General features: G+C 50.7%; 53 protein-coding genes and 1 pseudogene (1 of these 54 cut by a window edge). 28 read left to right on the forward strand and 26 right to left on the reverse strand.

Annotated elements, in window-relative coordinates:
- The 24 genes from NBH03_RS08840 to NBH03_RS08955 form a co-directional block, all read right to left on the reverse strand.
- Nucleotides 1-3,891 (reverse strand): VaFE repeat-containing surface-anchored protein (locus tag NBH03_RS08840; protein WP_250799273.1); only part of this gene is annotated, 3,891 nt, incomplete at its 3' end.
- Nucleotides 3,892-3,978: 87 nt separating this feature from the next.
- Entirely contained in the window at nt 3,979-4,602 is a 624-nt protein-coding gene (locus NBH03_RS08845) for a hypothetical protein (RefSeq protein WP_118384396.1), read from the reverse strand.
- A 24-nt stretch (nt 4,603-4,626) separates the two neighbouring features.
- A complete protein-coding gene (locus NBH03_RS08850) occupies nt 4,627-5,157 on the reverse strand; it encodes a hypothetical protein (protein ID WP_250799278.1) in 531 nt (176 codons plus the stop codon).
- Between the two features lie 149 nt (nt 5,158-5,306).
- Complete coding sequence (locus tag NBH03_RS08855) at nt 5,307-6,065, reverse strand: DUF4313 domain-containing protein (RefSeq protein ID WP_250799282.1); 759 nt, start codon at nt 6,063-6,065, stop codon at nt 5,307-5,309.
- A gap of 21 nt (nt 6,066-6,086) precedes the next feature.
- Nucleotides 6,087-8,273: a type IA DNA topoisomerase gene (locus NBH03_RS08860; protein ID WP_250799285.1), complete on the reverse strand. Its 2,187-nt coding sequence runs from the start codon at nt 8,271-8,273 to the stop codon at nt 6,087-6,089.
- 82 nt (nt 8,274-8,355) lie between these two features.
- Nucleotides 8,356-9,105, reverse strand: coding sequence for a MuF-C-terminal domain-containing protein (locus NBH03_RS08865; RefSeq protein WP_250799291.1), 750 nt, complete (start codon nt 9,103-9,105; stop codon nt 8,356-8,358).
- Nucleotides 9,106-9,196: 91 nt separating this feature from the next.
- Nucleotides 9,197-10,201, reverse strand: a complete 1,005-nt coding sequence (locus tag NBH03_RS08870; protein WP_250799294.1) for a DUF3846 domain-containing protein — start codon at nt 10,199-10,201, stop codon at nt 9,197-9,199.
- On the reverse strand, nt 10,202-10,816 hold the full coding sequence (locus tag NBH03_RS08875) for a hypothetical protein (RefSeq protein WP_250799296.1): 615 nt from the start codon (nt 10,814-10,816) through the stop codon (nt 10,202-10,204).
- Nucleotides 10,817-11,923 carry a hypothetical protein gene (locus NBH03_RS08880; protein ID WP_250799298.1) on the reverse strand — a complete coding sequence of 369 codons (1,107 nt, stop codon included), beginning with the start codon at nt 11,921-11,923 and terminating at the stop codon, nt 10,817-10,819.
- 34 nt (nt 11,924-11,957) lie between these two features.
- Nucleotides 11,958-12,920 (reverse strand): hypothetical protein, encoded by a 963-nt coding sequence (locus NBH03_RS08885; protein WP_250799300.1) that lies wholly within the window; start codon nt 12,918-12,920, stop codon nt 11,958-11,960.
- A 58-nt stretch (nt 12,921-12,978) separates the two neighbouring features.
- Nucleotides 12,979-13,218 carry a hypothetical protein gene (locus tag NBH03_RS08890; protein WP_117527892.1) on the reverse strand — a complete coding sequence of 80 codons (240 nt, stop codon included), beginning with the start codon at nt 13,216-13,218 and terminating at the stop codon, nt 12,979-12,981.
- 29 nt (nt 13,219-13,247) lie between these two features.
- Nucleotides 13,248-13,775: a hypothetical protein gene (locus tag NBH03_RS08895; protein WP_250799302.1), complete on the reverse strand. Its 528-nt coding sequence runs from the start codon at nt 13,773-13,775 to the stop codon at nt 13,248-13,250.
- Between the two features lie 14 nt (nt 13,776-13,789).
- Nucleotides 13,790-15,040 carry a hypothetical protein gene (locus NBH03_RS08900; RefSeq protein WP_250799308.1) on the reverse strand — a complete coding sequence of 417 codons (1,251 nt, stop codon included), beginning with the start codon at nt 15,038-15,040 and terminating at the stop codon, nt 13,790-13,792.
- 61 nt (nt 15,041-15,101) lie between these two features.
- The gene (locus tag NBH03_RS08905) at nt 15,102-16,370 is read right to left on the reverse strand and encodes a hypothetical protein (RefSeq protein ID WP_250799309.1); all 1,269 of its coding nucleotides are present in this window, start codon (nt 16,368-16,370) and stop codon (nt 15,102-15,104) included.
- 120 nt (nt 16,371-16,490) lie between these two features.
- A complete protein-coding gene (locus tag NBH03_RS08910; protein ID WP_055261501.1) occupies nt 16,491-17,555 on the reverse strand; it encodes a VirB6/TrbL-like conjugal transfer protein, CD1112 family in 1,065 nt (354 codons plus the stop codon).
- A gap of 34 nt (nt 17,556-17,589) precedes the next feature.
- The gene (locus NBH03_RS08915; protein ID WP_250799310.1) at nt 17,590-18,453 is read right to left on the reverse strand and encodes a hypothetical protein; all 864 of its coding nucleotides are present in this window, start codon (nt 18,451-18,453) and stop codon (nt 17,590-17,592) included.
- 22 nt (nt 18,454-18,475) lie between these two features.
- The gene (locus tag NBH03_RS08920) at nt 18,476-20,248 is read right to left on the reverse strand and encodes a glucosaminidase domain-containing protein (protein WP_250799312.1); all 1,773 of its coding nucleotides are present in this window, start codon (nt 20,246-20,248) and stop codon (nt 18,476-18,478) included.
- A 41-nt stretch (nt 20,249-20,289) separates the two neighbouring features.
- Complete coding sequence (locus tag NBH03_RS08925) at nt 20,290-23,046, reverse strand: VirB4-like conjugal transfer ATPase, CD1110 family (RefSeq protein ID WP_250799317.1); 2,757 nt, start codon at nt 23,044-23,046, stop codon at nt 20,290-20,292.
- Complete coding sequence (locus NBH03_RS08930) at nt 22,967-23,404, reverse strand: PrgI family protein (RefSeq protein ID WP_082430262.1); 438 nt, start codon at nt 23,402-23,404, stop codon at nt 22,967-22,969. The genes NBH03_RS08925 and NBH03_RS08930 overlap by 80 nt, the downstream gene beginning before the upstream one ends.
- Nucleotides 23,405-23,422: 18 nt before the next feature.
- Nucleotides 23,423-23,647, reverse strand: a complete 225-nt coding sequence (locus tag NBH03_RS08935) for a hypothetical protein (RefSeq protein WP_082421059.1) — start codon at nt 23,645-23,647, stop codon at nt 23,423-23,425.
- Between the two features lie 29 nt (nt 23,648-23,676).
- Entirely contained in the window at nt 23,677-23,871 is a 195-nt protein-coding gene (locus NBH03_RS08940) for a hypothetical protein (RefSeq protein WP_250799320.1), read from the reverse strand.
- A gap of 64 nt (nt 23,872-23,935) precedes the next feature.
- The gene (locus NBH03_RS08945; protein WP_250799322.1) at nt 23,936-25,969 is read right to left on the reverse strand and encodes a VirD4-like conjugal transfer protein, CD1115 family; all 2,034 of its coding nucleotides are present in this window, start codon (nt 25,967-25,969) and stop codon (nt 23,936-23,938) included.
- Entirely contained in the window at nt 25,959-26,495 is a 537-nt protein-coding gene (locus NBH03_RS08950) for a hypothetical protein (RefSeq protein ID WP_250799324.1), read from the reverse strand. The genes NBH03_RS08945 and NBH03_RS08950 overlap by 11 nt, the downstream gene beginning before the upstream one ends.
- Nucleotides 26,496-26,506: 11 nt before the next feature.
- Nucleotides 26,507-27,979: a hypothetical protein gene (locus NBH03_RS08955; RefSeq protein WP_250799326.1), complete on the reverse strand. Its 1,473-nt coding sequence runs from the start codon at nt 27,977-27,979 to the stop codon at nt 26,507-26,509.
- Nucleotides 27,980-28,582: 603 nt separating this feature from the next.
- Here NBH03_RS08955 and NBH03_RS08960 point away from each other — a divergent pair.
- From NBH03_RS08960 to NBH03_RS09045, 18 genes are all read left to right on the forward strand, one after another.
- Nucleotides 28,583-29,389, forward strand: a complete 807-nt coding sequence (locus tag NBH03_RS08960; RefSeq protein ID WP_250799328.1) for a PD-(D/E)XK nuclease family transposase — start codon at nt 28,583-28,585, stop codon at nt 29,387-29,389.
- Nucleotides 29,390-29,651: 262 nt separating this feature from the next.
- Nucleotides 29,652-30,038, forward strand: a complete 387-nt coding sequence (locus tag NBH03_RS08965; protein ID WP_331476099.1) for a DUF1284 domain-containing protein — start codon at nt 29,652-29,654, stop codon at nt 30,036-30,038.
- Between the two features lie 363 nt (nt 30,039-30,401).
- Nucleotides 30,402-31,178: a nucleotide-binding protein gene (locus tag NBH03_RS08970; protein WP_250799333.1), complete on the forward strand. Its 777-nt coding sequence runs from the start codon at nt 30,402-30,404 to the stop codon at nt 31,176-31,178.
- A 24-nt stretch (nt 31,179-31,202) separates the two neighbouring features.
- Nucleotides 31,203-32,504, forward strand: coding sequence for a nitrogenase component 1 (locus NBH03_RS08975; RefSeq protein ID WP_442872336.1), 1,302 nt, complete (start codon nt 31,203-31,205; stop codon nt 32,502-32,504).
- Nucleotides 32,501-33,544 carry a nitrogenase component 1 gene (locus NBH03_RS08980; protein ID WP_250799337.1) on the forward strand — a complete coding sequence of 348 codons (1,044 nt, stop codon included), beginning with the start codon at nt 32,501-32,503 and terminating at the stop codon, nt 33,542-33,544. The genes NBH03_RS08975 and NBH03_RS08980 overlap by 4 nt, the downstream gene beginning before the upstream one ends.
- Complete coding sequence (gene hypF / locus NBH03_RS08985) at nt 33,544-35,925, forward strand: carbamoyltransferase HypF (protein ID WP_250799339.1); 2,382 nt, start codon at nt 33,544-33,546, stop codon at nt 35,923-35,925. The genes NBH03_RS08980 and hypF overlap by 1 nt, the downstream gene beginning before the upstream one ends.
- A gap of 481 nt (nt 35,926-36,406) precedes the next feature.
- Nucleotides 36,407-36,616, forward strand: coding sequence for a HypC/HybG/HupF family hydrogenase formation chaperone (locus tag NBH03_RS08990; RefSeq protein ID WP_117541686.1), 210 nt, complete (start codon nt 36,407-36,409; stop codon nt 36,614-36,616).
- Nucleotides 36,616-37,659 carry a hydrogenase formation protein HypD gene (hypD, locus tag NBH03_RS08995; protein WP_250799344.1) on the forward strand — a complete coding sequence of 348 codons (1,044 nt, stop codon included), beginning with the start codon at nt 36,616-36,618 and terminating at the stop codon, nt 37,657-37,659. The genes NBH03_RS08990 and hypD overlap by 1 nt, the downstream gene beginning before the upstream one ends.
- Nucleotides 37,660-37,863: 204 nt before the next feature.
- Nucleotides 37,864-38,871, forward strand: a complete 1,008-nt coding sequence (gene hypE, locus NBH03_RS09000) for a hydrogenase expression/formation protein HypE (protein WP_015514835.1) — start codon at nt 37,864-37,866, stop codon at nt 38,869-38,871.
- A gap of 95 nt (nt 38,872-38,966) precedes the next feature.
- Nucleotides 38,967-39,227, forward strand: a complete 261-nt coding sequence (locus NBH03_RS09005) for a TM1266 family iron-only hydrogenase system putative regulator (RefSeq protein WP_250799346.1) — start codon at nt 38,967-38,969, stop codon at nt 39,225-39,227.
- Nucleotides 39,228-39,280: 53 nt separating this feature from the next.
- Entirely contained in the window at nt 39,281-40,042 is a 762-nt protein-coding gene (locus NBH03_RS09010) for a nucleotide-binding protein (RefSeq protein WP_117541690.1), read from the forward strand.
- Nucleotides 40,043-40,056: 14 nt separating this feature from the next.
- Nucleotides 40,057-41,397, forward strand: coding sequence for a nitrogenase component 1 (locus NBH03_RS09015; protein ID WP_250799348.1), 1,341 nt, complete (start codon nt 40,057-40,059; stop codon nt 41,395-41,397).
- On the forward strand, nt 41,394-42,608 hold the full coding sequence (locus tag NBH03_RS09020) for a nitrogenase component 1 (protein ID WP_117541694.1): 1,215 nt from the start codon (nt 41,394-41,396) through the stop codon (nt 42,606-42,608). The genes NBH03_RS09015 and NBH03_RS09020 overlap by 4 nt, the downstream gene beginning before the upstream one ends.
- Before the next feature lie 18 nt (nt 42,609-42,626).
- A complete protein-coding gene (gene hydF / locus NBH03_RS09025; RefSeq protein ID WP_215689978.1) occupies nt 42,627-43,832 on the forward strand; it encodes a [FeFe] hydrogenase H-cluster maturation GTPase HydF in 1,206 nt (401 codons plus the stop codon).
- A 108-nt stretch (nt 43,833-43,940) separates the two neighbouring features.
- Nucleotides 43,941-45,074 (forward strand): hypothetical protein, encoded by a 1,134-nt coding sequence (locus tag NBH03_RS09030; protein ID WP_250799353.1) that lies wholly within the window; start codon nt 43,941-43,943, stop codon nt 45,072-45,074.
- A gap of 62 nt (nt 45,075-45,136) precedes the next feature.
- A complete protein-coding gene (locus NBH03_RS09035) occupies nt 45,137-45,886 on the forward strand; it encodes a Crp/Fnr family transcriptional regulator (RefSeq protein ID WP_250799356.1) in 750 nt (249 codons plus the stop codon).
- A gap of 174 nt (nt 45,887-46,060) precedes the next feature.
- A complete protein-coding gene (locus NBH03_RS09040) occupies nt 46,061-46,840 on the forward strand; it encodes an FAD-binding protein (protein ID WP_117526532.1) in 780 nt (259 codons plus the stop codon).
- 15 nt (nt 46,841-46,855) lie between these two features.
- Entirely contained in the window at nt 46,856-48,202 is a 1,347-nt protein-coding gene (locus NBH03_RS09045; protein WP_250799359.1) for an FprA family A-type flavoprotein, read from the forward strand.
- Between the two features lie 218 nt (nt 48,203-48,420).
- On the opposite strand, the gene NBH03_RS09050 is transcribed toward NBH03_RS09045, so the two are convergent.
- Together NBH03_RS09050 and NBH03_RS09055 are read right to left on the reverse strand one after the other, a co-directional pair.
- A complete protein-coding gene (locus NBH03_RS09050; protein ID WP_250799360.1) occupies nt 48,421-48,816 on the reverse strand; it encodes a hypothetical protein in 396 nt (131 codons plus the stop codon).
- Nucleotides 48,817-48,858: 42 nt separating this feature from the next.
- Entirely contained in the window at nt 48,859-50,169 is a 1,311-nt protein-coding gene (locus NBH03_RS09055; protein WP_250799363.1) for a hypothetical protein, read from the reverse strand.
- A 145-nt stretch (nt 50,170-50,314) separates the two neighbouring features.
- Between NBH03_RS09055 and NBH03_RS09060 the strand changes: the two genes are divergently transcribed.
- The 10 genes and pseudogenes from NBH03_RS09060 to NBH03_RS09105 form a co-directional block, all read left to right on the forward strand.
- A complete protein-coding gene (locus NBH03_RS09060) occupies nt 50,315-50,647 on the forward strand; it encodes a helix-turn-helix domain-containing protein (RefSeq protein WP_250799366.1) in 333 nt (110 codons plus the stop codon).
- Between the two features lie 42 nt (nt 50,648-50,689).
- Nucleotides 50,690-50,860, forward strand: a complete 171-nt coding sequence (locus NBH03_RS09065) for a MerR family DNA-binding transcriptional regulator (protein ID WP_250799369.1) — start codon at nt 50,690-50,692, stop codon at nt 50,858-50,860.
- Entirely contained in the window at nt 50,856-51,104 is a 249-nt protein-coding gene (locus tag NBH03_RS09070) for a MerR family transcriptional regulator (protein ID WP_442872337.1), read from the forward strand. The genes NBH03_RS09065 and NBH03_RS09070 overlap by 5 nt, the downstream gene beginning before the upstream one ends.
- Nucleotides 51,067-51,291 (forward strand): annotated as a pseudogene (locus tag NBH03_RS09075) (Rid family hydrolase); the annotation flags it as partial. The gene NBH03_RS09070 and the pseudogene NBH03_RS09075, both read left to right, overlap by 38 nt.
- Before the next feature lie 395 nt (nt 51,292-51,686).
- Nucleotides 51,687-53,087 (forward strand): sigma-54 interaction domain-containing protein, encoded by a 1,401-nt coding sequence (locus NBH03_RS09080; protein ID WP_250799372.1) that lies wholly within the window; start codon nt 51,687-51,689, stop codon nt 53,085-53,087.
- 255 nt (nt 53,088-53,342) lie between these two features.
- The gene (locus tag NBH03_RS09085) at nt 53,343-54,230 is read left to right on the forward strand and encodes a MaoC/PaaZ C-terminal domain-containing protein (protein WP_015514844.1); all 888 of its coding nucleotides are present in this window, start codon (nt 53,343-53,345) and stop codon (nt 54,228-54,230) included.
- Nucleotides 54,231-54,262: 32 nt separating this feature from the next.
- On the forward strand, nt 54,263-55,408 hold the full coding sequence (locus tag NBH03_RS09090) for an acyl-CoA dehydrogenase family protein (protein ID WP_250799375.1): 1,146 nt from the start codon (nt 54,263-54,265) through the stop codon (nt 55,406-55,408).
- Nucleotides 55,409-55,686: 278 nt separating this feature from the next.
- On the forward strand, nt 55,687-56,220 hold the full coding sequence (locus tag NBH03_RS09095; RefSeq protein WP_117526524.1) for a helix-turn-helix domain-containing protein: 534 nt from the start codon (nt 55,687-55,689) through the stop codon (nt 56,218-56,220).
- An 87-nt stretch (nt 56,221-56,307) separates the two neighbouring features.
- Nucleotides 56,308-57,351, forward strand: a complete 1,044-nt coding sequence (gene potA, locus NBH03_RS09100; RefSeq protein WP_250799378.1) for a spermidine/putrescine ABC transporter ATP-binding protein — start codon at nt 56,308-56,310, stop codon at nt 57,349-57,351.
- Nucleotides 57,352-57,671 carry the beginning of an ABC transporter permease gene (locus NBH03_RS09105; RefSeq protein WP_015514846.1) on the forward strand. It continues 499 nt past the right edge of the window, so the window shows 320 of its 819 coding nt (coding positions 1-320); its start codon is at nt 57,352-57,354; its stop codon lies beyond the right edge, outside the window.

Below are 57,671 nucleotides of genomic sequence, written 5' to 3' on the forward strand. Positions count from 1 at the left end.
AAGCGTGGGCTTCGTGATGGTGACGGTCTGGGACTTGTCCTCGATATCGGCATGGCTCGCGAGTTCCTTGCCGTTCAGGGACAGGGACTCGAAAGCGACCACCTTGTCCTTGGCCTTGAGGTCGGACGCGTCGAAGGCGAAAGTTACATCGACGGTGCCGTAGGTATCATCGGGAACGAACTCGGTCTCGGCGGTGACGGGGTTGCCGTCGGCATCGAGGAGCTGCTTCTTCGTGACCTTGCCGTCCTTGTCGGTGACCTTCTCGTAGAGGGTGCCGGAAACCTTGTAGGTCTTGCCGGGAGTGACGTTCTTGTACTTCACGGTATCGACGATAGTAACATCGCCCTCACCGATAAGGTTCTTGTCCGCATCCAAGCCGTCCACGGCAGTGGTGGAAAGCGTGGGCTTCGTGATGGTGACGGTCTGGGACTTGTCCTCGATATCGGCATGGCTCGCGAGTTCCTTGCCGTTCAGGGACAGGGACTCGAAAGCGACCACCTTGTCCTTGGCCTTGAGGTCAGACGCGTCGAAGGTGAAGGTAACGTCCACATCACCGAAAGCGGTTTCGGGAATGAACTCGGTCTCGGCTGTGACAGGGTTGCCGTCGGCATCGAGGAGCTGCTTCTTGGAGACCTTGCCGTCCTTGTCGGTGACCTTCTCGTAGAGGGTGCCGGAAACCTTGTAGGTCTTGCCGGGAGTCACGTTCATGTAATGGACGGTATCGACGATGGTGGCATTATCCTCGCCGATGAGGTTCTTATCACCATCAAGGGCATCCGTTGCGGTAGTGGAGAGCTTGGGCTTCGTGATGATGACAGTCTGGCCGGAATCATTCACGTCGGCATGGGAAGCAATCTCCTTGTCGTTGTGGGACAGGGACTCGAAGGCAACGAGAGAGGTACCTTCCTTGAGCGAACTGCCATCGAAGTAGAAGGTCACATCGACGTTTCCGTAGGAGTCCTCTGCGGTGAAGTTTGCTTCCGCAGTGACGGGGGTACCGTTCTTGTCTTTGAATACCTTCTTCGTGACCTTTCCGTTCTTGTTAAGAACCTTCTCATAGAGGGTACCGGTGACCTTGTAGGTCTTACCGGGGGTCACGTTGTTGTAGTGGACAGTATCGCGGACAGCGACATTTTCCTCACCCGTGACCGTCTTGTCACCGTCGGCAGCATCGACGGCGGTGGTGCCGATAACGGGAGCCTTCACGGTAACGGTCTGGTCAATGTCGTTGATATCCTTGTGGTCGGCAATCTCGATACCGTTCGTGGCAACAGTCTCGAAGGCGACGAGCTTGGTGCCGGTCTTGATGCCGTTGGCATCGAAGGTGAAGGTCACGGTCGCGGTACCGCTTTCGGCTTCCGCCGTGAACTCCGCAGTCGCGGTGACGGGGGTGCCGTCGGCATCCATGAAAGCCTTCTTGGTGGACTTGTCCATAAGGGTTCCCGTGAGCGTGTAGGTCTGCCCGGCGGTAAGCCCGGTGTAACGGACATAATCGGTAACGGTAACATCATCCTCAGCGGTGACGGACTTGCTATTGTCCGCATCGCCCACGGCGCTTGTCGAGAGCTTCGGCGTGAGCACGGTCACCTGCTGGGAAACGTCGGATTTATCCCTATGCTCGGCGAGCTTCGCACCCTTTGCATCGGTAAGCGTCTCATAGACCACGAGGGTCTTCCCCTTGAGGTCGTAGGAATCGAAAGCGTAGTCAAGCGTGACGGAACCTGCGGAGTCATCAGCCGTGAAGGTCTTCTCGGCAGTGATAGCCTGACCGTTAACCGTGACGGCATCGCCGGTAGCGGCATCATGCAGCTCACCGATGACGGTGTAGGTCTTACCCGCGACGAGATGGCTGTACTCTACCTTGTCGGAAATCTTGACGGTGCCGATTCCGACGTAATGGTCGCTATCAGAAGCGTCGTAGGCGGTGGTGTGGATTTCCGGCTCCGGGTCATCGAAGGTGCCGAGGTCGATGGTCTTGGCATCACGGGTCACAGTAACAGTCGTGTTGATGAGCGCATAGCCCTCATTAGCGGAGCAGCGAAGCTCTTCGACGGAATAGGTGTCAAAGGGCAGGGCACCGAGCTTGTTGTCCGCCTTGACGGCATCGGAGGTGGAAGTGGTGCCGTTCTCATCGAGCACGCTGTTGTTGCCGAACCAGAAACCGGCGTTAGCATCGAGCTTCGTGCTGTCGATGGTGTCGCTTGCGGTCAGCGCCCAATCGTTCGCGTTGGTGTTCGAGTCATGCGCGTTCCAAGAGGACGCGGAGCTGAAATAGCCGTTCTCGTCGGTCACGGCGATGTGGGACTCGCCGGTAGTGAGGGAGGTCACCTTGAAGGGCACGCCTGCAAGGCGGTCGGAACCGTTGTCGGCTTTCTTAGTGAACTCGATATCGGAACGGTAGACCTGCTCGGTAACCTCCGGGGCATTGTAGGTGATAACACCTTCAACGGAATTGTTTTCCTGAATCTTCTGGAAAGACACTTCATCAGACTTTACGTAGCCCATTGGGGCTTTAGTCTCACGTATGACAACGGTGCCACGTGGAAGTGCAGGAGTCCCATCAAGTCGATACCAGAAGGCATCGCCAGAGACAAAATGAGCAATGTCAAAGCTACAGAAACCGTTGGAGTCTGTACTAAACGTCCAAGAACGCATCGGCTTCACGTCGGCGTTCTTAAGGTCATCGTAGCTCTTGTAGTCAAGGGTGGCGTAGTAATCGACGGTGAACTCGGCACCTGCAAGGGTGGCGGAACCCTGCGGGAGGTTACCGGCACCGTTATAGGTCTTCTGGCCGTCGAATTTACCGAGAAGCATACTCATAGGGTCATTTGCGGGATTGTCGCTGACCGAGAGCTTCACAGGCGAGGATTCGCGATTCGCGCCGGAAACATCTGCGGTGTAAACCTGCGAATCGGAGAAATATCCCTTGGGAGCCTTGGTCTCCTTCACATAGTAGCGTCCGGGATTGAGCGAGACGGTGTTTGCGTTCCCGCTTGCGTCCGTCGTGAGGGTTGCTACCTTGTTCGAGCAGTTGGAGTCAGTGTAGACCCCATATTCGGCACCTGCGAGGGAATAGCAGTCATTGGCATCGGTAAGGGTCTTATTTGAGGAGTCCTTATGCAGTGTCAGATATCCCTTGTGCAACGTCTTGATGACACGGTAGTAGCGAACGGGATACTTGGGCGTGATTTTGGAAATCACGTTGCCGCCTGCGGAGTTCGGGAAATAGCCCTTTACAATTCCGTCCGCGTGGCTGGAAGAGTGCCAGAAAAGGTCTTCCGAGCTGCTGTTGCCCCAGAAGAAGCCGATATGGCAGTCTGAATTGCTATGATTCCAGTCCGCCGGCTCCATGTAGATGATATCGCCCTTCTCAAGGATACCGGACGCGAGCATCTGCTCTTTGGAGCCGAACGTGTAGCTGACGGCATTGTTGTCGCGACAATACTCTTCCCATTTGGAGGCGTTCGCTTCGTTGCCCCTGTTGTAGCCGTCCTTGGCGGTATAGTTTCCAATGATGGATGTGTTCGCTCCGCAGGCACGGAGGACGGCAACCACAAAACCGGCGCAGTTCATATAGGCACCGCTACCGTACTCACCCTTCGGTTTCCAGCAGTCCCAAGTGTTGATTGCACCGCCCTCGCCATGAGGTCCTTTGTTGCCGTAAGGTGTGGTGAGGTAATACTCGTCGTTCTCGTGCTGGGAGAGCACGGACTCGACCGTCTTGGTGGCACCGAGTGCTTGGTCGATGGTCTGACCGGCAGCATAGGTGCTAACACCCGATTTCTGCGCGGCGTAGGCAAGCCCGGTGGGGCAAGCCGACTGGAAGATGAGCACTGCGGTCATGACCGCAGTGAGCACCTTGGATTTCTTGATTCGTCCGAGAATCTTCATGTGTTCTTTTCTCCTTCCTTGTTTGCGTGGTTTTCTGTGGCTTCGTTGGTGGTTCGTTTGAACTGCGTTTCTCGTTGCGTTCTATCTCTAACCGAAGTCATATCTGCCGATAGCCCCGGTGTTGTTTTCCTCGTTTTGCCCTTCCCCGTCATCGTCTGCGAAGCCCTCGTCCTGAGAGATTTCTGCATCGCGGATGCGCTCGATGGCGGATTCGGTGTAGCCCATGATGCGGGCAATCTCATCATCCGAGTACGTCGGGTGCGCATGTTTCAAGTAGTCGAACACGGCGATGGCGCGGCGGTTGATGGATTGCACCGTGGCATCGGAGTAACACAGCTGCTCCATGGCGAAGAACCGCTCGCCGTTTATCAGCTCATCGCCCTCCCGCCACAGGAGCTTTTCGCCGTCCTTCTTGAGCCAGACCACATCGTCCAGCTCATCTGGCGAGACGAGGAGCATGGCGCTCCCGACCTGACGGGTGGCGGCGGGAACCTTGGTGCCCTCAAGGGTCACCTGTCCGCCTGCGTGCTGCGGATTTCCGTCATACCAGTGCTCTGCGAGAATGATGCCGTTTTCCTCAAGGGCACCGAGGTAGAGGTTCCAGTCGGTAAGGATGTTCGTTCCCTTCGCGCGGAACGGCTCGGAGTTCGTCTGGGCGGATGAGTCGAACTTCTCGTAGCGGAAGGACTTGTATAGCACCTCGATTACCATGAACTGTCACCTCTTTCCTCTGTACTACTGGGCGATATCCTGCCCGGTTCGCGACTTGGTGGACTTGGCGGGGTCATCGCCTGCGAGCGCGTCCTTCCCGGTCTCCATGTCGCGTGCTTCCCCCGCAAGGCTCACGCCGTCCTTGGCGGCGGCACGCTCTGCGGCTTTTCCGGCCTTATAGGAGTCCTGCGCCACCTTGAGTGCGTGGGTGAGGTCGGTGGCCTTCACCTCGTAGCGCTGATACGGGTGCTCGGCATCGTCCTTCTTCCCCGTCCAGATGGGCACCGGCTCGTCCTTCTTGAACGAGACCGTGGCGCGTCCCTTCTCAAGCATGTCCTTCTTCATGTAGTCGGAGAGGAACACATCGGTTGAGAAGCCGCTCACGTCGATGCCGTTCACCTTCGTCCCCTTGGGGAAGGAAACGAAGCACTTCTCGAAGGTGCGCCCGTCACTTGTCTGAATGTCGTGGGGCGTGAGGAAGGCGGCGGGCATGTTGATTTTGGCGTAGTTGTCTGCCTTGGGAGCCTGCTCTGGCTCCGGTGTCTTCTTGGGCATGTTTTTTCATCCTTTCTGTCTGTGCGGAACGGGTAGTCCCGCGCGGTCTATATACGGTACCCGATTTTAGCACAATGGTGTGTTTTAGCTGCTTGGGATAGCTGTCGGCGAACGGATGCAAGTCCGGTTCGAGTGAAAGCGGCTCATGCCTATCGCACCCCCTTCGCATGGTTCGTGGGTTGTTCCGCGCGGGTCGTATCGCAGGTTTCGAGCACTGCGCTTCCGGAAGCGCAGTCATGGGATTCGGCGTTCAGGTCGTAACCGCTTTCCAAGGCATCCGTGAACTCGCTACCGTATACGTTTTCGAGTGCCGCGTGGCACGCGCCCCGCATCTCGGCAAGGCTGCTGTGGTCTGCCGATGCGAACTCGTTTAAGTCACGCATATTGCCCATGACTTCGGTATCGAAGGTGAAGGCCGGGTAGGAGCAGAACCCCGAACGCATGAACTGGCCGGTGAAGGCTCCGAGCTGGGAGATTTTCGAGAGCATCGCTTCTCCCATGTTATTGGTGTCGAGGAAAACGGTCGCGTCCTGTTGCAGTGGGGAACCGAAGTTCACGGTGACGCTGCTCCAAGGCTGTCCGAACGATTCGTCGGTTGGGTCGGAGAGATAGGCGGTCACTGCAAGGTTCCCGTCCGCATAGGACTCCCTGACGAGTTCGACCTGCTGGGTGTATCCGAAAGCATCGAAGGAGAACTCGATGCCCGATTTCTCACTGTCGTTTCCTCGCAGGTTCCCGGAAAGCATGTCCGGGGAGAGTGGTATGGCAGGGCGGTCTGGTGCGGATGCGGTCGTATCGTAGGGCGCTTCTGAGGTCTGGGCTTCGGGCGCGTGGGGCATGGAAGCCTGCCCGAAATCCATGTTCCGAATATCCTCGGGAAGCATATCCGGTGATAGGAGTGTTGCCATGTCATTCCTTCCTTTCTGCCGCTACCTGCGGCCTTTCTTTGTGGGTTTTCTCGGTGTGAAAATGGGTTCTACCGACCCGTCCTTTTGAAGAACGACTTTGCAGTCAAAGGTCTTCCCGGCCTTGGACTTGCAGCCCCTTAGCGGAACCGCCTTCCCATCAAGAAGAGATGTGGCCTGCCCCTCGGTGAACTTCTTGGTGCAGAAGCCGAACAACTTGAACCCGCAGCCCGCGACCTCCTTCCAAGTGCCGTCTTCCTGCTTCTCGTTCTTGATGGAGGAGCAGGCGTAGATGGAGCCGGTCTTTATAACGTCCTTGCCGCACCTCGGGCACTTGCCCACTACGGTCTTTCCGGTACCTGCGATGGATGCGCCCACGTAGGCGGTCTCGCGGTGGTGATTGAAGACCTCGATGACGGAATCTTGCAGGGCGTTCACGTCCGCCTTACCGTCTGCGATATCTTGTTGGATGAGCCACCATCTTGCGGTCACGTCTGCACCGCGAATCTCCGGCGGGAGGAGTGCGTAGAACGCCTTGGCCTTATCGGTCGCTCGAACCTTTCCCTTTCGTTCCTCAAGGTAGCCACGGGTTTTCAGACCCTCGATGATGGAGGAGCGGGTGGCCGTCGTTCCGATACCGCCGTGTTCGCCCTTCTTGCCGTCATCCTTACGCTTAAGGATTTCCCGGATTTCCGGGTCTTTGACGTACTTCGCGATGGATGCCATGTCTGTGATGAGGGTGCCCTCCGTATAGGGTGCGGGCGGGGTGGTCTCCCCTTCCGTGATTGAACAGGAGATACCGGCAAGGGTGTGGCTTCCTGCGGGAACCCATGGGTTCCCCGTATCGGAATCCTCTCTGACACGGCTGTTCGAGACGTTCGGGAAGACAGCCGTGAACCCCGCGTCCGAAAGGCGCTTCGCTGTGAGCTTAAGCGTTCCGCCGTCCACGCTTACCGTGCTCTCGCTCACGTCGTACACGGCGGGAGGAAGAAATTGCATCGCATAGCGCTCGCAGATGGCGGTGTAGACCTTGGCTTCGTCCGGTTCCATCGCGGACACGGGCGCATCCGCTTCCTGCGGGATGATGCCGTGGTGGGCGGTCACGTTCCCATCGTTGAACGCCTTGGAGTGGAGCCGGTAATCCAAAGGCCAGCGCACGCCGAGGTTCTTCATCGCCTGCGCAAGGACTGCCGGTGCCTGCTCTCGGTGCTCTTCCTTGAGGTATTGGGAATCGGAGCGGTTGTAGGTGATGGCTTTGTACTTATCACGCAAATCCTGCGTGATTTGCTGAGTCTCGGCGGCAGTGAAGCCGAAGCGCTCGCTCATGTCGGAAAGCAGCACGGTCAAGTTGTAGGGAAGCGGCGGGTTCTCCTGCTTTTTCGATACGGTCGTTTCAAAGTGCAGGTCGCGTCCGTCGAGCTTTTCCTTAAGGGCTTCCAGCGTATGCCGCTCGAACAGATGCTTCTCACCAGCAAGCAGCCCCTTTCCCGGCAGATACTTGAAGGTGAGTTCTCCGGCATCCGAATCACCGCTTGCAAACAGCTCGTAGAACTTTCGGGTGACGTGGTGGGCGATGGCTTCGTCGCGTTTCACCACAAGCCCCAGCGTCGGGGTCTGCACGCGTCCGACGGTGAACAGGCCGTCAAGACGCTTGGTGGCGAGTCTCGTCTCGTTCACGCCGAAGCACATATCCGCCATCTGTCGGGCATAGGCGGCGTTGCCAGCGCCCCGGCAGGAGTCGTTGGGCACGAGCTTGTCGAATGCCTTCACGATGTTCTTCTCGATGTTGTCGTTCACGTAGACGCGCTCGACTTTACCGGCGTAGCCGAGGTAGTCCAAAAGCTCGTCCACGATAAGCTGCCCCTCATCGTCCGGGTCACCGGCGGCGATGACGGAATCGCAAGTTTCGAGGAGTCCCGCAATCTGGTCTATGAGGGGCTTCTTACTCTCTCCGGTCTTCTTATCGACCGCCGGTTCCTTCGGCCAGTCGTGAACCTCGATAGGGAGTACATCAAGGCTCCAAGGCATTCCCCATTTTGGGTCGATGGCATCCGGTTTCACCAGTTCCAAAAGGTGGCCGGCGCAGGCACAGACCGTGTAGCCGTTTCCCGAGATGGGAAGGCGGGCGCTTTCGGACACCTCTTTTCCCGTGATGGCGCGGGCGATATCGCGGGCGAGCATCGGCTTCTCCGCGATGACTAATTTGCTCATATGGCTTTCTCCTTTCTGCTTCATTCAAGGGGCGAAGGTTAATATCCCCTATCCAGCCGGTAATCGTTAGCGGTCTGCGTATCTATCCAAGGCACTTCGGGCGTTGCAGAATCCTGTCAATATCGAGACCGGAACAATTTTCCGCAAGCGGAAGACCGGATAGGTCTTCGAGCGCTTCGATTTTCCTGCCGCTTACGAACACGAAGGCATCCATATCCCGTAACAAAGCGAAGTAACGGATGAAGTTCTGCCTGCTGTAGACGCTCAAAACCATATTCGTCTCAACTTCGCGCTCCCCGTAGTTTCCCGTGCCGTCCGGTTTGATGCCCGCGATGAGCGGGGTATCGTAGGCATCGGTCGCGAGAAGGATGGCAAGCAAAACATCGTCCCTGGTCGGGCTGTTGGCGAGAACCACCGGGGAAGCAAGAAGCTCGGGGAAGCGCTTTACCTGTTCGACGGAGAAGCCGTGCCGGTGGGGGTTGTAATCGGATTTCGGTGTGAGAGCCTGAAAGAGATGCTTCTGCGTGTAGAGCATGGGGCGCTGCTCGAACCCGGTCTTCAAGAATATCTCCGGCGTGTCGCAGACTTTCAGGGCATCGTGGGGACTGTATGCGCCGCAGGCGGCAAGGTCAACTTCGTGTCCGAATCGCAGGTACTCGCTGCATCTGCTCGCATAGGCTTCTTGTGCTTTTACATTTCCGTTCCCATCCTTAAGGCGGGCGATGCCGCACGTGTCGAGATAGGTCAGGCGCTCATTATCCGGCATTGCCACGGAGTTCTCGTACTTGCAGATGGTCGTGATAATCTCGGAGCCTTTTTCAGCTTTCGTCATTCGCACCTCCCGTTTTTTTTTCGCATTTGTGGAGATGCCGCCCCCATACGGGATGCGGCATCCTGTCTTTCTGTTTTTGTCACTTTGGGTTCTATCCGATGTTCTGGTCATCCTTTCCGGGCGCATCCCTTGCAGGTGCATCCGCCGCGAGCGCGTTCCTGCCGGATGTGCAGTCGTGGCTCTCCACGGAAATGTCGTAGCTGCCCGGAGTGATACCGTGTCGGATATCATCGACAGCCTTCGCCCCGCTTCCGGGTCTACTGATGACGGTGAAGTACCCTTCCACGCGGGCAGTCTCCCCATCCGTGAGCGACCGACTCTCCCCAGTCTCTGGGTCGAAGCCCACGGCTACGATATCGCCGTTTAGAACGGTATAGAAATCCCCCATCTCCACGACCTTCGAGTAATCGAGCTGGGAGAGATACCCGGCCTTTGCCATCTCCTCGGTGGCGAAGATGGCACGGTTTGGCGGGCAGGTGAACAGACCCTCCCCGTTCACGTAAAGGGAAACCTTCTCGCCGAAAGCGATATCGAAAGTCTCGATATCTCCACCCACCAGCGCTTGCAGCGGTTTTAAGGTGCAGCCGTTTTTATCCGGCAGAAGGGTCACCTCGCGCGGAAGTTCGCCGGTGGCGATGAGCATGGCACGGATACCCTGCTCTTCGGGAGTACCCAGTGCATCTTCGGGTAGCGGTGCGCCGCCCTCGTTCTGGATGAAGGCGGAAAGCTCCACGCGGGCGCGGTTCATCGTCGGAAAATGGTTTGCGACCTCGTAGCGGCTTTCCAGCTGCTCCCGGAGCAGGACTTTCAGGAGAGGAATCCGGTATTCGTCACCGGCTGTCTCCTTGAAATCACCGATGGGGTCGTAATCCGGGTTGCCCCAATCGGAGCGGAATCCGCCGTCTTGCAACACGCGGCGCACGTACTCCTCCGGCTGCTCATCGAGATTCAGATATCCGGTGAGGGTTGCCCAAGTATCCCCCTCCGGCCAAGCGAAAGCATAGGTGAAGGACTCCTTATCCGTCTGTTTGGCGAAGCCTGCGCCTGCGCCTTCCCTGCCGAACAGGGAACCTATCTCCTTGAAATTATCGGTCATCTATTTCACCTCCTTGTCCGGGTCAACTTCCGGCGCATCCTTGGTTTCCGTTTGGGTGTCGATTTCCTTCCGTCCAGAAGCCATTTCGTGCGCTTCCTCGTTGAAACCATATTCCTCATCGCCGCAGACAAAACCATCGAAGAAGTCCTTCGGCAGGTTCGCACCCATGACCATGTTCATCATGTTCAAGGCGGAGTCGGAGTTGGGACACTGTATCCATGGGTAATCGTCCTTCTCGACGCGCAGGCGCAGTAAAAGCTCGCCGAGGACTTGCTGCCATGGGGTGATATCGACACCCCTGTTATACAGCCGGAAATCGGTTATGGTCTCGCAGTCAAAGCAGGAAATCATGTCCGCGATATCGGAAAGCGGTACCTTGTCGAGGTCGATGGACTCGCAGGCCACCTTCCAAGCGCCGGTGGCATGTCCGGTCTCCGGGTCGCGGGCGGGACAAGCGGTAGCCAGACTGACGATGGAACCGAAAAATCCGTTGGTTCTTTCCCTCTTCGAGAAAGTGAAGTTGTCGGTAATATCCGTAAAGTTGTTGTCGAGATATTCATCTTCCAAACGGCTCCAATCGCCGAACCATTTGGGATTCGATATGTTGTTAAACATCTATTCCATCTCCTTGTTCTGATTGATTTTCGGGATGCCATCGAGTCCCGTCTGCTCCGCAAGCGCTTCCTTGCCGGATGCCATGTCACGGGATTCGGACTTGACACCGGTTTCGCTAACTTGTGCCTTCTCGGGTTCCGCCTGTGCCAGCAGATGCTCCTTCATGGATTCCAGAGCCGGAAACGGGGTGCCGTCCCTAGCTTCCGCGAGCAGATAGCGCATCTGCTGGGAGGTAAGGGCTGGGGTGTGCATAAGGATTGTGGAGACCTTTGCCATAGTGGCATCGGAAAACTCTGCCGCCGTTGCATCGAAGACGGCCATGAGCTGTTGCGCGTTCATGTCCGCGCACGCCTGCATGGTCATCATGAGAAGTGGCGCGTTATACCCGCACCGGTTCACGGCATAGGCACAGGCGCTCATCTGCTCTACGGAAAGGGAAGCCGGGAACAGCCCTGCAAAGTCCGCATCGCTCAGGTCTGCAACCGGGGTCTGCCCGCGCATGGCGGTAAGAAGCGCGATTTGCTGCTCCGGTCTGTAGTCCGGGTTCATAATACGCGCCACCTGCGCTTCGGTCAGCGAGTGCTCACCGGTATAGGGGTCATGACGTGCGTTTTCCATGGCGGCGGCGATGACCTCCATGCTCTCAGGGGTAAACGCGGGCTTTGCGATGGCGCGGACGGTCTCATAGGGGATATGGCCGCGCAGGAGGATGTTGTTGATGGTGAGCAGCTGGGAGCGGGAGAGACGTTCCACAGGTAAGTCGCTCCCACCGTGCGCCACGACCAGATAGGCGGCTTCCATGCGCCGTGCGTCCATCTGCGGGTCTAGGAAGCGTGCGAAGTCTCCGCCCCTGATGGCGATTTTCGCGATGGCTGTCATCTGCGCTGCGGTGTACTTGGGGGTCGCGAGAGCATCCAGCACGTTTTCTCCCACCGCCGGATTCAGCGCGGCGGCGATGATGGCATTGGCCTGAAAGCCGTTGTACTCGTGTTCGGTCAGGCGCATCGCGTCGGCTTCGGTTAGGCCACGGTCGATGGCCTGTTCGTACTGAACGAGCTGTTTGTCGGTAACGGTTTCCGGGTCGAATGTTTTTCCGTCAGGTGTCATAGGTGTCCTCCTTTCTGCCTATGAAACGGCTTTGTCACAGGGAGCCATCTGCCTTTTCCGCGCGTGTCGGGACATCCTTTATCTCCGACTGGCTATCGAGTTCGGTGCGAGCAGCCTTCGCGTCGCGGGCTTCGGATGCGAGAGATGCGGCAGTCGCTTCCGGCTCGACGGATGTAGACTTCTCGGCTGCACGCATGGCTTCGGCGGGGGAAGCCCCGTCCATCAGCGCGAGGTCTACCGAACGCAGCTGCGCAAGGTCAAGCTCCGTCACAGGGAGGTCTTTGCCGCCGTGGAACAGCACGGAAACAGCCGCCTTAAGTGTCTGCTCGTCCATATTGCGAAAATCGAGGGGGTTCTTGCCGACAGAAGCGATATCCAGAAGACCGCGCATCTTACCGGACGAAAGGGTCTTGTCGGCTATCGTCTCAAGCGTCTCGGACGAGACGTGCGGGTTACGGGCGGCTTCCATGAGGATATCCGCCTGCCTGTGAGAGAAATCATGCGTAGCAATCTGCGTAGCGATGGGAAGCGGCACATGGCTCTCCATCGCTTCCGCGTAATGCGGGTAGTCTATGTTTTCAGGCACCGTCGCAACGCTCTCCGGCACCGCTTCATAGGAGACGATATTTCCGTCGATGCAATAGCCGAGGTCGATGGGAAGATAGCTGTCAGCTTCCTTGGTCTCGGGGGAAAGCTCGCTCTCCTTAACGAGTCCCATGATGCGGTACACGTCCTCGGGGGTCGCACCGGAATCGAGAAGTTCGTGGAGGGTGTTCTCGATAGCACCGGAAACATCCTCCATCTCCGGGTCGAACTTGCGCTCACCGAGCGCGAAGCAGGGACGGGCGAAGTTGGTGTTCAGGGTATCGACGGTATAGACCCTGAGCGCATACTCCCCCGGAGCGTACCAGTAATCCTCATCGTTGTGGTAGGTGAGCAGGAGGGAGAGGTCAACGGGAATCTGCTTCTGCCCAATCCAGAAGTCGTTATCTGGCATGGCAATCATCCTTTCTGTGTTTCTGGTTGTGCGGTTTGCTGGCTTTCTGGTGTTCTATCTAACGGGAGAGGTCGGGCTTTGCGACCAGATGCTCGCGGGAAGGTGCGGCAGATGCGCCTGCAAGCTGTTTGGAAGCTGCCATCATGTCCTTGGCTTCCCCGGAGAGGGAGATACCGCCGCCGCCCTTTCCTCCGATGCCCGCACCCTTTGTCACGACGGCCTGAACGACCTCTTTTGCGGCCTGCTTGGCGGTATTCACAAGGCCGCTTCCCGTGCTGTCACCGAAATCTTCTGCCATGTTCATTTCTCCTTTCTTGCCAAAAACGCCTAAAGGGCGTTGTCGTTACCGTCTCTCGACTCATTCAGTTTCCGAATCACATTGAGGGCGGCTTTCCTGTTCTCCGGGAGAGCGAAGCGCGATAGGGCGGCTTCTCTCGCTTCCCTCGAAAGGGAATAGCCGCCATCGTCCGCACCGGGCAGGATGCCGAAGACCTCCTTGCAGGTCTCCTTGAGGAAAGCATTCACCTTCGCAAGGTCATCGCCCTCAAGCCAGTCGGTCGCGGCTTGTGTGTTGAGTGGATAAGCGAATCCATACGCTTCAAGGCCGTCGAGGTCGGCACCGACCATTCCGTTCCAAGGGTAGCCGAGCAGGGTGTTCATGTGGAAACTGGCTACGAACTGCCCGTTATCCTCGGTATCGTAGAACTCGACCATCGTGTCGGCGCAGGGGGGATTTCCCTTCTTGCTTCCGCGAGGGAAGCCGTCCGCACGGGGTTCACCGGGATAGACGAGATGCACGCGCCATTTTCCGGTGGTGAACTCGCGCGGAAAGGTGCTATCAGGATTCTTTTTCATAGATTCCATCCTTTTTAAAGGGCGTTCCCGTTAGCGAGGACGGTCGCGGCTTCTTTGCACTCGGCAGCTTTTTCTTCAATCCCCATCTGGTTTCTGCTCAGCCCATTACGTGATGCAGTGGCATCCTTCGCTTCCCCCGTGAGGGAGTAGCCATCCTCGTCCTTTTCGTCACTGGGAAGGGAGCCGCAGAACTCCATGCAGCTTTTCTTGAGAAAGTCGTTCACCTTCGCAAGGTCATCGCCTTCAACCGTCCAAGCGGGGATGCCGCCATCAAGGGAGAACTGGTTCCCGTTCTTGAGCATCGTGTCGATGGAGACGGCAATAGAATCGTCCTCAAGCAGGTCGGTCATGTAGTAACGAGAGACGAACTGCCCGCCCGGGAAGCGTGCGGCATCCTGCGAGGTATCGTAGAACTCCACAAGGGGGTAGGACGCGCGATGGGCGGCGGCAGGTACGCCAGAGTAAGCATTTAACTCATAGGTCAGGCAACCATCGAGACCGTAACGCTCTCCGGGGTAGATAAGATGCACACGCCATTTGCCGGTGGTGAAGTCGTGAGGGAGCGTCCCTTCCTCTTTCTCGTATTCCTCAGAAGGGCATCCGAAGGACTGCTCCGCGTAACGGGGGGTGGCGCAGAGTTCCGGGCTGTTATAGAGGTCGTGGATGAACTGGTTCTCGTCGCCAAGCTCATAGTGCTTTCCCATGGCGGTAAGCCCTTCGAGGGGCAGAGAATCCTCGTAATCGAGCTGTCCCCAAAGGCGCTCGCCCTCATCGGTGAGCTGACGCATCTCGACGGATACGCGTCCGTCATGGTGGGCACCGGCAAGGTAAAGCGTGCCGTTTTCGTCCCAGACCTTCTGAATCTCGCAGTCGGCGAAAACGTTGCCCTGACCGAAACGGGATGGAGAGCAATCGGTGGCGGCATCGAAGTCCTTGTAGACGGCAATGCCGGTGGACGTGCCGTTCCAGCGCCCAACACTTCCCGACACGAGGATGTGGTTGCCGCCGTAAGGGTTGACGAAATCCGACATGTCGGACTTCTCTCCGTTAAAGAAGGCGGCAAGTGCCCGCATCTCCTCCTCGTAATCGAAATCTTTCATCTCCATCTGATGATTGAAAATCTCATCGTCGGTGAAGTCCTCGCGCACCTCATCCTCGGTCAGACCGTCACGTTCCATGAGGTCGTTTATCGCCATCTCTTCGCCTTCGTCTCCGTAGTAGGAGTCTTCGTCGAAGACGATACGCTCTTTCGGTTTCGGTTCCATAGAGTCTCCTTTCAGCAGAAAACGGGTGGAGCCTTGCCCTCACCCGTTTTCAGGCACATTTCTAACGGTTGTCGGTGTCTACAGGCGGCTGCGCATCTCTATCGTCCTTTTCCGGGGCATCCTTTTCCGGGGCGTTACCATCAAGCCCATCCCTGCCGTTTTCCATATCGTGCGCTTCGCTGTCAACGGAAACCGCTTCCGGGTCGATATCGCACTCAGAAAGCTCGGCCTTCCACTGCTCGGCGAACACCGCGTCGTATCCCTTTTCGTTCACGGCGCGAACCGTTTCCACGCTCATCGCGCAGGGGTTCACGCGCCCCGCGATATCATCGTTGTCCTGTATGAAGTTGTCGGCACAGTCGGCGAAGTCTTCGCCATATTTCTCCTCGAACGTGGCATAGATAGCCGAGATGATGGTGTCCTTCGCGTCATCGGTCGGCGCATAATCCTCATCATAGGAGAGGTCGTTTAAGATTTCGTCTGCAAGGCTTTCCCGGATGGCATAGACCCCCATATCCCTTAGCTGGTCGAGGGTGCCGTAACGGCAGATATCCTCGCAATGGTCGTAGAGGTCGGACTTGAAGCACACGTACTGCGCCATCTGAACCATCTTGTAGATATCGCCCTTGCAGCCTTCGAGAAGGCCGTCGAACTCGGCTTCTTCCAGCCACTCCGTGTGGTCGGGAAGCCACGTGAGAAGGGCATGGTAGTTGTCATCGACCTTATACTCGGCAGTTTCGCCGAACGCTTCGGTGATGTCACCGTCGAAATCAAAATCCTCCACCTCGTCGCGCAAGTCCCCGAGGTCAAGGTCTCCTTGCAGCTGCTCGATAGTAACGAAACCCTTCGGCAGCTTCGGATGGTCATAGGCGTACCGCGCGGCACGCTCGGATGCGGCCTTCTCGACCAGAGTGTTTACCTCGTCCTCATGCTTTGTCAGGGTTTTCGATATCTCTTCGATTTCCCAGCCGGAGAGGTACAGCTCGTCTTGCATCCACAAATTCGTCTCTTTGCAGGAGTCGTAAGCACGGAGGGCAGCAGATGGCTTTACCCCCTGTGCGTAGAGCTTGTCCACAAACTCGTCAGTGGAGTATTTTCGCAAGGTGAGGGCATCGTCTGCGAGGGCGGAGAAGACCTGTGTGACAGTTGGCTCCCCAAAAGCCCTCGGGTCAGATACGAAGGTGGTGGAGAAGTCCTTTCCGCCTTTGGAGAGGGTGAGCAAGTATTTCACGTAGTAGTCTGGGGCAACGGTGTCCCTTTCCCGGTTCGTAATCTTCATCTGGAAGCCGGACAGAAACTTAGCCACTGCTTCCGTAGTGTCGTATGCCATAGCGCGTTCCTTTCCATCGGAAGCCGATGCTTGGCTTCCAATAATAACTTATTAAGGGGAAGGGGCGCACCGGTTTCGGCACGCCCCTTCGGTGAGCGGTAGCAGGTTTTCGGTAAGCGTCTACGCGCCGAGGATTTCCTTCGCCCAAGAGCCGGACTTTACAAGCCCCATCATGGTCGTGATGAGAACGGCGATAGTCTTGATGATGACACCGAACGAGTCGAATGTTTCTACGCCCTGTGCGAGACCAAGCATCTCAGCCTTTCCAAGTCCGCCGGAAACCGCGAGGGCGGTCACAAGATGCGGGTAGAGGTAGAGGATAAGAACCATGACCACGCCTGCGAGGGCTGCTGCCGCAAAGTTCTTGAGGTAACCGATTCCGATTTGCTTCGTCTCCTCGAAGCCGAGAAGGGAAATGGGAATCGGAGAGAAGGCGGCATAGACATAGAGCTGAACGGAACGCCCGAGGGCAACGACCATTGAGACCGCATAAAAAACGAGTCCGACCGCCCATGAAATGAGTCCGAAAATCAAAAGGAGGAAGCATCCGCCGAACGTGGCATCGGCCGCATCGTCCTTGGTCATCTCGATTCCGGGTTCATACCAGTTTTTCGATTGCAGTTTGTCCGACACGTTACCAACGAGGTCGTTGAAGATGCTGTAGATGGCAGAAACGAGGTCGAGGGCGTTGTCGATGAAGTAGCTGAGGATGCAGTAGGTCACCACGAGGAATACGATATCCTTCACGGCGGGAAGGGTGCTCGTCGCGTCGATGCGCTGGCTAATCTTGATGAGTTGCATCAGCATGAAGAGACCTAGGATGGCATGGGCAACGGGGATGACCCCGGCCTGATAGAAGTCTTTTACCACGCCATACGGCTCGGTTGTTCCGAAAAGCTCGTTGAACGGCCCGGAAATGAACTTCGCATCAAGCGTCTGGTTGATGACACCGAAATAGGTATTGAAGAGCGTGGCAGCGATTTGCAGAAGCCACGTTTTAATCATGTTGGGGATATCAAGGAAGTCCCCGATGATACCCGCATAGGCCGGATGGGGAATGAGGAGCACGAGTGCGCAGGCAGCGAAGAGCGCGAATGTGCCCGCGAGACAAGCCTTTCTCCTGCGCAGGGGAACCGTCTTCGTCTCCTCATGCTGTGTGGATTGTAAAGTCAGTTGTTCATTCATAGAGATTCCTTTCTGCCTGCATGGCGATGCTGCCCTAGCCCTCGAAGGAGAACTCGCCCGTGGACTGCTCGTAAACGCAGGTGACGGAAACAGAGTTTGTGTCGTTGAGCTTGAAGTCCGTGGTGATGACCCCGTTCTCATAGTCGAGGTTCACGACTTTCTGCCATGTAGCTTCGGTGACAGAAGGGTAATGGACGGCGCACCACTTGGAGAGGGCGGTGGTGACGGCCTTCTCATCCCCGCCGAAGAGTTTCGTGACCTCGCTGTTCATGCCCTTCACGGTAATGTTTTCCACCGCTTCGGCACGCTCGTATGCGGTGTTTTTCTGAGCGAACATCGTAGAGCTTGTAAGGGTGGAGATGGTGTTCTCACCGGGGGTCTTAGAATCGGAGTTCACCGCAGCGCCACTGCCGTCCGTGTAGGTCACGATATGGGTGCCGGTATCGGTCTCGAAGACGATGGTATAGAGATAACCGCCGTACCCATCGGAGGTCTTTTCCACGCGGGAGATGGCGTAACTATGGACGGTCGGAGTTCCGTTCACCGTTTCCACGTAGGAGTCATCGGCAAACTTGAGAGTGTAGCGCCCCTCGCTTACCGACCAGACGGAAGAGGAGAGGGTGTCGATGAGTTCCTTGGCATCGGTATCGTATCCCTTGATGATTTCCTTCTGGGCATCGGTAAGCTCCACTTTCCCGGTTTCCTCCTTCGTCTTCTTCTCAGCGGCTGTGGTAGTGTCCGTGTTATTTCCTGCGTGCTGCTCCTTTGCGGTTTCCGCGCGGTGATGCGACACGTTGATGGCGCTCATGGCAGAGCCGCAGGTGAACATCAGGAGCAGGCACAGGGCGATGACGGAAAACTTCTTGTGTTCCGCCATCCATGCTTTCAGTTTCTTCATAGCAGGTATCCTTTCTGGTTTCCTAGCGCCAGTCCCATGGATAGCCGCAGACAACCCATCCTCTTCCGTTTTGGGAAACCCAATCGGACAGGGAGATGGTGCGCAGACCGGAGTAAATGCTATCCATGACCTTGCCGTCACCGATATAGATGCCGACGTGCCCGTAAGCGTTACCGGCGGCGGTATTGGAGCCGTATTGGGCGGAGATGAGCATTCCTACCTTTATCTGGGAGAGGTCGGTGGTGGCGCGTTTCTGGCTGTAATTGGCACCGTATCCCTGATTGCCGAGCTGCGTATTGCCGTTGCCGCCGACGGGATGACCGGCTCTTGCATAGACCCTTGTTGTCCATGTGGCGCAAAGGTTGGCTCCCGGCCACGGAGTCTGCGAGCAGGCATTCACGATATCCTTCTGCCACTGGTCGGCGCTCTGGTAGTCCTGCCCGCCACCGGGAATGAGGGTGGTGCCGGAGTATTGGTTCTTGAACTCCTCTGCGGTCATGGAATCGAGCTGCGCAACGAGCGGATAGGCTTGGCAGATGGAACGGTACTGGGCGATATAGCTGTCCTGCGACGCGGTGTAGTACCCACCCTCGCCGAGGGCGCGCAGGAAGAGTTCGGAGTTGTTGGTGTCGATGGCCTTCTGGTAGTTAGGTACACGGGTGTAGTTGGATTGTTTATACAGATGCTCGCACCGGTATTTCATGTACGAATCATCGTCTTTGAAGACGGCGAAATCCGCGTAGGTCTTGTAGGCAGAGCCGGAAGCACTGTATTCGGTGGTGAGCATTTTAACGGAACCCGTGATGAGTCCGCCGTAGTCATAACCGGCATATTTCACGCCGCCGTAGTTGTGGTACAGCCGCCCGAGGTCGGAACCGGAGTCTGAGGTGCCGTTCTCAATCATCATCTGGCCGAGGAGTGCCGAAGCGGGATATCCGTACTGCTCGTGGGCGTTCAGACACGCGAGCACGAGGTCGTAGGTAACCCATGCAGGCATCCCGTCAAGCGATGCGCTCTTTTGCTCCTCATCGGCGGCACCTCCACCGACAACGGAAATCAGGCCGAAGGCCAAGATGAAGGCAATGATGAGTGGAAAGAATTGGGAGACGGCACCGGCAAGTGATGAAAGCATTCCCTTGATGCCACCGGAAAGAATCGCGAGCGCCTTTTTCTTTCCAGCTTGCGTCGCAGCATTCTCGTAGACGTTCCTATGGAAGTATTTGGAGAACTGCATCCGCTTCTGGGCAGCTTTCTTATCCAGTTTCTCGGTGCGGTATTTCTTTTCCGAGAGGGCACCGAGAGAGTCTTTCTTTTCAAGTGCATCCTTACCGGAACGAAGGTGCTTTCTCGCCTTTCCGGCAAGTTTCGCGCCGGTGTGCGTGGTTGCGACCAAATCGTCCGTGCCTTCCAGCTCGGAGTCTTTGAGAGCGTTGTGGGCAGCTTTTGCGGCTACACCCTTTGCACCGAGTTTCAGGCTCTTATTCAGATTGTAGCGAGACTGCACCTTTTTCGTGAGGGCATTTTTTCCGGTTAGCTGGCTACGGGATTTTCCGTCAAGGGCATCGGCGGCGGAAGTCTTCTTACGTTTCCTTGCGATGGCATCGAGGGCGGTACTTCCCGCGCCGTGCGTGCCCTTCTTGCCGACGGAATAGAGGTCACCCTTTAAGGCTTTGGCGCTCTTATCTGCCTTTTCCACCAGACCGGTATTGACGGCATCCGTCTTTTCGGTCTTGAGGAGATTACTCATGGCTTTCTCACGGTCGTTTCCGCCGGTCGTGAAATCCGAAGCCTTCATCTGACGTTCACCGTCCTTTCCGGGGTCTTCTTACTGGGTTGCTAGATAACGGGTTTTGCATCTTTCTTGTCCCCAAGCCCCGTCTTCTTCGTCTCATTGGGGTTCGTGGAGAACAGGTCATAGAGAACGTTGCCGGACGGGAACTTGCCGCGAATCGGCACGCGGGCGTTTCCTGCGATGAGCAGGCCGTCACCCGGCTCTGCGGACTCGTCGATGCATTCCTCCTCCTGCTCGGACAGGTTCAGAAGTTCCGCCCACTTCATACGGTCAAGCGGGGACTGCTTGAGAAGCATGAGGAAGTCCGCGTTAAGGACGATATTTCGCGCCGCTTCGTTGGCGAGCATCGCCGTGGCGTTCTGACTGATACCTGTCAGCAAAAGTCCGAACTTACGACCCTCGTTGGAGAAGCGGGAGAAGTAGTTAAGTACCGTCGGGTACGCGAACATACTCTGCATCTCCTCGACGTAGAGCCATGTGCGGACGTTTCGCTTTGCATTGAAGTACATGCGGTTGCGGACGGCTTCGCAGACATTGATGAGGGCGAAGACCAGCATGGAATCCGGCAGGTCTTTCAGGTTGAAGTCCACGATGCGGGTGTTGAAATCGACGTTGCTCTGATGGTTGAAGAAGTTCATGGAACCCTTCACGAATCGCTCGTAACGGAGTGCGATGACCTGTGCCTGCTCCTCCGGCTGCTCGTTCGCGGCATCGTAGAAGTCCTGTAAGGTCGGCGGAAGATTGTCTCCGCGCTCTGCGGCCTTCTGGAAGGCAAGCTCGGTGCAGCGCTGTACGAGTGACTGGTCAACCTCAGAGAAGTTCGACCCGGCTTCGGCAGCGGAAGCGCCCGCCTGAGCTAACATCGCGTCCACCTTGAACGCAATCTGCTCGTTTCGCGTCATGTGTTCCACGGATACCGTATCGAAGGGGTTCAGATGGGTTCCGGTACCCACGCCGAAGTGGTAGGTGCTGCCGCCGTAGCGTTCGGCGATAGCGGTGTACTCGCCTGCGCGGTCGATGACGTAAATCTCGTCCGTCGGATTGGAGAAGATGGTGCCCGTCATCTCGGTCTTGGTGAACATACCCTTACCGGAGCCGGTCTTGCCGCAGACGAAGCCCATCGGCGAGGTGAGCTTCTTGCGGTTGCAGACCACGAGGTTGCGGCTGTGCTTGTTCTGGCCGTAGAAGTTGCCGCCCGCATCGTCAAGCTCCTGCGTGGCAAACGGTACGAGGATGGAAACCTGCGCCGTGGTGAACATGCGGGAGATTTCCACGTGGTTATGGCCGAGCGGGAGGATGGAATTAAGTCCCTGACGCTGGCGATAGTCATAGGTATCAAGCTCGATGGAGTTCTGACGTGCCGTGGAGATGATGCGAAGTACCTGCGTATCCAGCGCTTCCTTGCTCTCCGCGTAAGTGTAGACAAGCCCCGTGAAGACATAGAGACGCTGGTTCTTGTTCTGCAAGTGGTCGAGCACGTCCTCCGTCTCCTCCTTGGAGTATTTCAGCTCCTGCGGGAGGATGGAGAAGTCATAGCCTTTGTTCACTGCCGAGCGCTGTTCCTCGATGATTTCCTTGTCAATCCATGCGGAACGGGTGCGCACGTAATTGATAGCCTTGGATTTATCCATGGGCTGCACGTACCACGTGATAGCCATGGGGATAGGAAGGTCTGCCATGTCGGCAAGTGCGCGGTCGGAAAGTTCCGAGCCGAACTTCTTCATCACGAGTACCTGTGCGTAGACCCCGTTATCGAGTTTTACGCAGTCGTTATAGTGGCCGTCCGGGCGGAAATCAATCTGCGTCGGTGCGATGCAGTCCTTTGTAGTCTGTAAGCGCTTGGCGGAAATATCGCGCTGGTAATCGAACAGGAACGGCTTATAGGGGTTCAGGAGTGAATGGATGACAGAAAGGCGCTGGGTGCCGTTCATAAGGTGTGCCTTGCTGCCGATGGAGTTTAGGATGCGGGAGGACTCGACCTCGATACGGGAGAGCTGACGCGCTGCATCTTCTGCGGTGTCTGCCGTCACGGAATAGGTGAGGTAGCGGTTCCTGCGGATGTTGCTGACCCCCTCCTTCACCTTATCGTTCAGGATGTTGTTGAACACCTGCGCGTCGTTCCTTGCAGCATCGTTTGCCTGACGCTCCGGGTCGAAGAACTTGCGGTGACCGACCTCTTCCTTGAGGAGCGGCGTGTTGATGACGCTCATCTGCACGAGCGTATCCGCACCGAACTGGTCGTAAATGCGGGTGATGGCGGAGAACATGGCTTTCTGCTGCTCATCGCGCACCGAGTGGTAACTGGTGTCATCGAAGGCGATGGAAGAGGAAAACATTCCCTCCTCCACCTCACAGATGCCGTCCTGATACATCTTGTTGTAGCCGATGTAGTTCACCACGTCTTTCGCGGAGTCGCGCTTCTTTCTGGCATCGGCCATCTTATCGGACAGCTCCTTGTCCCTGTCCTTTAACTGGGACTTGATGGAGCTGTAGGTCTTTTTCGCTTCCTTCTCGGCCTTCTTGGCTTCCTTTTTCCTGCGCTTCATCTCGCGCTTGGCGTGCTTCTTCTCCTTTCGGGTCAGCTTTCCGGCACCCTGCGTGACGCGTGCGACCTGAGAGATGGCATCCATGTCGATAGCGCCGGTATCGGAGCGCAGGGGCGCGGTGTTCCCGAACCCGTCACCGGATGCGTGGACGAACGCGTCCACGTCAAATGCGGCGTTAAGAGATGACCCGTCCTGCCCTTGGGGAGTAGGATTCGATGCCGCGAAGGTTTCCCTGCTTTCGGTAGTGTTTTCCATAGATAGTTCCTTTCTGCTTGCTGTTTTCCGACTCAGAGAGAAGTCCCGCAAGACGCATGGACGGCTTGTAGAAGATGCGGTCGTTCGTGAAGTTTGCCTTAAGCCAAAGCGGCGCAAACTGCTCGAAGGGCATCCCGCAGGGCTTCACGAAGCCCACGCACCAAAACGGCAACGAGACGGCGTAGATAAAATAGGTGCAATCGCTGACGTTCAGCCCCAAAACGAAGTAGATGTAAAGCCCGGCAAGTACCGAGACAGAAAGCGCACCCGTGATGGATACCAGGGTGCGCATGGTCATCTTGCCTACGATTTTGGGCTGATACTCGGCGATATCCTTGTGTACTGCTACAGAGAGCATGTTAGATATCGCTCCTTTCTAGCCCGCGAGGGAACCCCAGTTGATACCGGTCTTGAAGTACACGGCAGCACCCACGACGATGGCACCGCCGATAATCATGGCGAGGGCACCGGAGAGCTGACCGCCGCCGCCCTGCATACCGTCCTTGATGGTAAGGCCAAGGTTCACAAGGCCGAAGACGATGAGGATGCCGCCGAGGGCGGTCACACCATCAGAGAGAAGGTTTTTCACGTTTTCCAGCATGTCTGATTCCTTTCTTGTTTACTTGTTTTCTAGTAACCGTACAGATGGGCAAAGGCGATACAGGTAAGCCCCGCGACGATGATTGCAATGGCTTTGCGTATCTCCCCGCCCCCGCCGCGAAGAAGTCCCGCGAGGGTCATCCCAAGATAGATGATTCCCACGACGGTGAATGCGCCCGCAGCGGTTCCTATCGCCGGGGCGGCGAGTTTGACGAGTGTTTCCAAGTTCCTTCCTCCATTCGTCCCCTTTCTGCCTTTTTCGCGTGGCATTTCTCTTAATTATAAGTGACTACCGGTTTAGCAATTTGCCCAGAAGCCCTTTCCTTGATTTTTTCCATGCCGCCCATTTCCATGCCGTGAACTCTGCACCCGTATCCTCATCGGGGGTGTACGGCTCGCAGCCGTTTTTCAGATACCGCTCGAAATCGAAGGAGTTCTTATGCAAACGCTTCCAGTTGCGCTTATCCACGATATAGCGGTATCGCTTATGGGCGTGGGGGTCGTACTTATCATCCATGAGCGGGTTGGTACCGGCGATGAGCAGGATTGCCTTTAAGCGGCTCATCTTTCCGATTTCTGCTGCGTCGATAAGGTCACGACCCTGAATCTGCAAGTTCTTACTGGCGCTTGAGGACTGCCCCGTGGACTCGTTGTAAGTCATCTGATGGATGGTCTGCTTGCCAATCATCTCCGCAATCTCCTTGTTGGTGGAGTTGGACTTGCCACCGAGGAAGAGCGTCGAGTCGCAGCAGTCGATGATGGTCTGCGCCTTCTTATCGTATTTGCTTTCCAGCTGGCTCATGGATTGTAGGATGATGGTGATGCCGATGTTACGGGAACGGGTGACCGCGATGGTCTCCTCAATCTGCGGGATAGTGCCGATGTTGGCGAACTCATCGAAGATGAAATGCACCGGGGTCGGGAGTTTCCCGCCATAATCCGAAAGGGCTTTTCGGCACAGTTGGTCGATGGTCTGCCACATGAGGATGGCGAACAGGAAGCTGAGGGTCTTGTCGGTATCGGAGAGGATGCCGAAAATCGCCACCTTCGCATCCGGGTCACCAAGGGTGTCAATCTCCATCTCGTCGTAGGTCAAAAGCTCGCGCACGCCGTCCGTCGCGATGGGCGCAAGGCGCACGTTGCAGGAAATGAGGATGGATTTCAAGGTCTTGCCTGCGGCCACCTTGAAGTTCTTGTAGTTCATCAGGGCGAAGTCCTCGTCGGCGGAAAGTCCCCCGCAGTCGGCGGGCTTCACGCCGTCGGAGTTGCGCTTGAACTTACTGGGCACCCAAGACCAGCCGTTATCTGCCTGTTTGGTGCCAAAGCTCCTTGAAAGACCGGCATTTCCCGCAGCGTCAGGAGAAGAGCCGTCGTTCTGCTTGTACTTCTTGCCCTCCTCGATTTGGAGGAACATGAGGTCAAGAGCAGACTTGAAGTTCTCATCGTTCTCTCGTGCTTCCGCAAGGGAGAGGAGCGTGAGAAGCGAGGACATGTTGTAGTCTTTTGCCGGGAACCAGTCACGTAACAAGGCGATGAGCGCCGTGTAGAGCATCTTTTCCGCGTTCTCCCAGAACGGGTCACCGCTCGATTTTCCCTCGGGGTTCGTGTTCATAATGAAGCAGTTCACAAAGGAGAGGATATCGGTATCCGTCTTCACGTACTTTAACGGGTTGTAGTGCATGGACTCATCAAGGTTGATGGTATTGAAGCTCTTGAGCTTATAGCCGTTGTCCGTGAACAGGTATCCGGCATCCTTAAGAAGGGTACCTTTTGGGTCGGTGACAAAGTAGCTGGTGTTGAGCTGGCAGATGTTCGGGGTCACGTAGTTAAAGGTCTTACCGGAACCAGAGCCACCGACCACGAGGACGTTTAGGTTGCGGTCATATTCCGGGTCGAACTTGGGACGGTGCAGGGCAAGGCCGAAGTTCTTGGTGAAGAGAAGATTGTTATCTTCGGTCTGCAAGTCCTTAAACTTCTTTCCTTCCTTCATAGTGCCCCAGCGGGCGGAACCGGATTCTTCGCCGGAACGATAGTTTCCGATGAACGCCACGTAGCGAAGCCAAATCATCCAGATAATGAGAAAGCAAGCCCCGCCAAACAGCAGGGAGTTACTGGTCATATCGAGGGTGAAGGGCGAGACCCTTATGGTCTCCCACATGGTGAGCATGGCATCGCCCAGATGGTCGAAAATCTGCCCCGGATAGGTGACGAGGGTTTCGGCATAGCGGTCACCAAGATAGAAGAAGACCGTGGCGATGACGAGGGTGCCAAGCGCCGAGGTGGCAATCTTCTTATTGATTTCCGGGTTCGCGCTATTTGCCATATGCATCCTCCTTTTCCACTTCTTCCAGCACAAGCAGGAGCGTGGTCACAATACTCGTGCGCGTCTCCCGCGTAGCTGCGTGGCGGAATCCTTCATAGCAGGTGAGCGAAAAGTCCTCGGACACATCGATACCATTGGAATCGCGCGGAGTGAGACCGTCGCACCGGGAAAGGGCGGAAGGCTCCCAGAGGGTCGTGATGCCATCTTCCGATTTCACGCGCTTGCACCCGGACTTCATTTCATAGAAAAGGTTGTCGAGGGTGGTATGGGTTTCGTTGTCCTTTGGCAGGGCGGCATCAAGAAGGGAGATGAAGTTCCCGATGGTACGCTGGGAAGGCTCGCACCAGTCCCTTAAATATCCAAGACAGGCCATCAGAAGAAGTTTTTCCGTCTTCTTAAAGAAGTCCCCATCTGAATCGGAGAGGTTCACGATGGATTCCGCGATGGTCTCGATATCGCTGTCCGATTCCATGGTAAGAAGCGGGGAGCATTTCAGCCTGTCCGGCAATTTGTCTTTGAGTGTCATGGTCTATCTCCTTACAATGCGTCTTCGCCGTTAAAGGGCAGGCTCGAACCATGCTCCCGCATGGTTTCCTGCGCCTTCGTCTCCGTATCCATCTGATTCTTGGCAGCGGTCATATCCCGTGCTTCCCCCGTGAGGGAATAGGACTCGGAATCATATTGCTGCTCCTCGCGAATATCGGAGGGGCGAATCTCGCTTCCGGTCTGCTCTACATCCATGACGGCGGTGCGGGAATCGGTATCTGCGCCATCGTGGCTCTCAATACCGGAGTTCGGGTCGGGCGTGCGCCCGTCGTTATCCATGGAACCGTCGGATGCAACCGGCTCTAGCATCTGTTGTTCGTCACGCATCTGCTCCTGCGTCAGACGCGCATTCTGCATGGCAAGGTCTCCATCCGGGAGGGTGCCAGCTTCCTTCGGGGTATTCTGCTCGAACCAGTTGTGGGTCACATCGAGGTCGTACCGGTTCTTTAACGTCTCCGCAGAGACCGGCCAGTCGCGACCGCGCTCATACGCCGGTACCGAACCGTCCTTATTTAGACTTGCAGGCTCGTAGGCCATGACCTCACCCTTGCTGGTTTCGGTCACGCCGAAGCCCTGCGCGTTCATCTTGCGCTCGAAGTCGGAAAAGTCCGTGCAGTCTTCCCTTGCCTTTTGGGCAGCGTTTCGGATGTTCTGGGTATGGATGGCGGTGTCCTCGGCACGAAGCGGGGAAACCTTATCGCTACGGATAGGCGCATCCTTTCCCGGCGCGTCATAAGTCTTTTCCGGGGCATCCGTTTTCACTTGCGTCGCATGAACCTTATAGGGGTCACTGACAGCAATCACATCGAAATCCTCATGGGTCTCACGACCAACCATCTCGGTAAGCTCCCTGTGGGAGTAGCCGGAGAAGAAAATCGAATCGTCGATATTGAGGTTTTCGGTATCCTGTTCGCTAAAGAGCACATCGTAAGTTTCGTCTGGCGCGTCCTTGTAACGGATGGTGACCGGAATGACCGTTACGTCTTCCGCCGGAAGGTCGGGATAGCCTGTCAGCTCCGTGAGGGAATCCATGGTCTTCTTATCCACGGGTTCCGCGTGATTCAGTGCATCGGTGATACGCTGTTCATCGAGACGCGCCATTACATCCTTAAATTGCGGGGCATACTCTGCGACGGTCTCGGCATCCTCTTTGGCAAAGGCAAGGAATCCGTTTCCCTGTTTGTCCGTGTAGGCGGCGGCATAGGTTCCATTCTCGCGGCATACCTGCGCATAGTAGGCGGCTTCCTCGGAAGTACCAAAGGGCACGACCACCTGCTCACGAGAGGATTGCTTCTCAGCCATTGCTTTTGCGGCTTCGGGAGTGTTCCCCTCCTTCTTATAATGGCGCTGCCACCAGTCGAAAGCACGTTCCCTGCCACGTCCGAACCGCAAGTAGTTCTCCGTCTGCCTTGTGACGAAGTTTAGGAGGGCGTTTCCCATGTCATCGCCGAAATCCTGAGCCATGTGGCATCATCCTTTCTTTTCCGATTTCCTGCTTTTTGAAGCGGCAAGAATGCCGTCTCCTTGGGGACAGATTATAACGCAGGCTATTTTTCTATCCCTCTGCCCTATACACGAACATGCAGGTAGAAACTGCCAAATGCACGGATGCCGATGATAGAAAAAGACACCATTTAGCATCAAATGAACCCATTTGCGCCTATTTGCGAACGTTGACCCTTTTCTCGTCCGGGTAGAGTGATTCGCCCCTCAACCATCCCGCCCACAAATCTTTCATAAATCCGCAGGCGGATTGACGGAAACATTTGGAACGGAAAAGTTGACCGGCTCCGACTCCCGTGCATTCGCCTTCGCTGCCGCGATGCGCCGGACGCAGGAAAAGCGAGGGGCTTTCCCGCCGGGCACCGCGACCGCTCATTTTATGCACGGGGTTTGCCTATATGGGGCGCTGCCCCAGACCCCGGCCACTCCGCGCGAGCCGCAGGATTTTGTCCTTTCGGCGGGAAAAATACAAGTCTTGAATGTTTACCGGCTTTCTTGTAAAATATATATATAGCAAGATGGTTGATACCTTCTTGTGAGTTGAACAGGAGGTGGTCTTCACCGATGAATCAGGAAGAAACGATGCTTAAGCATAAGGAGAGATACAAGAAAACGATTAAGAATCTGACCGTGATGAGCGATATTTTCGCGCGGAATGTATTCAAGGATAAGAAAGCCTGCGAGTACGTTCTTAGAATCATCATGGAGGACAAGGATTTGACCGTCATCGACAATGAGACGCAGGTGGATTTCAGAAACATGCATGGCAGAGGTGTCGTGCTGGACTGTGTGGCAAAGGATGGAAGCGGACGCATCTTCAACGTCGAGATACAGCAGGACGATGAGGGAGCGCACCCGAAACGTGCCAGATACAACCTCGGGATGATGGATTCCAACGTGCTGGATACGGGAAAGAACTTCGATAAGCTCCCGGAGACCTACGTGATATTCGTCACGTTGAAAGACGCACTGGGGCACGGACTTCCGATAGCCCATATCGACCGGATAATCCGCGAGAACGGCAAGGAGTTCGGGGACGAGGAACACTTTATCTACGTGGATTCGAGCAAGGACGATGGCGGCGAGCTTGGAAGACTGATGCACGATTTCCGTGTGAAGGAAGCAAAGGAGATGCAGGCGGGAGCATTGAAAGACCGCGTGCACGAACTGAAAGAGACCGAGAAAGGGGTGGAGCATATGTGCAAGGAAATGGAACAGCTTTGCGATGAAGCAAGAATGGATGAAAAGAAAGAAACCGCAAGGAACCTTAACGATATGGGATTGCCAATCGAGCAGATTGCACAAGCGTTAAAGGTGAATGCCCAGATGGTGCAGGAGTGGCTTGCAGGTAGCGTTTCTACGGCAAGATAGATAACCTCTTAGACGGCTTTACGGTTTTACGACTCTGCGGGTTTCTGGCTCGCAGGGTTTTTGAAAACAGGTAAATAATTTTGTTAATGAAAAACTCGTTACCAATGGGGACATAGCCCAGTTGATAACGAGTTTTTTGTTTTGAAAGACGATAGTTTTGATTGCACACTGATTGCACACCTGCGTATTTTTTTGTTGTTTTATAGGTTGCTATATTGCCTTATATTGCCGGAAAATCGCTTATTTTTCGGCATATGGAAGGTTGTCGAAATCGAGACCGCATCATGGTATGTGCCTTGCTTATTTTAAAGGTGAAGGTTACAGTGATGGTTTTTCGGCGCATATGAAAGAAGTATTGGATGAATTGCAGAAAGGGATGGATGTACAGCTGTATGTAGGGACAGATGAAATCTGTTCTGCCTGTCCGAATAATCGGGAGGGGCAGTGTACAGATCTGACTTTGGTCGAGAAATATGACAACGCTGTGCTGGAGGCCTGCGGTCTGGCAGATGGTGAGCAGTTAGCCTTCGATGATTTTACTGAAAAAGTGCAGAATCAACTTTTGGTGACAGGGAAGAGGAAAGAAATCTGCGGAGGCTGTAAATGGAATGGTATCTGTGAGAATGAAAAAAGCCGATGGGAGAAATAATAGATGTATACAGCATAATAGATAAAATCAGGGTTACATTATTGATAATTATATGCTATAATGCGTAAAAGACAGACGAAATGACTGCCGGGAGAACGGTACTCTATTCGAATGTCACAACAGAAAAAGAATTCAAGACAATTGAATATAAGCATACTCTGACGGCAAGGAATATCCGAGCAGGAATAGTAAACTGGAAATTATCGGGAAGATAGTTTATCTTCTCGTATACATAATTAGAAGCTCCCTTACCGTCAGATAAAGGAGTTTTTTCTTTGTTGAATAAAATACGAAATTATTATTATATATAGAACCTTGGAACAATGTATCTGATACATCGTTCAAGGCCATATGGAGGTTTATATGCTGAAGGTAGCAGTTTATGGTAAGGGCGGCATTGGCAAGTCAACGATTACTTCCAATCTGGCAGCAGCTTTTGCGGCCATGGGGAAGAAGGTTATTCAGATCGGATGTGATCCGAAGGCAGATTCAACGATCAATCTGCTTGGGGGTGAACCGCTTCGACCAGTGATGAATTTTATGAGAGAAGAAGACGAAGAGCCGGAGCGACTTGAGGATATTTCAAAGGAAGGGTTCGGCGGTGTGCTTTGTATTGAGACTGGCGGCCCGACACCGGGACTTGGCTGTGCAGGAAGAGGCATTATTGCAACATTTCAGTTGTTGGAAGATCTGAAGTTATTTGAGACGTACAAGCCGGATGTGGTGTTGTACGATGTGCTGGGTGATGTTGTCTGTGGTGGATTTGCCGCACCGATCCGTGAGGGCTATGCGGAGAAGGTACTGATTGTTACATCCGGTGAGAAGATGGCTCTTTATGCAGCCAATAATATTTCAAGCGCTGTGAGAAATTTTGAAGATCGCAGCTATGCCCGTATTTTCGGAATTGTACTGAACCATCGCAATGTGGAGAATGAGACAGAGAAGGTGCAGGCCTTTGCAGAGAAGAGTCATATTCCGATTGTGGGAGAGATTCCGAGAAGTGATGAGATCATCCGCTATGAAGATCAGGGCAAGACTGTCATCGAAGGCAACAGAGATTCCGAGATCAGTCAGAGATTCTTTGATCTGGCCAATCTGCTTCTGGAAGATGAGGCGAAGAAAGCCCAGGGCGGCGAATAAATCCGGAGGAGGAAATTTATTATGATGCAGGATGCATTTTTTTGTACAGTCGGTGAGCTGGCGGCAATGGGAAGAGAGAATATCCCGCCGCAGTTTATTTCCGGCGCACATTTAATATACAGTTCTCCAGCTACGCTGGCCTTTAATTCACCGGGGGCGGAAGGTTTTGGCGTCAAGCGTGCAGGACTGGCAATCCCTGATTCTATTATGCTGATCGTGGCACCGGGATGCTGCGGCAGAAATACATCATTGATCAGTTCTATGAGAGAATATGATCAGCGGTTCTTTTATCTGATGATGGACGAGACGGATATTGTTACGGGGCGTCATTTGAAGAAGATACCGAAAGCAGTGAAAGAGATCTGTGACAGCCTTGAGAAGAAGCCGTCAGTTGTGATGATCTGCATTACCTGTGTGGATGCACTTTTGGGAACAGACATGGAGAGAGTCTGTCGAAAAGCCGAGGAGGCGGCAGGTCTTCCTGTGAGACCATGTTATATGTATGCGTTGACCCGTGAAGGCAGAAAGCCGCCGATGGTACATGTTCGCCAGTCTTTGTATTCTCTGCTTGAACCGCGTAAGAAAAAGGGGAATGTAGTGAATCTGCTGGGCTTTTTTTCACCCCTTGTGGATGATTGTGAGCTATATGATCTGCTGCATCAGGCAGGCGTGAAGACCATTCATGAGATTTCTGCATGCAGGGATTATGAGGAATATCAGACCATGTCGGAAGCTAATTTCAATCTGGTGCTGCATCCGGAGGCGAGATTTGCGGCGGAAGATTTTCATGACAGATTGAAGATTCCTTTTATCGAACTGACCCGATTGTATCAGATTGACAAGATCGGCAGCCAGTACAGAGCCTTCGGCAAGGTGCTGGGTGTGACTTTTGATGATCAGGCAGCGGCAGAAAGCGCACAGAAGGCAGTGGATGCCTTTAGGGTGCAGTATCCGGAGGCCTCTTTTGCGGTCGGGGAATGTATGAACGGCGATGCTTTCGAACTTTCCCTGGCATTGGTACGATACGGATTTAAGGTGCCTGAGATTTACGGCACCATCACCGCTGAGAACTTTATTTATATCAAGCAGCTGGCGGCTATAAGCCCTGAGACGAGAGTTTATTCCAACATGGAACCGACCATGCTGTATTATGATGGTGGGAATTCAGGTGTGAATATGGCCATTGGCAAGGATGCAGCTTATTATCATCAGAACTGCCCGAATGTCATGTGGAATCAGGACAGACAGCCTTATGGCTATGCAGGGGTTCGCAGATTGTTTGAGGCTTTGACAGAAGCAGAGAATAGATGGGAGGAACAGCCATGAAGGGATTAAGAAAATATCTGACACCTTTTGCACCGGATCAGTCGGGGGCTGTCTCCGTTTTGTATGAACTGGGCGGTATTCTTGTGATCTGTGATGCGGGAGGCTGTGTCGGTAATGTCTGCGGATTTGATGAACCAAGATGGTTCTCAAGGAAAAGTGCTATTTTCAGTGCCGGGCTGAGAGATATGGATGCCATTCTCGGAAGGGATGACCGGTTGGTAGCGAAGCTGACATCGGCAGTTGAGAAACTGGATGTATCTTTTGCAGCGATCATCGGTACGCCGGTGCCGGCGGTGATCGGCACGGATTACAAGGCACTGGGCCGTATGACGGAGAAGAAGACAGGACTTCCGGTGCTGACCATTGATACGAATGGCATGGATTTATATGATAGAGGTCAGGAAAAGGCCTGGCTGGCACTTTTTAAGAAGTTTGTGGTGGATGAGATGTCTGTGGAAAAGGGCAGAGTCGGCATTATCGGTGCAACACCGCAGGATCTGAGTGATTTATCCGCAGGTGACCAATTACGGCAGATATTTGCAGCCGATGGTAAAAAGGCTGTTTGCTATGGCATGGGTGATGGCCTGGATGCGGTGAAGCAGGCAGCTTCCGCGGAATATAACCTGGTTGTTTCACCATCTGCCCTGGAAACGGCCAAATATCTTCAAAAACAGTTCGGAACACCGTATGTTGTCGGTTATCCTTTGGTGAAGACCATGCTGCCGGAGGCTGATTATACAGGCAAAAAGGTATTAATTGTGCATCAGCAGGTGATGGCGAATGCGCTTCGTGAGGAATTAAAGATGCGCGGGGCATCAGAAGTGAAGGTCTGCAGCTGGTTTGATCTGAAACCGGAACTTCGCGAAGAAGATGATGTTTATCTGAAGGAAGAAGATGATTTCACAGAACTGGCAGCGGACAGCAAGTGGGATGTGGTCATTGCGGATGACTGTATGAAGTCGATGCTTCCGGAGTTTGAGGGACAGTTCATCGGTATCCGGCATTTTGCTGTTTCAGGCAAATTAGGAGGCGCATGCTGATGAATCAGACAGAGACAAGAAAGATTCGTGTTTACGGCATTGTGCAGGGCGTTGGGTTTCGTCCGACAGTGAGTCGGCATGCGGTTAAAAATGACATTCACGGAAGCGTCTGCAACAAAGGGCCTTATGTGGAGATTTTTGCACAGGGGACGAAAGCACAGGTGGATGGCTTCCTTGAGGATTTGGAGAAACGACCGCCGAAGCGTGCGGCTATTTTGAAGATAAATGTTGAACATCTTGATAATAATCCTGAATTTGACGGGTTTGAGATTATAGAAAGTGAAAAGACAAAGGGAGAGATTTTTGTTTCACCGGATATTGCCATTTGTGATGAATGCAAAGAGGAGCTGTATGATCCGAACAACAGACGCTATCTGCATCCTTTTATCAATTGTACCTGCTGCGGGCCGAGGCTGACGATCCTGGATGCGCTTCCTTATGACAGAGAACGGACCAGCATGAAGGAATTTCCGATGTGTCCGGAGTGTGCGGAGGAATACAACAATCCAGAGTCGAGACGATTCGATGCCCAGCCGGTGTGCTGCAATGACTGCGGGCCGGAGGTCTATCTGATCGGCCGTGACGAAAGAGGCCGTGAAGCGATCACCTATACGAGAAAAGTGATCGCCTCGGGCGGAATTGCGGCGATTAAGGGAATCGGTGGTTTCCATCTCTGCTGTGATGCCACCAATGAGACAGCGGTTGCGAGACTTCGTGAATTGAAGCGCCGGCCGATGAAACCATTTGCCGTTATGGCGCGAAATATGTCGGCAGTTCGGAAGGAATGTCAGGTGACTGAGGTACAGGAGGAAGTCCTGGACGGCCATCAGAAGCCGATTTTGCTGTTGGAGCGGTTGGACAAAGCTGACAGTCAGATCTGTCCGTCTGTGGCGCCGGGCAATCCGAAAATCGGTGTGATGCTGCCGTATGCGCCGGTACAGCTGTTGATTTTTGATTATGATGATGGCATTCAGATGCCGGATTATCTGGTGATGACCAGCGGCAACACATCAGGAGCGCCGATTTGCAGAGATGACAATGATGCAATCGCTGAATTATCTCATCTGTGTGATTGCATGTTGTCTCACAATCGCAAGATCAGGATCCGTGCTGATGATTCGGTAATGGATTATTTCAAGGATGAACCTTATATGATCCGGCGCTCCAGAGGTTATGCACCTCTGCCGGTGATGGTGTCGGCACCTTGGAAAGGCCAGGTTCTGGCCGTGGGCGGAGAACTGAAGAACAGCTTTTGCATCGGCGTGGACGGAAGATTCTATCTGTCGCCGTATGTGGGAGATTTGGAAGATCTGCGAACGGTGAATGCATTGAGAGAGACCATTGGACGTCTGGAGACGCTGCTTGAAGTGGAACCGCCGGTGGTGGTCAGTGATATGCATCCAAGATATAATTCAACCATGATCGCGGAAGAATCGGGATTGCCGGTGATCAAAGTGCAGCACCATTATGCGCATATTTTATCCTGCATGGCCGAGAATGACTGTCAGGAAGCAGTTATCGGAGTTTCCTTTGACGGAACCGGTTATGGCATGGACGGCACCATCTGGGGCGGTGAAATCCTTCTGGCAGATTATAAGGCATTTCAGCGGTTTGGATGTATAACACCGTTCCTTCAGATCGGCGGTGATGCATCCTCCAGGGAAGGATGGCGAATTGCCGTTTCCATGCTGTACGGACAGATGAAAGACCGTGCAGCAGCCATGACAATGATTGAGAAACTGAATCTGTGCAGTGTACAGGATGCCAAAGTTCAGATGGCCATGGCGGACAGGAAGATTAATGCGGTGATGTCCACCAGTGCCGGCAGATTATTTGACAGTGTCAGTGCCATTTTGGGAATCCGGAAGGCTTCAACATTTGAAGGCGAGGCATCCATGGCATTGGAATTTACAGCGGAAGCGTATGAGAAAAAACATCAAAACGCGGTTGATCTTCAGCATGCGATGGATGAGATGCGGAAGCAATTTCCGTTAGCCGCATGCATAGATAATAAGGAATCGGAATCCACAGAAATAAATAAGCCGGAACAGGTGAAGGCAGTCCTGAACACAGGTGCTTTGGTGAAAACCATTGCGGAAGCCAGACTTGCAGGCGCAGATACAGAAAAACTGGCCTATTTCTTCCATTGGATACTGGCAGAAGAAATAATAGTGGCCTGCCAAAAAGCCGGAAAAGAAAGCGGACGGGGTACAGTAGCATTAAGCGGCGGTGTCTTCCAAAATCAGCTGTTATTGAAAATGGTGGATGAAGGACTGCAGAAAGAGGGCTTTAAAGTATTGAGACATCGCCTGGTACCGCCAAACGACGGCGGCATTGCACTTGGTCAGGCAGTCTACGCTATGGGGTCTTTGAAAAGCTGATTGAGTGAGAATTATAAATGCAGCTTTATCGAAGTAATTCCATAAACAGCGAATAACGACTGATCGAAGTGCAATATAAAATAGGACAGCAGTCTTAGAAACAAAAGAAAATAGACGGCTGTTATCATAGATTTGTGATAAACGCGGCAAAGTGTTAAGCGGCATAGCTATGACAAAGCCCGAGCCAGGGACAATGCCGAATAGGAAAGAGAAAGTTTTTGGGTTTAGAGTTAAGAAACTAAAATCTATGGTGTTGAGATTTATATAGCTGCAAATTCTCAATATTCTTGGAAAAATATATAAAATTAACAGATTCACGGCAGGTGCTTCAACGCCACCGGTACTTAGGCATTGTTTTTTAATGCCTTATGTACCGCTGTAGGCGTTGGCAGCGAGAGCGGCCTGCAGTGAACTGGTAATTTTATATGTTTTTGAAAAACTGGGAGAATTTGCAGCGGATAAACGAAAGGAGATTTTGAGTATGTGTGTAGGTTTATCAGCGAAAGTTGTTAAAATTAATGATGGCGTTGCAATTATCGATGCGGGCGGCGCAAAACGTGAGATTTCTTCTCAGCTGATTGAAGATTTGGAGCCGGGAGATTATGTCATGGTTCATGCCGGTGTGGCCATTGCCAAGATTACGGATGAGGATGACAGTGAAACAGATCAGGTGCTGGAGGATTTATTCTGATGAGTGGAGAGAAGAAGAAAACGGCGAGAGAGATAATAGAAGGCTATGACGGACCGCCTGTGAGGATTATGGAGGTGTGCGGTACCCATACTCATGAGATTTTCAGACTGGGTATCCGAAAGCTCCTGCCGAAACAGGTAGAATTGATTTCAGGGCCGGGATGTCCGGTTTGTGTCACACAGGTTGGCTTCATTGATGAGGCCGTTTATCTGGCGTTGGAATGCGGCGTGACAATCTGTACATTTGGTGACCTGGTCCGTGTGCCTGGAACGGAGATGAGTCTTGCCGGTGCGAGAGAAAAGGGCGCAAAAGTACGAATTGTGTATTCCCCGGTGGATGCAGAACAGTACGCTAAGGATCATCCGGAAGAGCAGGTTGTTTTTCTGGCTGTTGGTTTTGAGACAACGACACCGGCCAGCTGTCTGGCTGTAAGAAAGGCATCGGAGGATGGATTGACGAACTTCGCGCTGTTGGTGGCCAATAAGACGATGCCGGGTGCTTATGCAGCACTGAAAGGCAGCGCGGATGCTTTTCTTTATCCGGGACATGTCAATGCCATTACGGGTACGGAATTGTGTGAATCACTGGTGGATGAAGGCGTCAGCGGTGTTGTGGCAGGTTTTACAGCCAAAGAATTACTGACAGCATTGGCGGTGGCTTTGGTTAAATTCCAGGAGGGCAAACCGTTTTTCGTCAATGCTTATCCGAGAGTGGTGACACGGGAAGGCAGCCGAGAGGCACAGAAGCTGGTGGCAGATATGATGGAGAACTGTGATACAGAATGGCGCGGACTGGGCATTATTCCGAATTCAGGCCTGCGGCTGAAAAAAGAATGGGAAGCCTACGATGCGAGAAAGAAGTTCCATGTGCCTGAGATGAAAGGACGAAGCAATCCGGCCTGTCGATGCGGGGATGTTCTTCAGGGTAAATGCAAGCCGTCGGACTGCAAGGTATTTGGCAAAGGCTGTACGCCGCAGCATCCGATTGGTGCCTGTATGGTATCCAATGAAGGGGCCTGTTCTGCTTACTATCAGTACAGCTAAAATAAAAAATATTATAACTGTTCAGAGCCAACCTCCAAAATGCTACGCATTTCGTCGGTGTGGCGTATCCGCCAAATAAAATTTCAAAAACAGTCTTAAAAATGCAAGCATTTTATACCTGTTTTTTGAAATTTTGCTTGGCTCTGAACAGTTACAAAATACTATGACATACATATGAGAATCATGCAAAAGGAGACGTTTCTGATGAATAATAAAACAGTTACAATGGCTCACGGTGCCGGCGGCAAGCAGACATCTGAACTGATTGATGAAGTATTTAAAGCACATTTTTCAAATCCGGATCTGACAGCGGATGACGCTGCTGTTCTTCCAGCTCCAAAAGGAAAGATTGCCATGTCAACAGATGGTTTTATTGTATCGCCGGCCTTTTTCCCTGGCGGCAATATCGGCAAATTATCCATCTGCGGTACGGTGAATGACCTGGCTTGCATGGGTGCAAAACCGTTATATCTTTCCTGTGCCTTTGTTATTGAAGAAGGTTTTCCGATGGAGAAACTGGAAGAGATCGCAGGTGCGATGGAGAAAACAGCCAAAGAGGCCGGTGTCCGCATTGTATCCGGTGATACGAAGGTTGCCGGAAAGGGTCAGGTGGACGGTGTCTTTATTACGACAACAGGTGTTGGAGAAATTCTTGATGGCGTCAGCACATCCGGCGACTATGCCAAACCGGGAGATGCTATTATTGTAACAGGTGATATCGGCCGACATGGATGTACGATACTGCTGGCAAGAGAAGATTTCGGTATTGATGCGGATGTAACCAGTGACTGTGCACCATTGTGGCCTACAGTCGAATCTGTATTAAATGCCACAAAAGATGTCCATGTGATCCGTGATGCCACAAGAGGCGGCGTTGGTACAGTTCTTTATGAAATCGCAGGACAGAGCAAGGTCGGTATTCGCCTGAATGCAGCAGATGTGCCTGTGGCACCGGAAGTCAAGGGTGTCTGCGGCATGCTTGGTCTTGAACCGCTTTATCTGGCATGTGAAGGCCGTCTGGTGATCATGGCGCCTAAGTCAGAAGCAGAAAAGATTGTCGAAGTACTGAGACAGTGTCCATATTCAAAGGATGCGGCCATTATTGGTGAAGTTACGGAGGAACAGCCGGGACACGTTGTGATGACAACAGAAATCGGTACACAGGCTTTGCTTCCTCAGCCGGGCGGCGAGCTGCTTCCGAGAATATGCTAACAGTCACTGATCGGCGAGTGATTGAAAATTCGGACGGAGGGTCAGATTTTTGATCTGGTCATAGCCGACAAAATGGAGTTAATATGGAGAAAAAAATGGAAACGAGAGTGGCAGTCATTGCGATTATTATAGAAGATGGCAGTTCAGCACAGGAAGTGAATGAACTTTTACACGGTGCAGCTCAATATATTATCGGACGCATGGGAATCCCTTATCGTGACAAAGGGATCAGTATTATCAGCATTGCAATCGATGCGCCGCAGGATATCATCAGTACGTTGTCCGGCAAAATCGGCCGACTGAAAGGTGTATCCGTCAAAACGGCGTATTCCAATGTTGTTTCAAAAGAGAATTAGAACCGCAGTTTATACAAAAGTTTTAAACAGCAAATGAAAGCGGAGAAGATAGAATGATTAAGATTGCTGTATATGGAAAAGGCGGTATCGGCAAATCAACCACTGTTTCGAATGTGGCTGCCGCATTAGCGGAAAAAGGGCTGAAAGTTATGCAGATTGGCTGTGACCCGAAGGCGGATTCAACCATGCAGCTGAGACATGGTGAAGCCGTACCGACTGTACTGGAGCTGGTGAATCAGCGCAAAAATGATTTTGAATTAGAAGATATGGTCCGCATCGGATTTGGCGGCGTCGTCTGTGTGGAAGCAGGTGGCCCGACACCGGGGATGGGCTGTGCCGGACGCGGTATTATCACGGCACTGGAGAAGCTGAAAGAAAAGGGAGCCTATGAGGTTTATCAGCCGGATGTTGTGCTTTATGATGTTCTTGGAGATGTTGTCTGTGGCGGCTTTACCATGCCGATGCGAAAAGGCTATGCGGACAAAGTATTTATCGTTACTTCAGGGGAAAATATGTCTATCCATGCTGCGGCGAATATTGCCATGGCCATCGACAACTTCAAAAACAGAGGCTATGCATCTCTGGGAGGCTTGATCCTGAATCGCAGAAACGTTAAGCGTGAAGACGAAAAAGTGGCGGAACTGGCAGATGATTTTAAGACATCTGTAGTGGGAACTTTATCCCGCAGTGAACAGGTACTTTTGGCGGAGGAGAAGCAGCAGATCCTTCTGGAGGCTTTTCCTGACAGTGAAATGGCAGATGAGTACAGGAAACTGGCGGAGCAGATACTGGCTGTGTGTGAAGCGAGAGGATAGAAGGAGGCCGTTTTATGTTGAAAAGACTGGGTGGAACAGTCGATCCAAAAGGAGCGGCGACGGCCATCAAAGATGCGGAATTTCCGGTGCCATTTGCATCGGAACTGGAATTTAATTCGCCGGTACATGGAACATGGAATATCGTTCACACCGGCATGCAGGTGCCGGATGCTCATCAGATTTACGTCTGTGCCGATAACTGCATGCGTGGTGTTGTTTTAACAGCGGCAGAGATGAACGAGGCGGAACGTTTTTCCTTTGTTATCCTCAAGGAAGAGCATTTGCTGAACGGCAATCTGGAAGATATTACCATCGAAGGTGTGTCGGATGTGATCGAGAGATTGGAACAAAAGCCGAAAGCGGTTTTTCTGTTTACAGTTTGTCTGCATCATTTCCTGGGCAGCGATCTTGAGAGAATCTACGATGAACTGGGAAAACGATTTCCTGAAATCTGTTTTGTCAGATGTTTTATGGATCCGATCATGCGAAAGAGTGGTCTGACACCGGATCAAAAGCTGCGTTTGTCCATGTATGATCCTTTGAAGAAAGGAACAGTAACAGAAGAAGGGCAGCGAAGAATATCTATCCTGGGCAGCGATTTTGCACTGGACGAGACATCAGATCTCAAGAGATTGCTCAGATGCAATGATTATCAGATTAAAGAGTCCCCGGTTTGTGAGTCCTGGGAAGATTATCTTTCTCTGTCAGACTGCCGGATGATGCTGAACTGTTATCCGTCAGGAAAAGCCGGTACGGAATGGGCGGCAGAGAGACTAGGGCGGCCATTTATGTATCTGCCTTCCTGTTTTGATTATGATGAGATCATCGGGCAGTTGGAAGCATTATCAGAGTCAATGGAGCTTCTGGGTGTTCTGGATTATGAAGGTGAAAAAGAGAGCTGTGAAGCAGCACTTCATGAGGCACTTCTGGAAGTTGGAGACTGGCCGATCGCCATAGACGGGACGTTTCATCCGAGACCTATGGGATTGGCAAAACTTTTGATCTCCCATGGCTTTTATGTAGAACGGATTTATCTGGATGCCATCAGCCCTGAAGAGGAAAATGATTTCAAATGGCTTCAGCAGCATGCGCCTGAGTTGATGCTGCTTGCAACTGTGCAGGTGAAAATGCGTGTTCTTCCGAGAAAAACGGAGCGGGAGATGCTGGCATTGGGGCAGAAAGCGGCCTGGTTTACAGGCAGCAGACATTTTGTCAACATGGTACAGGGTGCGGGCCTGTATGGCTTTGACGGAATCCGGCGTCTGGCACATCTGATGGTTGAGGCAGCCCGTGAAGAAAAAGAGACACCGGATCTTGTGATCCGCAAAGGATGGGGGTGCGAAAGCTGCATATGAGACAGGCATATCGAATAATACCGATTTATACAGCCGATGTATCCGGCGTCTGTTCAGCCCTCTATGAATTGGGCGGTATGACAGTGATGCACGATCCTTCGGGATGCAATTCGACGTATAATACCCATGATGAGATCAGATGGTATGAGGAGGACAGTCTGATCTTTATCTCAGGACTGACAGAAATCGATGCGATCATGGGAAATGATGAGAAGTTTATCCATGATATCGAGGAGGCAGCTCGTGATCTGAAGCCGCGTTTTATTGCCCTGGCCAGTTCACCGATCCCCTATATGAACGGCACGGATTTTCCGGCCATTGCAGAGGTAACAGAGCAGGATACGGGTATTCCGACCTTTGCAGTGCCTACAAACGGCATGCATGATTATGTGCGCGGGGCAGGTATGGCTTTGGAAGCCATTGCAGAACATTTTGTTTTGCCGAAAAGCCATGCAGAGGATGTTTCAAATAAAAACACGGAGGAAAAAGGCAGAAATCGTCTGGTGAACTTGCTGGGAGTTACGCCGCTGGATTTCGGGCCTCTTGATCATGCGGAAACGATGAAGCGCAGTCTGGAGCAATACGGCTGGCAGATCAACAGCATGTGGGCCATGGGAGATTCTTTGGATCAGCTGTCGAAATCTGCAGATGCAGCAGTGAATGTGGTTGTTTCATCTGTGGGGCTTCGGGCAGCAAAAGTATTGCAGAGAAAATTCGGTACACCTTATGTGGTTGGAGCACCGGTTGGCCGTTTCACGGAGAAGTTGTCAGAGGCAATGGAAGCAGCTGTCAGTGGTGAAAAGGAAGACAATGTTGTTTATGCAGCCTGCAGAATGTCGGCAGAGAATCTTCAAGATGTCAATGATGCGAAGGAGAGTCCGAGACACCGGGCGGAGATTACGTTGATTGGTGAACCGGTGACAATGGGCTCTCTGGCAGCAGCCATTGAACTTCAGTATGGCAGATCCGTTCGTGTATTGTGCCCGCTGGAAGAAACAGAAGGGTTGCTGACACCGGGGGATGAGGCTGTTTGCGGTGAAGAGATGATGGAACAAAAGCTGAAGGATGCAGGAATCATAGTGGCAGATCCGTTGTACAGACCAATATGTCCAAAGGATGCTCAGTTCTTTGAATTGCCGCATATTGCTTTTTCGGGAAGAATTTATTTGAAGAAAATAAAACAGATGCCGGGATTTGCCGACCTTATCTAAATTTAAGGAGGACAAGAGATGGGATTGAATGAAACACCGTCAGGTGAGCGTGTACATATAGGTTTTTTTGGCCGGAGAAATGCGGGTAAATCCAGCCTGGTCAATGCTGTGACAGGACAGGAACTGGCTGTTGTATCCGATACAAGGGGAACCACAACAGACCCTGTCAGCAAGGCAATGGAACTGCTTCCGATCGGGCCGGTTGTCATCATAGATACTCCGGGTTTTGATGATGAAGGTGCACTTGGCGAATTGAGAGTCCGCAAAACAAGACAAATTTTGAATAAATCCGATGTGGCTGTGCTGGTGGCAGATTGCACAGAGGGCCTGAAAGACTGTGACAGAGAATTGATCGAGATTTTTCGACAGAAGGAGATTCCATGGCTGCTTGTCTGGAATAAATGTGATCTGAAGCCGGAACACCCGGAAGCCAAAGAAAATGAGATTTATGTCAGTGCCACAGAGAAGATAGAGATTGAAGCATTAAAAGAGAAGATTGCAGCCATCGGCAAGACAGAAGAAAACAAACTGATGCTGGTGGGTGATCTGATGCATCCGGGAGATATGGCTGTTCTTGTTATTCCAATCGACAAGGCGGCACCGAAGGGACGTCTGATTCTGCCTCAGCAGCAGGTTATCAGGGATATTCTGGAGGCGGAAGGCGCAGCTGTCTGTGTCAAGGAATATGAATTGAGGGAGACTTTGGAGAAATTCAAGGAACCGCCGGCCATTGTTATCACGGATAGCCAGGTTTTTGCAAAGGTATCTGCGGATGTACCGGAAAGTATTCCGTTGACATCTTTTTCTATTCTGATGGCCAGACATAAGGGACTTCTGGATACGGCTGTTCGTGGGATTGCCGCAGTGGAAGATCTGAAAGACGGAGATACAGTGCTGATCGCAGAGGGCTGCACCCATCATCGCCAGTGTGATGACATCGGCAGTGTTAAGATACCGAGATGGCTGAAGAATTACACAGGCAAAAAGCTGAATATTGAGCTGTGTTCCGGCAGAGAATTTCCGGAAGATCTGTCGAAATATGCACTGATTATTCATTGCGGAGGCTGTATGCTGAATGAGCGCGAGGTCCGCTATCGGATGAAATGTGCTGTTGATCAGGATGTGCCGATCACTAACTACGGCATCGCCATTGCCTATATGCAGGGCATCTTGAAAAGGTCTGTCAGTATGTTTCCATATCTGGCTGAGGAATTGCCGGATTAAAATATGCAGATGGTGCATATTTTCCATTTTCAGTCATATATATAAGAGTAAATGCTGCTGTGGCAGCGATATCGCAAAAATCAATGGACGTCCTGGGAGGGTGTTTCTGTGGCAGAATATCGGCGTTTTATTTCTTATATGTATTTATATGAAAACGGGAGAAAGACAATCAACAGTGGGTTTGTGAGAGTAGAAAGCCGGAATGGACAATGTCGGCTTTCTATTCATATGTCGGGAACTTATCATAGTGAAGCGAAAAAGTATCAGATTTATATGCTGATCAGAGTGTCCGGTGATTACATAGGGATTGCAATCGGAGACCTGTTGGTTCAGAAACAGACGGGGGATACGGAACTGACGATGGACAGTGATCATCTGATGGGAACAACGTATGATCTGGACCGTGTCGCTGGTATGGTTTTGCTGGGAGAAGATGGCGGCGTTTACGGTACCAGATGGGATGATGAACCGCTGGAAACAGAGAAATTTGTCAATAGAGAGCCGCTTTCAGAGATTTTAGTGAGATTTGGAGAGAAAAACAGTGATGCAGTAGCCGATGAAACTGATACGGAGAGAACCTTTGCGGATGCGGAGCCGGAAAGTGTCATAACGCAAGGGGCAGAGCCTGAGGCAGAGAATCTGGTGAGTCCGCATGCGGATGAGAATCCGTTGATCCCTGAAGAGGAAGTGGCGGCATTTGTAGATGACGCAAGGATGGAAGCGTTTGAGAAAAATGAGAATCCGGAGAATAACGAGATGTTAGCTGTATCGAAAGAGCCAGAGATGTCGAAAGAACAAGCAGAAGAACAGGCAGAGCAAGAGCTGTACTCTAGGAGCAATGTCTATGACCTGCTGATGTCACAGCTTCCGCAGATGTATCCTTTTGATGATGACAGTGTGGCAGCCTGTGTGCGGATGGAACTTCAGGATATCGGGCGCATGCCGATGCCGTGTTGGATTTATGGCAGCAATAGTTTTCTGCTGCATGGATATTATTGTTACCGGCACTTGATACTGGCAAAGGTGGAGCAGAAAAAGGATAAAGAAGATGTCGGTGGGCGCGGCGAAAATGATGGGGCGTCAGAGGATGAAGGTGTTTATCTGATGGGTGTTCCCGGTATTTGGCAGCATCGGGAGCAATATATGGCTGCCATGTTTGGTTTTCGCAAATTCAAGCCGGTGAGCCGGGAAAATCAGGGCAGCGGGGCTTTTGGTTACTGGTGTGTGGAGTTAAAATTATAATTGGATCGGATTACGGGAAAACAATAAGACAGATACGGTTTTAGAGAAAGGGAAGTGGTTTTGTGGCAACAGCTACTGGAATAAAGTGCTCTTTAAAACAAAATAATTTTCAAAAAGAAGTTAATAAAAGACCAGATGCGCGTCTGTCTGCCAACAGTCTGTTCAGAAATGTTTCAGAAGAAAGTATTGCACGGATTTTGGTCTGTTCCGGAGCAAAGTTCCGTACTTATAAGAAGGATGAGACGATATTTCGACAAGGGGAGCAGGCGGATTATTTCTATGCTTTATTAAAGGGAAATGTGTCGATTATCAGCTATATGCCTTCTGGAAAAGTGAATGCCTTATATCATGTTGCATCAGGAGCGTTGATTGGAGAGCATTACAGCAGCAATCTGGATACAAATGGGCGTGTTTACTGGTACGAAGCGGTGGCTTGCGAGCCGGTGGAAGTGTTGGCAGTGCCATGGCAGTATCTGTACGGATTTTGTGACAAAGCCTGTGACCATCATAAGCAGCTGATCCAGAATCTGTATGAGAGTATGTCCACAAAGGAATGGATGGCGGTGCGGAAGCTGAATGTGTTAGGGTTTGCCAGTGTGCAGGAGAGAGCAGCAGCCTGGCTTCTGCAGGAGGCAGATGCAAGTGACACGGTGGTACTAAAGACAAATCGTGAGGAACAGGCGGATTATCTGTGCGTAGCCAGACCGTCACTATCAAGAACATTGATGCAGATGCAGAAAGCAGGGCTGATAGAAGCCGACCGGAAGCAGATTCGGATTCTGGATAGAGAAAAATTGGAAAAAATTTTGTAAAAAAAAAGAAGTTTGTAACAGCTGTTACAGACTCCTTTTGAGAATGTAGATATAATAGCATTAAATCAATAATAATTACTAGTTTTAGAAAAGCTACAGTAACGGGGGATTTTAGTCAGTAGATAGGAATGATCTGAGATACGCTGACAACAAATAAAATGGAGGTGTCATTACATGAGTATGAATTTTGTGAACGAACCAACAAGAGCATGGGATCCTAAAAACAGACTTCGGGAAATGATTAATGAGGGAAGTGATGCAGCGAATGTGGATAAGCTGGTGGAACTGCTGATCATGGATGGATTTGATTTTTCACTGACTGCGGATGCAATGACACCGATCGATGAGGCTGAGCGTGTTGTTTCCGTAGGTATGGGTATTGCGGTGAAGAGTGAAATGTATCTGATCGAGAATCTGGCCCAGGCAGCAGGTGCAGCTATGGGATGTTCAAGACCCGCTTACGAAAGACTGAAAGTACTTCCTAGAGAGCGCTTTGTGGGCATGAGCGGTGAGAAATTTACCGGAACACTTTATATTGCCTGCGCCATTTCAGGTGCACAGCAGCATTTGAAAGGTATTGAGAAAGCACATACCGTTGTCGCTATCAACAGAAACGAAAAAGCACCGATTTTCAGACATGCGGATTATGGTATTGTCGGCGATATTCGAACCATTCTGCCGCTTTTAACAGAGAAATTAAACAGTGATCTGCCAAAACCGGACCCAAATGCTAAACCGGCGAAACGGGAGATGCCGTTATACTCAAAGACAACAGCAACAGCGGACGGTCGCTATGTCTGCATGGGATGCGGTTATGAGTATGACCCTGAAAAAGGCGATCCGGAGGCAGGTATTGAACCGGGTACTTCTTTTGAGGCGCTGCCGGAAGACTGGATTTGTCCGGAATGCGGTGTATCAAAAAGTGAAATGATTTCAGCAGTAACAAGAGGATAGATAGGAGGGTGAAGCATGAACGGTGTAAGAAAAGTAACGGAAGATTTATATTGGGTTGGCGTGAATGATAAGCGAATCGAATTATTTGAAAATATTCATCCAATTCCGGAGGGTGTTTCCTACAATGCGTATCTGTTGTTAGATGAAAAAACGGTTCTTTTTGATACCGTGGACTGGTCAGGCTGCCGTGTATTCCTTGAGAACATTGCTGCTGTTCTGGATGGCAGAAAACTGGATTATCTTGTTGTCAATCATATGGAACCGGATCATGCAGCTTCTCTTGAGGAAGTCCTGATTCGTTATCCGGAATGTAAAGTTATCAGCAACGAAAAAGCATTTATGTTTATGCGTCAGTTTGGTTTTGATGTGGACGGCCGGGAAGATACCGTCAAAGAGGGCGATACAAGATGCTTCGGCAAGCATACAGTGACATTCCTGATGGCGCAGATGGTGCATTGGCCGGAAGCCATGGTGACATTTGATACAACGAACGGCGTGCTGTTTTCAGCAGATGCATTCGGTTCCTTTGGTTCACTGGATGGCCGTCTGTTCGACGATGAAGTGAACTTCGACAGAGATTGGATTGACAATGCCAGAAGATATTTCACTAATATTGTGGGAAAATATGGCCCATTTGTACAGCAGCTGTTAGCAAAAGCTAAAACAGCGCCGATCAAGATGTTCTGTCCGTTGCATGGACCGGTATGGCGTACCAATCTGGGTTATTATCTGGACAAGCATGATAAATGGAGCCGCTATATTCCGGAAGAAAACGGCGTGATGATCGTCTATGCATCTATGTATGGCAATACAGAATCTGCTGCCCAGGCACTGGCAGCGCAGCTGTGTGAAAAAGGCGTTACCAATGTGAGAGTATACGATGTGTCAAAGACCCATGTATCCTATCTGGTGGCAGAAGCCTTCAAATATAGCCACATCGTGCTGGCATCTGTGACATACAATTTGAATATTTATCCTGTGATGGAAGATTTTCTGCACCATCTGAAGGTGCTGAACCTGTCAAAACGTGTCTTCGGCATCATTGAAAATGGTTCATGGGCCATTAAATCCGGCTCATTAATGGAGCAGTATATAGATGAGAATCTGAAGGACTGCAAGATTCTGAATGCCAGAATGACCATCAACTCATCAGCGAACCGCTCCAATGCCTCAGAACTGGATGCGTTGTCGGATGCTATCGTGAAATCCGTAGCCATTGAGGAGAAAGCCTTTGAGCAGCGTGTTATTGATGATGCGGCATTTGCGGAAGAAGAGGCAAGAAAGGCTGCTTTCAAGAAACTGTCGGCCAAAGAGAGAATGGCGCTGATGAGAGAGAAACACAGACAGGAAAAGGGCGAGTAGCAGACGCAGAATGGTATAGTTATTTACGAAACGATGTACTAGCGACATAAAATTATGAATAAAGAAACCCCGAAGTCGGTATAAATACTGCCTTCGGGGTTCTCTGCATCATTCAGTGCTTTTTTGCATGATAAAAGATAGGTTACTCAATTCAAAGTGCATGTCTTACAGAAACCGTATCCAATTTAGGGATAGAAAAATTCACAATTATGAGAGGTTTATTCAACTTTTTCAAATACTAGTGTATCTTGATCTTCTATACTATAAGTTGTTGTCGAATCTGAGTATTCAACAGGAGTCAGATTGAGTTCTGTATCATTAATAAATTCGTATTTATATGTGACATTTACTTGGTCTCCCCAGCTATCAGAATAAGTAAAAATTATTTTTTGACTTGATTCATGTAATTCATATGCAGCATTTTTAGTAGTGCCACCATCAATAATATCAGCATCACCCGAAATGTCGTCTTTTTCGTTTGGAGCATAAATTATAATATCACCGGAGTCATTTTTCCAGTCACCTTGAAGTTTGACTAAATCAGTCTGTTTGGCGCTGCACCCACTCAAAATCAATAATGTTCCCATAATTATTGCAAAAATCCTTTTTTTCATTTTTGTTTGCCTTTCTAAAATTTATAATATGTTTTCTGTGAATTAAAATTGTGTCAGTTGTTGTGTTTTATAATCATATGTACAAAAGCAGTTGCTTTGATTGATATAATAAGCTTTTCCATCATAAAAAAGAGGAGATTGAATATCGCTTGGTCCGTATATTAGAGATTGGCTTTTAATATCATAGACATCGCATCCGTTTAAACATAACATCCCATCGCTAATAACCCCATCATAGTAAAATTTTTTTTCGGTAAATGGATATATTTCGTTACCATCCGAATCTATAATCCCATAAAATATGGTTCCTTCATCATTATAAACAACTAGTTGGCAGTATCCATCCTTAAAGACAAAAGGATTAGGTGTAGTTGTTTTAGATGCCTCATCAGAAAGTTCATCTCGAGAGTAAGAGAAAGAAGCATATTGAGTTAAATCAATACAATTCTGAAGATATTTATTGTAGAAGCATTTTTCTAATGGGGCAAAAAATAAATCGTTACTAATGGGAAATGTGGATTCAAATCGATTGGAATCTGATAAATCTGTAATTACATTTCCGTGAGTGTCTATGATACATTTATTATCTTTTCTGGCTATAGCATATCCGTCGGAGAAAATGGCGTTAGGGGGGAGAAGTTCTCCTGTTTCAATGTTCATACTGAAAACGGTTGATTTATTCCGATCAGAAAATTGAAGTATAGAATCTCCAATCCAATCAATATACTTAATATCTTTAAGTTGGCTAAATGGTGTATATCCTGAGTTTAAATAATCATTTTCAACAGTAGAATCAGTTTGACATAATTCATTTCCCTTCTCATCAAAGAACTTTATTGCACAAAAAGAATCTGTAGGAGTTTCCTGTATTTCTTTTACTGCAATGATATCTAAACCATTACCAATTGTTTCAATTCCCATAATTTCTTCATGGTTAGAATCATTGATAAATCTAAATGTTACATCGTTTCCTTCCAAATCATAAATATTTAGTCTCACAGTATGGGAGTCATCGGTGAAATTTTCAGCTTTTAAATAGTCAGAAGTTAAACTGGGATTTTCTATGATTTCATTATTTAAATTTACATAAATATAGTTATTAGAATCATATGAGTCTAGGGTAAGTTGGAAAAGGCTATCTTTTTCTAGAAATCTGTAATTGAAAATTCGGCCTTGATAGGAAAGACTTTCGGTTTCTTCGGATGATATTAATTTTTCAGTTTCTTCTAATGATGAGGAAGTTTGTTCATTGATTGAAGATTCATTTTTTGGGGGATTACTTCCACATCCAGAAAGAATAACTGAAATTACAAATAAAAGTGTAAATAGTTTTGGATGGTTTCGTTTTGTCATACTTTCTGATCTCCTTTTCTTTTCATTTCGTTAGTATAATAAATTTTAACTAAATAAGCATAATTTAGCCTATACAGTTTATTATAAATTACCATGTTTGCCCATATAATTCAAGTTATATTAACTAAAAAGGCGGTAAATTTAAGTGGATTACTATATAATTGGACAGAGAATACGTAAATTTAGAAAAGCACATAGTTTTTCGCAGGAAGAATTGGCGGAAAAAGTTGGAATTTCCACAACCCATATGAGTCATATTGAAACGGGAAATACAAAATTGAGCCTAGCAGTTTTGGTTAAAACTGCATTGGCTTTAGAGGTGAGTACAGATGATATATTGTTTGATCAAGGTACGATTAATAGGAGCAATCTTACTGACCAGATAATGGAAGTATTGGATGCTTGCACGCCGCAGGAGTTAATTATAATGTATGATATTATTAAGGCCACTCAGATATCTTTATCAAAACACTTATAATTTTGAACAATAAAACCATCAAATTCCCGGGAGTGGATGCAAATGAATGATAAGTTATATACTATTGGCAAGATTTCTGTACTTACCAATGTTTCCATTGACCAGTTGCGCAATTATGACAAGATAGGTCTGCTGAAGCCGGAAGGGCGGGGCAGCAATAATTATCGTTACTTACTATACGGAGAACCAGCTGGAGGATATCCTTGTTATTAAAGAGTTGAAGAATATCGGGATTCCGCTGCAGGTGATTCAGAAGTTTTTGGAAAATGGTGACTTGGAAACCATTCAGAAAACACTGGAAGAAAATCTGCAGGTGAAGAGAGATGAAATTTACAGGCTGCAGAAGCAGTACAATGCTTTGGTGGATGCGTTGATTAATGTAGAATGGGCCGTTTTGCACAAGAATGAATTGGCAGTGAGCAGAGAGAAGCTGCCAGAATGTCAAAGCAATTCTTGAGGCAGCAGGTACAGGCATGGATAAGGTTGTTAAAACAACCTGTTTCCTGGCAGATATTTCAGATTTTGCTGCTTTTAATGCCGTTTATGCCAAATACTTTGTTTCCAATCCGGCCAGAAGCTGCATCGCTGTGAAGGATATTCCAAAGGGGGCACTCTGCGAGATAGAAGCGATTGCGGAAGTTTAGGCAATGTCTGGTAAAATGTAAATATTTTAGGAGTGCATTGTGTAAAAATACATATTGTAATTTGAAAAGACATATGATATAATCAAATCACACAGAAATAAAATAATCCAAATGGAAAAGGAACCCCCAGAGGTGGCAGCCTCTGGGGGTTCCTGCATCATGATGATGCAATATGTAGGTTGGTTGTCGTATTTATTTCCGTCCAACCATTTGCAGATAAAGTATGAGACAATACCTGCCATAACGGAAATTATAAATGCAATAAAATAATCCACAAGTTTCACCTCCTTTCTGTGTCAGAATGGAGAAGACAATAGGGTGAGTATAGCATATATAATTTTTTATGGTTTATTTTTCGACAAAACATTTAACAGATATTTTAGTGGAGGCATAGGATGATGAATGAACATGAGTACTATTGCTTTTTAAAAGAGTTCTGGAAAGTTACCAATGACGGCTTTATCATTGTGGACCCCAATGGTGTGATTGTGGATATCAACGAGACGTATTGCGAGTTTCTGGGGAAAACCCGTGAACAGGTTTTGGGAAAGCCAATCGGCGAAGTGATTTCGACCACCAGTATGTATGATGTTCTATCATCAGCCCGTGATGGGGATGATAATGTTTATTTGCAGCCCTATGGTGAAAATGATAATGCCAGCAATGTAGAAACCCATGCGGTGGCCAATCGTTTTTGCTTTTTTAATGAGCAGGGAGAGCTTCTTGGTGCGGCGGCCCAGATGTCCTTCAAGGAGAGGGCGGCGGCCATGGCCTACAGCATTGCCACAGAAGAACTGAATTATTACAAACGTGCTTATGAGGAAAGCAGCGAAGAGGACAGTGGCTTCAGTAAGATCCTCGGCAATTCAGAGACTATGCAGAAGCTGAAAGAGAAGGCCATGAGGGTGGCAAGAAAGGATTTTCCCGTGTTGATTACAGGGGAGACGGGAACCGGCAAAGAGCTTTTTGCGCAGGCGATTCATCGGGAGAGCAGCAGAAGAAAGAAACCCATCATCAGTATCAATTGTGCCTCCATTCCGTCAGAGTTGTTGGAAAGTGAACTGTTTGGATATGACGAGGGTGCATTTACCGGAGCGAAAAAAGGCGGCAAGATTGGTAAGTTTCAGCTGGCAGACGGCGGAACGATTTTTCTGGATGAGATCGGAGACCTGCCGTTAGTGCTTCAGGCGAAACTGCTGCGTGTGCTTCAGGAGCATGAGATTGAGAAAGTAGGCGGCGGCAAGCCGATTCCCATCGATGTGCGTTTTATATCGGCGACAAGACAGAATTTGGCGGAAATGGTTGAAAGAGGAGAGTTTCGTGAGGACCTTTATTATCGGCTGAATGTGGTTAATATTGAGACGCTGCCCCTGCGTGAGCATCCGACGGATATTCTGTTGTATGCCAATCATGTGCTGAATGCGTTGAATGCGAAATATAAGACCGGTCATTTGTTGTCAGACAGGGTGAAATATCTGCTGATGTGTTACAAGTGGCCGGGAAACGTGCGTGAATTGATCAATGTTATCACCAGTGCCTATGCAACCTGTGACAGTTACGTCATTGAAGAAATGGACCTTCCCGGAAGGCTTGTATCGGGGACAGCGGGAAATAGTGTGTCACAAATGAAACTGTCGGAAATGATGAACCTGCATGAAGCAGCGATTATCAGGGATGCGCTGCGGCGAAACAACCAGAACTGTAAAAAAACAGCCGAGGAATTAGGCATTGACAGAAGCCTTCTGTATCGGAAGATGCGGAAAGCGGGTATTGCGATTCATCGGGAAATTAAATAGCGTATTTTTTCAGAACCGAAGTCTAAATGGATGTCGGTTCTTTTTTTGCGGAGAGCGGAGACTGAATCAAAGTCTGCACTTGCATGTGGACAATTTGCTACACTATGGATGATTTACTACACTTTTTAAAATAGGTAAATGGTGAAAATCCGCTGAATTCAAGGGCTTCAGAGCCTATATGAATTGGCATCATTGTTGCTTTCTATATACATAACAGGTAATGTATAGATGATTATGTTTCAAGGGAGGGTCATTATGGATAAGAAGATTAAGTTGGATGAAGTGCTTATTGGCAAGAAAATGGAACCGAGATACATGGAGTATAACTGGCGTGACATTATTTTATACGCACTGGCAGTTGGTGCTCACAGAGAAGATGTGGCTTATACTTATGAGAAGTATCTGAAAGCCATTCCGACATATGGGACCATTCCTTACTGGGGAACAGTGAACGTGAAACCGTATCAGTGGATGCCGCTTCCGGCTTCGATGCTGGCAGATGAGATCATTAAGCCGACCATTTCTTTCCTGAATATGGATCATGAAATCATTATGCACCGTCCGATTGACCCGATCAAGGGTACCTTCCAGTATCAGGATGTCATTACAGATGTTTATGACAGAGGCGAGGGAAAGGGTGCCGTTGTTAAAACGAAGGTAGATGTTCGTGACGAGGCAGGTAATCTTGTATGTACCAATTATTCTACAACGTTTTTCCATGAGGCCGGTGGATTTGGCGGAAAACCGATGCCTAAGAGTGAAGTTGTGATTCCTGACAGAGCACCTGATTTAACATTGGATGATTACATCACACCGGTTCAGAATCTTCTTTACAGATTAACAGGTGATACGAATCTGGTTCATGTTGATTCTGAATATGCCAGAGAAATGGGATTCCCGAAAGCATTTATTCAGGGCTTATGCTCCTTCGGTTTCTCCTGCCGAATGGCCATTGAACTGCTTTGCCCGGGTGAACCGGAGAGAATGACGAGGATGGCTGCTCAGATGAGAAACGTTTTATTCCCGGATACAAAAGTTCAGCTTCAAATCTGGAAGATGGAAGAGGGGAAGGCTTATTTCCGTTTCGTGAATCTGGAAGACGGCAAGCCGATTCTGGACAGAGGCGTATTTGAGTGGAAATAGGACATGCGCAATAAATCGCAGGAGGAATAAGGATGAGTTTTATTTTGACAGAAGAGCAGGAAGAATTATTGGCTTTGGTCAGAAAGTTTTCGGAAAAAGAGATTCTGCCATATGCCCATCAGATGGATGTGGAAGCCCATTTTGTTCCGGGTTTAATTCAGAAAATTGCAGATTTGGGATTTATGGGTATTAATGTACCTGAAGAATACGGCGGTGTCGGCGCAGATGAAGTGACAAAAGCGCTTGTAATTATGGAATTTGCCAAATATGATGCCAGTGTTGCAGAATTGCTGGCGGTTCATACATTATCCAGTGACATTATCTTAAAGCATGGCACACCGGAGCAGAAGGAAAAATATCTGACAAAGGCATGTACAGGTGCAGTCGGCGCTTTCGCTTTGACAGAACCAAATGCCGGTTCGGATGCGGCCGCAGCAAAGACAAAGGCCATTTCTCAGGGGGACGAGTATATCATTAATGGTTCCAAGTGCTTTATCAGCAATATGGGGCAGGATGAAGGGGATTATGTGATATTAATTGTTTTAACGGACCCGGAGAAAAAGACAAAGGGAATGTCCGCGATTATTGTTGACCGGGATACGCCCGGATTTACTGTTCCAAAGACGGAAGATAAAATGGGACTTCGTGCGGCACCGGTATCGGAATTGTATTTTGATGAATGCCATGTGTCAAAATCACAGCTTTTAGGTGAGGAAGGAAAGGGTTTTGCGATTGCCATGGCAGGGCTTGACGGCGGACGTATCGGTATGGCTTCCCAGGCTGTAGGTCTGGCAGAATCCTGTATTGCAGAGTCTGTGGAATACTCGACACAGCGCGTACAGTTCGGCAAACCGGTGAATGCCAATCAGGGCCTTCAGTGGTATCTTGCAGATATGGCAACCAAGACAGAGGCAGCCAAGGCACTGACCCTGAATGCGGCAGCATTGCGCCAGGCGGGCAAGAATATTACAAAAGAAGCGGCGATGGCGAAGTATTATGCATCGGAGACAGCGGTTGAAGTAGCCAATAAGGCGCTGCAGATTCATGGCGGCTATGGCTATATGAAAGAGTATGCAATAGAGAGACAGTACAGAGATGCACGTATTATTCCGATTTATGAAGGAACTTCCGAAGTCCAGAAAATGGTTATTTCCCGTGCAGTTATCAATGGAAAGTAACTGTATTGTGTAAAACACATACTGCGATTTGAAAATGCATAAGAGATAATGTCTTTGAAGAAGGATGTTAAGAGCTTCAAGAGAAAAAGAAAACCCCAGAGGTGGTAACCTCCGGGGTTTTCTGCATTCAAAAACCAGGTCTGTATTTTACCTGAATTTTGCATTTTCACAGTTTTATTTTACTAAACTTTTTGTTTAAAAATACTTGACAACGTAAAAAATTAATCTATAATAGATTTGTTTAGCAATATCGAACTTAAAGTTAAGGAGGAATCAGCGTGGATATAGGTGCAAAGATTAAGCTGCTCAGGATAAAGAATCAGCTGACCCTTGAGGAGCTGGCGAACCGCAGTGAACTGACGAAGGGTTTTCTTTCTCAGGTTGAGAGGAATCTGACGTCTCCGTCTATTGCAACGCTGGAGGATATACTTGAGGCCCTCGGTACTTCACTGGGCGAATTTTTTTCCGATGACAGAGATGAACGTGTGGTGTTTACGGCCAATGATTATTTTATCAATGAGCAGGAGGCCTACGACATTTCCTATATTGTGCCGAATGCTCAGAAGAACTGCATGGAGCCGATTTTGATCAGGCTGCATCCGGGATGCGAATCGGAGACGTACGGCCCTTATGAGGCGGAGGAGTTCGGTTATGTCCTTCAGGGAAAGGTCGAGCTGCATTACGGAAAGGCGCAATATATGCTGAAAAAGGGGCAGACTTTCTATCTGAAGGGAGATAGAGAACATTATCTGAAGAACGCAGGTGAATCCGAGGCGAAGGTGATATGGGTTTCCAATCCACCTTCATTTTAATGTAATGAACGTGCATGAATTAGGAACCGGATTCTGCATCAGGACGGACGAATAAGTACTGAATTTAAATTGGTAAGGGAGAGGACCATGGAGAAGATTATTGAGCTTAAGAATCTGACGAAGAATTTTGATGACCAGCAGGTTTTGAAGGGCATCAATCTGGACATTCATCACAATGAGTTTTTGACACTGCTGGGGCCGAGCGGTTGCGGCAAGACAACAACACTGCGTATTATTGCCGGTTTTGAGGAAGCCAGCAGCGGTGAAGTGCTTTTTGACGGCATGGATATTTCCAAAATTCCTGCTTATAAACGTGAAATTAATACCGTTTTCCAGAAGTATGCATTATTTCCGCATATGAACGTGTTTGACAATGTGGCTTTTGGTCTGAATATCAAGAAAATGGATAAGGCTGTGATCAAGACCAAGGTAGAGCGGATGCTGTCCATGGTCGGCCTGGCGAATTATGGTTCCAAGGACGTTACTTTATTGTCCGGCGGTCAGCAGCAGCGTGTTGCTATTGCAAGAGCCCTGGTGAATGAACCGAAGGTACTGCTTCTGGATGAACCGTTAGGCGCTCTGGATGCCAGACTACGTAAGGAGATGCAGACGGAGTTGAAGAAGATCCAGAAGGAAGTGGGTATCACTTTCGTGTTTGTTACCCATGACCAGGAGGAGGCGCTCTCCATGTCTGATACAGTAGTTGTTATGAATGAGGGAACTATTCAGCAGATCGGTACCCCGATTGACATTTACAATGAACCGGAGAACCGCTTTGTGGCAGGCTTCATCGGTGAGTCGAATATTATCGAAGGTGTCATGATCAAGGATTTCCTGGTGGCTTTTGACGATTTTGAGTTTATTTGTGTGGATAAGGGCTTCCCTGAGAATGAGCCTGTGGATGTGGTGATCCGTCCTGAGGATATTGATATTGTGCAGCCGGATAAAGCTAATTTGAAGGGTATCGTCAAATCTGTGACTTTCAAGGGTGTGCATTATGAGACGATTGTTACTACCAAATACCGCGATTACAGAATCGACACAACGGATTATTTTGCTGTCGGACTGGAAGTGGGACTGACATTTACGCCGGAAGACATTCATGTTATGTGGCAGATGGGGAGTTACTAGATGAAGCATTTTAGAAAATTAACAGGGCCGTATTTCGCCTGGTTGGTGCTGTTTGTTCTGATTCCACTGGTGTTGATCGCGATTTACGCATTTACCACAAGCGGCAATCCGGTGAAAACACTGAACTTTACATTGATGAATTTTGCGAAGATCAATGAACCAACTTATATCAAAGTATTTATCAAGTCCATTGAGATGGGTGTTCTGACAACCGGAGTCTGTCTGATTCTTGGCTATCCGATGGCTTATCTTATTGCAAAATGTCCGGAGGAGATGCAGGATATGCTGATCATGGCGGTAACCATTCCGACCTGGATCAA

This window comes from Coprococcus intestinalis, assembly GCF_023656595.1.
Lineage (GTDB): Bacteria > Bacillota > Clostridia > Lachnospirales > Lachnospiraceae > Coprococcus_A > Coprococcus_A intestinihominis.

What these genes read in the sequence shown, in the direction of transcription:
- NBH03_RS09050 (WP_250799360.1), bottom strand. Translation starts at nt 48,816, where the DNA reads ATGAAAAAAAGGATTTTTGCAATAATTATGGGAACATTATTGATTTTG.
- NBH03_RS09065 (WP_250799369.1), top strand. Translation starts at nt 50,690, where the DNA reads ATGAATGATAAGTTATATACTATTGGCAAGATTTCTGTACTTACCAAT.
- NBH03_RS08880 (WP_250799298.1), bottom strand. Translation starts at nt 11,923, where the DNA reads ATGACACCTGACGGAAAAACATTCGACCCGGAAACCGTTACCGACAAA.
- NBH03_RS09040 (WP_117526532.1), top strand. Translation starts at nt 46,061, where the DNA reads ATGAGTATGAATTTTGTGAACGAACCAACAAGAGCATGGGATCCTAAA.
- NBH03_RS08930 (WP_082430262.1), bottom strand. Translation starts at nt 23,404, where the DNA reads ATGCTCTCTGTAGCAGTACACAAGGATATCGCCGAGTATCAGCCCAAA.
- NBH03_RS08910 (WP_055261501.1), bottom strand. Translation starts at nt 17,555, where the DNA reads ATGAATGAACAACTGACTTTACAATCCACACAGCATGAGGAGACGAAG.
- NBH03_RS09080 (WP_250799372.1), top strand. Translation starts at nt 51,687, where the DNA reads ATGATGAATGAACATGAGTACTATTGCTTTTTAAAAGAGTTCTGGAAA.
- NBH03_RS08950 (WP_250799324.1), bottom strand. Translation starts at nt 26,495, where the DNA reads ATGACACTCAAAGACAAATTGCCGGACAGGCTGAAATGCTCCCCGCTT.
- NBH03_RS09015 (WP_250799348.1), top strand. Translation starts at nt 40,057, where the DNA reads ATGTTGAAAAGACTGGGTGGAACAGTCGATCCAAAAGGAGCGGCGACG.
- hypF (WP_250799339.1), top strand. Translation starts at nt 33,544, where the DNA reads ATGAATCAGACAGAGACAAGAAAGATTCGTGTTTACGGCATTGTGCAG.
- NBH03_RS08900 (WP_250799308.1), bottom strand. Translation starts at nt 15,040, where the DNA reads ATGGAACCGAAACCGAAAGAGCGTATCGTCTTCGACGAAGACTCCTAC.
- NBH03_RS08925 (WP_250799317.1), bottom strand. Translation starts at nt 23,046, where the DNA reads ATGGAAAACACTACCGAAAGCAGGGAAACCTTCGCGGCATCGAATCCT.
- potA (WP_250799378.1), top strand. Translation starts at nt 56,308, where the DNA reads ATGGAGAAGATTATTGAGCTTAAGAATCTGACGAAGAATTTTGATGAC.
- NBH03_RS08875 (WP_250799296.1), bottom strand. Translation starts at nt 10,816, where the DNA reads ATGTTTAACAACATATCGAATCCCAAATGGTTCGGCGATTGGAGCCGT.
- NBH03_RS08890 (WP_117527892.1), bottom strand. Translation starts at nt 13,218, where the DNA reads ATGGCAGAAGATTTCGGTGACAGCACGGGAAGCGGCCTTGTGAATACC.
- NBH03_RS08845 (WP_118384396.1), bottom strand. Translation starts at nt 4,602, where the DNA reads ATGGTAATCGAGGTGCTATACAAGTCCTTCCGCTACGAGAAGTTCGAC.
- hypE (WP_015514835.1), top strand. Translation starts at nt 37,864, where the DNA reads ATGAATAATAAAACAGTTACAATGGCTCACGGTGCCGGCGGCAAGCAG.
- NBH03_RS08895 (WP_250799302.1), bottom strand. Translation starts at nt 13,775, where the DNA reads ATGAAAAAGAATCCTGATAGCACCTTTCCGCGCGAGTTCACCACCGGA.
- NBH03_RS08855 (WP_250799282.1), bottom strand. Translation starts at nt 6,065, where the DNA reads ATGGCAACACTCCTATCACCGGATATGCTTCCCGAGGATATTCGGAAC.
- NBH03_RS08870 (WP_250799294.1), bottom strand. Translation starts at nt 10,201, where the DNA reads ATGACCGATAATTTCAAGGAGATAGGTTCCCTGTTCGGCAGGGAAGGC.
- NBH03_RS08850 (WP_250799278.1), bottom strand. Translation starts at nt 5,157, where the DNA reads ATGCCCAAGAAGACACCGGAGCCAGAGCAGGCTCCCAAGGCAGACAAC.
- NBH03_RS09085 (WP_015514844.1), top strand. Translation starts at nt 53,343, where the DNA reads ATGGATAAGAAGATTAAGTTGGATGAAGTGCTTATTGGCAAGAAAATG.
- NBH03_RS09020 (WP_117541694.1), top strand. Translation starts at nt 41,394, where the DNA reads ATGAGACAGGCATATCGAATAATACCGATTTATACAGCCGATGTATCC.
- NBH03_RS08945 (WP_250799322.1), bottom strand. Translation starts at nt 25,969, where the DNA reads ATGGCAAATAGCGCGAACCCGGAAATCAATAAGAAGATTGCCACCTCG.
- NBH03_RS08970 (WP_250799333.1), top strand. Translation starts at nt 30,402, where the DNA reads ATGCTGAAGGTAGCAGTTTATGGTAAGGGCGGCATTGGCAAGTCAACG.
- NBH03_RS09045 (WP_250799359.1), top strand. Translation starts at nt 46,856, where the DNA reads ATGAACGGTGTAAGAAAAGTAACGGAAGATTTATATTGGGTTGGCGTG.
- NBH03_RS08955 (WP_250799326.1), bottom strand. Translation starts at nt 27,979, where the DNA reads ATGGCTCAGGATTTCGGCGATGACATGGGAAACGCCCTCCTAAACTTC.
- NBH03_RS08905 (WP_250799309.1), bottom strand. Translation starts at nt 16,370, where the DNA reads ATGGCATACGACACTACGGAAGCAGTGGCTAAGTTTCTGTCCGGCTTC.
- NBH03_RS08920 (WP_250799312.1), bottom strand. Translation starts at nt 20,248, where the DNA reads ATGAAGGCTTCGGATTTCACGACCGGCGGAAACGACCGTGAGAAAGCC.
- NBH03_RS08975 (WP_442872336.1), top strand. Translation starts at nt 31,203, where the DNA reads ATGCAGGATGCATTTTTTTGTACAGTCGGTGAGCTGGCGGCAATGGGA.
- hypD (WP_250799344.1), top strand. Translation starts at nt 36,616, where the DNA reads ATGAGTGGAGAGAAGAAGAAAACGGCGAGAGAGATAATAGAAGGCTAT.
- NBH03_RS09005 (WP_250799346.1), top strand. Translation starts at nt 38,967, where the DNA reads ATGGAAACGAGAGTGGCAGTCATTGCGATTATTATAGAAGATGGCAGT.
- NBH03_RS09055 (WP_250799363.1), bottom strand. Translation starts at nt 50,169, where the DNA reads ATGACAAAACGAAACCATCCAAAACTATTTACACTTTTATTTGTAATT.
- NBH03_RS08865 (WP_250799291.1), bottom strand. Translation starts at nt 9,105, where the DNA reads ATGACGAAAGCTGAAAAAGGCTCCGAGATTATCACGACCATCTGCAAG.
- NBH03_RS08860 (WP_250799285.1), bottom strand. Translation starts at nt 8,273, where the DNA reads ATGAGCAAATTAGTCATCGCGGAGAAGCCGATGCTCGCCCGCGATATC.
- NBH03_RS09010 (WP_117541690.1), top strand. Translation starts at nt 39,281, where the DNA reads ATGATTAAGATTGCTGTATATGGAAAAGGCGGTATCGGCAAATCAACC.
- NBH03_RS08935 (WP_082421059.1), bottom strand. Translation starts at nt 23,647, where the DNA reads ATGCTGGAAAACGTGAAAAACCTTCTCTCTGATGGTGTGACCGCCCTC.
- NBH03_RS08960 (WP_250799328.1), top strand. Translation starts at nt 28,583, where the DNA reads ATGAATCAGGAAGAAACGATGCTTAAGCATAAGGAGAGATACAAGAAA.
- hydF (WP_215689978.1), top strand. Translation starts at nt 42,627, where the DNA reads ATGGGATTGAATGAAACACCGTCAGGTGAGCGTGTACATATAGGTTTT.
- NBH03_RS08980 (WP_250799337.1), top strand. Translation starts at nt 32,501, where the DNA reads ATGAAGGGATTAAGAAAATATCTGACACCTTTTGCACCGGATCAGTCG.
- NBH03_RS08885 (WP_250799300.1), bottom strand. Translation starts at nt 12,920, where the DNA reads ATGCCAGATAACGACTTCTGGATTGGGCAGAAGCAGATTCCCGTTGAC.
- NBH03_RS09090 (WP_250799375.1), top strand. Translation starts at nt 54,263, where the DNA reads ATGAGTTTTATTTTGACAGAAGAGCAGGAAGAATTATTGGCTTTGGTC.
- NBH03_RS08915 (WP_250799310.1), bottom strand. Translation starts at nt 18,453, where the DNA reads ATGAAGAAACTGAAAGCATGGATGGCGGAACACAAGAAGTTTTCCGTC.
- NBH03_RS08990 (WP_117541686.1), top strand. Translation starts at nt 36,407, where the DNA reads ATGTGTGTAGGTTTATCAGCGAAAGTTGTTAAAATTAATGATGGCGTT.